A 57,671-nucleotide genomic window follows, 5' to 3' on the forward strand; every position below is an offset into this window, starting at 1 on the left:
GGCGGTCGGCCGGTGGGACGGCCGACCGCCGCCACTCGGCACGGAGTGGCTGGACGAGGAGCTGGCCCGCCTGCCGCCGCAGGACCGCGCGGCGGGCCGGCTGGCCCTGCTGACCGCCAAGGCCGCGTATCGGGTGGACGGCAGCACCGTGGCCCGATGGCGCGAGCGGCAACCCGCGGACCGCGCGCTGCTCTCGCTGACGTCCTGGGCCGCGCTCACCGCGGCCGGGCGGCTCACCGGCCTGGCGGCGGGCACCGCCACCGCGCCGGACGTCCGCTGACGGACGCGCCGGCCGGGAGAGCCTGCCGGGTCGTGGTGATCCGGCCGCAGAGACGGAGGATCGATGGCACGGGTATGGGGGGCGCTGCGCCGGCTGGCGATGGCGCCCGCGCTGTTCGACGTCACTTTCGCCGCGCGCGGCTTCCCCGGCGCCGGGTCGCCGGCGGCGCCGTCGCTCGAGGCGGTGCCGCAGGCGGTGATCTGCGGCTTCGAGTGGGGCATCGAGGCCGGCGGACTGTGGGAGGTGCAGCGGCGGCTCGATCTGGTGGACCCCGTGCACCGCGGCTTCGCGTACGAGGGCGCCACGATGGCGTTCACCATCCGCGACGTCCTGGGACGGCCGGGGCGACGCACCCGGGAGCTGCTCGAAGGACCCGGGGAACGGCACATCTTCCTGGCGTACATAGGAATCGGGTTCGCGATGGCCCGGCTGCCGCGGCAGCTGTGGCGCAAGGTCGTGCCGGACCTGCCCGTCTCCGCCTATCACCCGACGATGAGCTGGCTCGCGGTGGACGGGTACGGGTTCGACCGCGCCTACTTCGACACCACCCGGTGGGTCGACCGGGCGGTCGTCCCGGACCCCTATCCGTGGCAGGGCGACCCGGGCTACTTCTCCCGCGCGGTGGACCAGGGCATCGGCCGGGCGCTGTGGTTCGTCCACGGCGCGACGGTGCCCGCCGTCGCGGCGGCCGTGGGGCGGTTCGCCGAGCACCGGCGCGCCGACCTGTGGAGCGGTGTCGGCCTGGCCGCGACGTTCGCCGGCGGCTGTGATCGCGGGGCCCTGCGCGCGTTGCGAACGGCGGCGGGGGAGTCGGCCCCGCACCTCTGCCAGGGCGCCGTGTTCGCCGTCAAGGCGCGCCACCACGCCGGTCTGGTGCCGGAGCACACCGAGTGGGCCGCGAACGCGCTCACCGGCCTGTCCGTCGCCGACGCCGTGCGCCTGGCCGACGACACCGTGGCCGGTCCGCGGGACGGCGGGCCGGAACCGGCGTACGAGATCTGGCGCCGTCGTATCCGTGATCATTTCGTGCCGGTACGACCGTCCTGACGTCAATGGTGGAAATTGCTTTACCGCGACCCGCCGGGGTTGCCCGGGTCACACAGCAGCACGCCGGAAGTAGACCGTTCATCCGCCATTGAACGACGATCGTTGAAGTCAATAGGCATAGCCTTTTTGGGGAAATCATGACCGGTATTCTCGGTGCTTTTCGCCGGCGCCTGTTCACGCCCGGCGCTGTGGAGACGAAACTGGAGACCCGAGGTTTCCATTTCAAGAACGCGGTGGCGCGGGACAACCTCGAAACGATCGGTGAGACTTTCCTCGAAGGGCTGGGAAATGCCTGCGAGGTGTCGTGTCCCGACGATGTCCTCGAACCCCTGCAGGCTGTTCCGGTCCGGTACCGGGGCTTCGCCTACGAGGGCGCGGCGATGGGTTTCGCGATCCGTGACGCCCTGCCGGTGGGCCGCCGGGATCACATCCGGCGCTTCCTGGACGGCTCGGGCGACCCGCACCTCTACATGGCGTTGATCGGTGTCGGCTGGGCGATGGCGCGCCTGCCGCGGCCGCTGTGGCGGCGCATCATGCCGGCCGACCCGCTGCTGAACTGGCTGGCGCTGGACGGCTACGGATTCCACCAGGCGTACTTCCGCACCGACCGGTACGTCCGGGAGCACTATCGGGAGACGGAGTTCGGCTGGCCGGCCGACACCACCGGAACATACGCCGGGCGCGCCATCGACCAGGGCATCGGTCGCGCGCTGTGGTTCGTCGGCGGCTGCGATGCCACAGTCGTCGCGGGCCTCGTGGAGGGTTACCCGGCCGACCGCCGCGCCGAGCTGTACAGCGGGGCCGGGCTGGCCGCCACGTACGCCGGCGGAGCGGACGACGCCGAGCTGAAGTGGTTCCTGGACCGGGCCGGCGACCATCGGGCGCAGGTGGCGCAGGGTTCGGCCTTCGCCGCCTCCGCCCGGGTCCGGGCCGGCCTGGTGGTACCGCACAACGAGGCCGCCAACCGGGTGCTCTGCGGCATGAGCACGGCCGAGGCCGCGCAGCTGTGCGATCGGGAACGTCCGCGGGACGGCGCCGCCCGGGGCGGTACGCCGGCTTACGAGGTGTGGCGGCAACGGGTCGCCGGCCAGTTCGTGTCACTGGGGAGGAATTGATCATGCGGGTAGCCCGCTGGTTGCGCAGGAACCTGCCGGGAATCGTCGCGCTGGCGCTGATGGCGACTCTGTTCCAGGCAGCGCGGCTGCCGTACGCCTCGGCCGCCGAGACGGATCGCATCGCCGCCGGATACTCGTTCCGGCCGTTGTCGATCAGTCTTCCCGCAGGCCTGCCGCAACAGAACATTCGAGAGGTCAACCAGCAGTACCGGAACATCGCCGGATGGATCTCCTCGGTCGGTTCCGCGGTCGCGATGAACGACCTCGACGGCGACGGGCTCGACAACGACCTCTGCATCACCGACCCGCGCACCGACACGGTCACGGTCACGCCGGTGCCCGGCGCCCGCGCCGACCGGTACGTGCCCTTCGCGCTCGACCCGGCGCCGCTGCCGACCAACGACGTGATGGCGCCGATGGGTTGCGTCCCGGGCGACCTCAACGAGGACGGCCGGATGGACCTGGTGGTCTACATGTGGGGCCGGACGCCGATCGTGTACCTGGCCCGGCCCGGTGCCTCCACGCTGGCCAACGCGGCCTACCAGCCGACCGAGCTGGTGCCCGGGGTCGGTACCGACCGCTACACCGGCCCGCAGTGGAACACCAACACCGTGGCCCTGGACGACTTCGACGGCGACGGCCACCTGGACGTGTTCGTCGGCAACTACTTCCCGCAGGGCCCGGTGCTGGATCCCACCAAGGACAGCGGCGTGTCGATGAACCACTCCATGTCGCAGGCGTTCAACGGTGGGGAGGACTACTTCTTCCGGTGGACGGCGTCCACCCGAGGCGACACGCCGGGGTTCACCTTCGAGCAGCTCAACGATGTACTGCCGGGTGACGTGTCGAAGGGCTGGGCGCTTGCCTCCGGCGCCAACGACCTCGACGGCGACGCGCTGCCGGAGCTGTACGTGGCCAACGACTTCGGGCCCGACCGGCTGCTCTACAACCAGTCGGTGCCCGGGAAGCTGCGGTTCGCGACGGTCGAGACCGGCCGGACGCCGCTGGTGCCCAAGTCGAAGCGGGTCGGCGCCGACTCCTTCAAGGGCATGGGTGTCGACTTCGGTGACCTCAACGGCGACGGCAAGTACGACCTGTACGTCAGCAACATCGCTACCTCGTTCGGCCTGGAGGAGAGCCACTTCGCGTTCGTGAACGACGCGTCCAGCCAGGAGGAGCTGCGCCGCAAGCTCAGCGACGGCGACGCGCCGTTCACCGATCGCAGCTCCGATCTCGGACTCGCCTGGTCGGGCTGGGGCTGGGACGTGAAGCTCGCCGATTTCAACAACAGCGGCAAAACGGTGGTCGCCCAGGCGACCGGGTTCGTCAAGGGCGACGTCAACCGCTGGCCGTTGCTGCAGGAGCTGGCGATGACCAACGACGCCCTGCTGCCGGACACGACGGTGTGGCCGCACGTGGCCGACGGCGACGACATCGGCGGCTCACAGCGCCTGCACTTCTTCGTCCCCGGCAGGGACGGCCGGTACGTGGACGTGGCCAAACAGCTCGGTCTCGCCGTGCCGGTGCCGACGCGGGGCATCGCCACCGGTGACGCCGACGGCGACGGCCGGCTCGACTTCGCGGTGGCGCGCCAGTGGGACGCCCCGATCTTCTACCACAACACCGGCCGGGCCGAGGGCGCGTACCTCGGGCTGCGGCTGCTGCATCCGGCAGCCGGACCGGCCAGGACGGGTTCCCCGGTGGTCGGCGCGCAGGCCACGGTGATCACCCCGGACGGGCGCAGCCACATCGGGCGGGTCGACGGCGGCAGTGGTCACTCCGGCAAACGGAGCAACGAGATCCACCTCGGGCTCGGCGCCGATGTGACCGGTCCGGTGCAGGTGCAGCTCCGGTGGCGCGACCGCTCCGGCCAGACCCACGAGCAGAGCCTGCGGCTGAACCCGGGCCGGCATGTGCTCGAGCTCGGCAGCGACGTTCAGGAAAGGTGACAGAGATGGCTCAGACGGCTGCTAATCCCCCCCGACACGATCCCAAGGTCATCAAGGCACTGCGCAACTTCGCCATCTCGATCACGGTCTTCAACATCCTCGGTTACACGGTGCTGGGCTTCGAGCAGGCCTGGGCATGGCCGTTCATCGCACTCGCCACCGGCTACACGACCGAGATCGCGCTGGAGATGATCGGCGCGCGGATCGAGGGACGCGCCAGCCGCTTCCGCGGCAACGGCCTGCGCGGGCTCGTCGAGTTCCTGTACCCGGCGCACATCACCAGCATGGCCCTGAACATGCTGATCTACGTCAACGACCGGGTGCTGGCCATGATGTTCGGCGTGGTCGTCGCGATCGGCGCCAAGTGGGTGCTGCGGGCACCGGTACGCGGACGGATGCGCCACTTCATGAACCCGTCCAACTTCGGCATCGCCGTCGTCCTGCTCGTCTTCCCCTGGGCGAGCGTCGCGCCGCCGTACCACTTCACCGAGCACATCACCGGCGCCTGGGACTGGGTCATCCCGGGGATCATCATCGTCGGCGGCACGATGATCAACGGCAAGCTGACCGGCCGGATGTGGCTGATCCTGGGCTGGGTCGGCGCCTTCGCCCTGCAGGCGGTGGTGCGCGGCCTCCTGCTGGACACGTCGATCCCGGCCGCCCTGGCCATGATGACCGGCGTCGCGTTCATCCTGTTCACCAATTACATGATCACCGACCCCGGTACCTCGCCGTCGCACCCGGCCGCGCAGGTCGCCTTCGGCGGGGGAGTCGCGGCGGTTTACGGGCTGCTCACCGGCTTCAGCATCCCGTACGGGATCTTCTTCGCCACCGCTGCCGTCTGCCTGCTTCGCGGCGGCTACCACTGGGCGCTGCACCTGTCGAAGAACGTCGCGCCGGCCGGGCCCGCGCCGGCTCAGGCACCCGGCCCGGCCGGCCCGGCCGGGGCCACCCCGCAGTCAGCCGCTGTCGGGCAGAGCAACGGGCACCGGGCCGACGGGACCAAGGACGCGGAGGAGGTCGTGCTCGCATGAGCGAACGCATCGCGATCGTCGGGATGGCGTGCCGATATCCGGACGCCGCCTCGCCCGTCGAGTACTGGGAGAACATCCTGGCCGGGCGGCGCGCGTTCCGGCGGCTGCCCGCCGAGCGGATGAGCCTCGACGACTACTACTCGCCCGACCCCTCCGCGCCCGACCGGTTCTACACCAGGTACGCGGCGGTCATCGAGGGCTACGAGTTCGACCGGTTCGCCTACAAGATCGCCGGCAGCACCTTCCGCTCCACCGACCTGACCCACTGGCTCGCCCTGGACGTCGCCGCGACGGCCCTCGCCGACGCCGGCTTCCCGATGGCCGAGGGCCTGCCGCGCGAGCGTACCGGCGTGATCGTCGGCAACACGCTCACCGGGGAGTTCTCCCGGGCCAACCTGATGCGCCTGCGCTGGCCGTACGTGCGGCGGGTGATGGCGACCGCGCTGGCCGCCCAGGACTGGAGCGCGCAGCGCGTCGCCGAGTTCCTGGCCGGCGTGGAGGCGTCCTACAAGGAGCCCTTCCCGGCCATCGACGAGGACACGCTTGCCGGCGGGCTCGCCAACACCATCGCCGGGCGCATCTGCAACTACTTCGACCTCAAGGGCGGCGGGTACACCGTCGACGGCGCCTGCTCGTCCTCGCTGCTGTCGGTCGCCACCGCGTGCGGCCAGCTCGGCGCCGGTGACCTGGACGTGGTGGTGGCCGGCGGCGTCGATCTCTCCATCGACCCGTTCGAGATGATCGGCTTCGCGAAGACGGGCGCCCTGGCGCGTACCGAGATGCGGGTGTACGACGCCGGGTCCAACGGTTTCTGGCCCGGCGAGGGCTGCGGGATGGTCGTGCTCATGCGGGAGCGGGACGCCCGCGCCGCCGGGCATCGCGTCTACGCCACCGTCGCAGGCTGGGGAGTGTCGTCCGACGGCAAGGGCGGCATCACCCGGCCCGAGGTGGACGGTTATCAGGTCGCGCTGCGCCGGGCGTACGAGCGGGCGGGTTTCGGCATCGAGACGGTCGGTCTCTTCGAGGGGCACGGCACCGGCACCAAGGTGGGCGACGCCACCGAACTCGCGGCGCTCTCCCGGGCCCGTCAGGCCGCCGACCCGTCCGCGCCGCCGGCGCCGATCAGCTCGGTCAAGGCCATGATCGGGCACACCAAGGCAGCGGCCGGGGTGGCCGGTCTGATCAAGGCCGCGCTGGCCGTGCACGCGCAGGTTCTACCGCCGGCGGTCGGCTGCCCCGACCCGCACCCCCTGCTCACCGGCGACGCCCCCGCCCTCCGTGTGCTGCGCCGCGCGGAGCCCTGGCCCGCGGACGTCGCGCTGCGCGCCGGGGTGACCGCGATGGGATTCGGCGGGATCAACACCCACGTCGTCCTGGAGGGCACGCAACCGGGCCGGCGCCGGGCCTTCACCGGCCGCACCCGCCGGCTCGCCGCCTCGGCACAGGACCACGAGTTGCTGCTGGTCGACGGCGCGTCGCCCGAGCAGCTCAGGGAGCGGGTCTCGGGCCTGGCCGGCTTCGTCGGCACCGTCGCGTACGCCCAGCTCGCCGACCTGGCCCGGACGCTGCAGACCGAGCTGCGTGACCTGCCCTACCGCGCCGCGGTGGTCGTGTCCTCGCCGGAGGACGGCGAGCAGCGGTTGCGCCGGCTGGCCGAGGCGCTCGACGGGGGCGAGACCACGATGATCGGCGCCGACCGGCGCAGCTTCCTCGGGCATGTCGCCGGAGCGGTCCGGATCGGATACCTCTTCCCCGGCCAGGGCTCCGGCCGGGGCACCACGGGTGGCGCGCTGCGGCGCCGCTTCGTCGAGGTCGAGGAGAGGTACGAGCAGTCCGGCCTGCCCACCAGCGGGGACCTCGTCGCGACGGCCGTGGCGCAACCGCGCATCGTCACCGGCTCGATGGCCGGGCTCCGGGCCCTGGACCTGCTCGGCCTCACCGCTACCGTGGCCATCGGCCACAGTCTCGGCGAGTTGTCGGCCCTGCACTGGGCGGGCGCCATGGACGAGGACACACTTCTCGCCGTGGCGGCGCTGCGCGGGCGCGCGTTGGCCGACCACAGCGCGCCGGGCACGATGGCCGGGATCAGCGCCGGCCCGGAGCTGGTGGACGAGCTGCTGTCGGACCTCGACGTCGTCATCGCCGGATACAACGGACCGGCGCAGACGGTGATCGCGGGCACCGCCGTCGACGTGGAGACGGCGTGCCGCCGTGCCACCGGCGCGGGGGTGAACTGGACGAGGCTCGCCGTGTCGCACGCCTTCCACTCACCGCTGGTGGCACCCGCCGCCGAGGTGCTCAGGGCCGGGCTCCGATCGCGGGACTTCGGCGTCATCGGCGCGCGGGTGATCTCCACGATCACCGGCGAGAGCCTACCGGCAGACGCGGACATCCCCGGTCTGCTGCACCGGCAGATCACCGATCCGGTGCTGTTCTCCCAGGCCGTGTCCCTCGCGGCCAAGGACGTCGACCTCTTCATCGAGGTCGGTCCGGGGCAGGTGCTGGGCAACCTGGCGACCAGCATCACCGACGTGCCCTCCGTCTCCCTCGACACCGACGACGAGACCTCCGCGGGGTTGCTGCGGGTGGCTGCGGCGGCGTACGTCACCGGCGCCCCGGGCCGGTACTCGGCGCTCTTCGACGACCGGGTGAACCGCCGCCTCGAGGTCGGTGCGCGGTTCTCGTTCTTCGCGAGCCCGTGCGAGGCCGTCCCGGCGGTCGACCTGCCGGACGCCGTACCGGCCCGGCCGGCTCCGGACCGGTCCGCGGCCGAGCCGGTGACCGAGCCGGTCGCCGGGCCGCAGCCGAACACCGAGTCCGGGCTGGAGCTGCTGCGGCGCCTGACCGCGGAACGGGCCGAGCTGCCGGCCGAGATGGTCCGTGACGACAGCCTGCTGCTGGACGACCTGCATCTGAGCTCCATCACCGTGGGCCAGGTGGTCAACCAGGTGACCCAGCAGCTGGGCCTGGCACCGGCTCTGGCCCCGACCAACTTCGCCACCGCCACCCTGCGGGAGCTGGCCGACTTCCTGGAGGAGCTCTCCGCGACCGCGGAGGACGGCGACCCGGCCGAGCGTTCCGTGGTCACCGGGGCGGCGCCCTGGTCGCGCCCGTTCGAGATCGATCTGGTCCCGTCGCCACGGCCGGTGGCCGGCCCCGCCGAGCCGGACGGCGAGTGGCAGTCGTACGGCGCTCCGGGTGCCCCGGTCGCCGAGGAGCTGCGCCAGGCGCTGTCCGTGGCCGGCGTCGGCCCCGGCGTGCTCGTCTGGCTGCCCGAGGACTGCGCCGAGCCGGACCTGGGCGCGGTGCTGGCGGGCGCCCGGGCCGCCCTCGCCGGTGGCGCCGGCACGCGTTTCCTGCTGGTGCAGGCGGGCCGGGGCGCCGCCGGGATGGCCAAGACCCTGCGGCTGGAGGCGCCAGGGATCCGCACGACCGTGGTGCGCCGGCCCGCCGGTCCACCCGCCGCGGGGTTGGTGGCGGAGATCGTTGCCGAGGTCGCCGCCACCAGCGGCTTCACCGAGACGGTGTACGGGCCGGACGGTCAGCGGCTGGTTCCGCTGCTGCGGCCGATGCCGATCGAGCCGTCCCGCCGGGAGGCGCCGCTGTCGGCGACCGACGTGGTGCTGGTGACCGGCGGCGGCAAGGGCATCACCGCGGAGTGCGCGCTGGCGCTCGCCGCCGACAGCGGCGCCGCGCTCGGACTGCTGGGCCGCGCGGATCCGGCCTCGGACGCCGAGCTGGCGGCGAATCTGCACCGGATGAACGAGGCCGGCCTGCGGGTGCACTACGCCCGCGCCGACGTCGGCGACGCGGCGCAGGTACGCCGTGCCGTGTCCGAGGTCACCGCCGCGCTCGGCCCGGTCACCGCGGTCCTGCACGGCGCCGGATACAACGCCCCCACCGCGCTCACCGGCCTGGACGCGGAGTCGTTCCGCCGTGCCCTCGCGCCGAAGGTCGACGGCATCGCGGCCGTGATCGAGGCGGTCGGCGCGGACGACCTGCGGCTGCTGGTCACGTTCGGCAGCATCATCGGCCGGGCCGGGCTCCGCGGTGAGGGACACTACGCCACCGCGAACGAGTGGCTGGCCGACTACACCGCCGCGTTCGCCGCCGAGCACCCCGCTTGCCGGACGGTCTGTGTCGAGTGGTCGGTGTGGTCCGGCGTCGGTATGGGCGAGAAACTCTCCGTGGTGGAGGGGTTGCGCCGGGACGGTGTCACACCGATCGGTTCCGACGACGGCGTACGGGTCCTGCGGCGGCTGATCGCGGACCCGGACGTGCCGCCGGTCGTCGTGGTCAGCAGCCGGGCCGACGGCTTGGACACCATCCGGCGCGCGGAGCGCGAGCTCCCGTTGCTGCGGTTCCTGGAACGGCCCCTGGTCCACTACCCCGACATCGAGCTGGTCACCGAGGTCCACCTGAGCGTGGGCAGCGACCGTTACCTGGAGGACCACCGGCTCGACGGCGACCTGCTGTTCCCGGCGGTGTTCGGGATGGAGGCCATGGCCCAGGCCGGCGCCTCGCTCACCGGCAGCCCGGGTGCGCCCACCTTCGAGCGGGCCGAGTTCCTGCGGCCGATCGTCGTGCCGCCGGACGGCAGCACCACGCTGCGCATCGCCGCCACGGTGACCGGGCCCGGCACCGTGACCGCGGTGATCCGCAGCTCCGAGACCGCGTACACCACCGACCACTTCCGGGCCCAGCTCACCTGGGCAGACGCGGGAGACCTGGACGGCCCGCCGCGGCCGGCGGCCGGGGACCTGCCGGAGGTTCCGCTCGACCCGGACACCGATCTGTACGGCGCTCTGCTGTTCCAGGGCGGCCGGTTCCACCGGCTGCGGCGCTACCACCGCGCCGCGGCCCGTGACATCGACGTGACGGTCGCGGTCACCGGGCAGACGCGGTGGTTCGCTCCGCACCTTCCCGACGGGCTGGTCCTGGGCGACCCGGGCATGCGCGACACGCTCATGCACGGCAACCAGGTCTGCGTGCCGGACGCAACCCTGCTGCCGGTCGGTGTCGACCGGATCGTCCCGGCCGGCCAGCGACCCGACGGGGAGGTACGCGTCTGCGCCACCGAGCGCAGCCGGGACGGCGACACCTACGTCTACGACATCGCGGTACGCGACACGGACGGTACTGTCGTCGAACGCTGGGACGGCTTGCGCCTGCGCGCGGTGCGGCGCACGGACGGCCGGGGCCCGTGGGCGCCGGTGCTGCTCGGCACCTATCTGGAACGATCGCTTGCCGACCTCATCGGGACGCCCGTCACGGTGGTGGTCGAACCGGCGGGCGGGGACGCGCGCCGCGAGTCCACCGCCCTGGCGGTGAGCCGGGCGATCGGGGCGGGCACCGAGGTCCGGTACCGGCCGGACGGCCGTCCCGAGATCGACGGCGGGCTCACCGTCTCGGCCTCGCACGGCGCCGGCGTCACCGTGGCGGTCGTCTCGGCGGCGATGGTGGCCTGTGACATCGAGCCGGTCGTCGAGCGCCCGGAGGCGGACGCGGACGCGCTCGCCGGTCCGCACGCGTCGCTCGCCGCCCAGATCGCGCGGCAGAACGGCGACGGCGCCGCCACCGCCTTCACCCGGGTGTGGACTGCCGTGGAGTGCCTGCAGAAGGCCGGTGCGCCGGTCGACGGCCCGCTGAGCCTGCAACCAGGCCGCAGCGGCGCCTGGACCCTGCTGGCCTGCGGAGACCTGCGGATCGCGTCGCTGGCCACCGCGCTCGGTCCGGACGGCACCCCCGTGGTGGTGTCGGTACTCGTTGACGGGAGCAACTGACCATGACCGCTTATTTCGAGTACCGGCACACGGTCGGCTTCGAGGAGACGAACCTCGTCGGCAACGTCTACTACGTGAACTACCTGCGCTGGCAGGGGCGGTGCCGGGAGATGTTCCTCAAGGAGCGTGCCCCGGAGGTCCTCGCCGACCTGGCGGACGGGCTCAAGCTGTTCACCCTCAAGGTGGACTGCGAGTTCTTCGCGGAGATCACCGCCTTCGACGAGCTGGCGATCCGGATGAGCCTGGTCGACCTGGCCCAGACCCAGGTCGAGTTCGCCTTCGACTATGTCCGGCTCGACCCCGACGGTGGTGAGGCTCTCGTCGCCCGCGGCCGCCAGCGAGTGGCCTGCATGCGCGGCCCGAACACCCGGACGGTGCCCACCCGCGTGCCGGAACCCTTGACCCGCGCGCTCGCGTCGTACGCGCCCGTGCGGGTCTGAACCGGCGGAGGCGGGCGATGAATGGAACGAGCTGGTCCTACGACGTCACGGACGCGGCCGCGCTGCGGCGCGGATTCGCGGCCTTCGCCACCGGGGTCACGATCGTCGCGGTCGGCGGCGAGCACATGCACGGCATGACCGCGAACGCGTTCGCCTCGGTGTCGCTCGAGCCGCCGCTGGTGCTGGTCTGCGTGGACCGGGAAGCGCTGATGCACACCCGGCTGCCGGCGGCCACCGGGTTCGGCATCTCGGTGCTGGCAGCCGGCCAGGAGGAGATCGCCCGGCATTTCGCCAGCCGTCGCCGGCCCCTCGGCGCCGCCCAGTTCGAGTCGGTGGACTGGGTGCCGGGGCCGGTGACCGGCGCGCCGCTGATAGCCGGCGCCCTGGCCACGTTCGAATGCGAGCTGTGGCGTACCTGCGACGGCGGTGATCACACGATTTTCATCGGCGAGGTGGTGTTCATGGACCGGGACACGGATCGTGACGCGTTGCTCTTCCTCAACGGGAGGTTCACGGACACCTCCGGTCCGGTGGAGGCGAACCGATGACGCAGGCGCCCGCCCGCCGGGTACCGCCGGGCCCACCGATGTCGGCGGCGCCGAGGCTGCTGTGGAAGCTGGCCCGGGATCGGCTCGGACTGATGACCGAGGCGGCCCGGACCTACGGCGACGTCGCCCGGATCACGCTCGGGCCGAAGACGCTGTTCTTCTTCAACCATCCCGACCACGCCAAACATGTCCTGGTCGACAACGCGCCGAACTTCCACAAGGGGCTGGGCCTGGCTCAGGCCCGCCGGGTGCTGGGCGACGGCCTGCTCACCAGCGAAGGGGAGTTGTGGCGCGCGCAGCGCACCCGGATGCAGCCGGTGTTCCGCCCCAAGCGGCTGGCCGAGCAGGCCGGCGCGGTCGCGCAGGAGGCCGGCCGGCTGACCGGCCGCCTGCGCCGCGCCGTCGGGGGTGAGCCGGTGGACGTGGTGGCGGAGATGACGTCGATGACACTCGGCGTCCTCGGCCGCACGCTGCTCGACACGGATCTGCGCGCGTTCACGGGCCTGGGCCGGCTCTTCGAGGTGATGCAGAACCAGGCGATGTTCGAGGCCGTGTCCAACGGGATGGTGCCGCTCTGGGTGCCGCTGCCCCAGCAGATCCGGTTCCGGCGCGCACAGCGGGATCTGCAGCTGGTCGTCGACCGGCTGGTGAGTGAACGCGCCCGGCGTCCGCTCGGCGACGACGCGCTCTCGCGCCTGATGGTCGCGGTCCGCGAGGACCCGGATCCCCGGACCGCCCGGCAGCGGATGCGCGACGAGCTGACCACGCTGCTGCTGGCCGGGCACGAGACGACGGCGAGCACGCTCGGCTGGGCGTTCTACCTCGTCGACCGCCACCCGGAGGTACGCGAGCGCCTGCGAGCGGAGGCGGTCGAGGTTCTCGGCGACCGGGCGCCGGTCTACGAGGATCTGCACCGGCTCCGGTACACCGTGATGGTGCTCAACGAGGTGATGCGCCTCTACCCACCGGTCTGGATGCTGTCGCGGGTCCCGCAGCACGAGGACGTGATAGGCGGCTACCACGTGCCGGCCGGGGTGGACGTGCTGATCTGTCCGTACACCCTGCACCGGCACCCCGCCTACTGGCCGGACCCGGACGCGTTCCGCCCGGAACGCTTCGATCCGGCGGCCACGCCGGACCGCCCGCGGCACGCCTACCTCCCGTTCGGGGCCGGGCCGCGGTTCTGCGTCGGCAACAATCTGGGGATGATGGAGGCCACCTTCGTGCTTGCCATGGTCTCCCGCGAGCTGGAGTTGTCCGTGCTGCCCGGCCGGGCGGTCGTCCCCGAGCCGATGCTCTCCCTGCGGGTCCGCGGCGGCCTTCCGATGACCGTCACGAAGGCGAGGCACCCGTGATCCACGGCGACGACGACAGCGGTCCGCGGCAGCCCCGTGTTGAGCGGCACGAAGGTGAGGCGCCCGTGATCCACGGCGACGACAGCGGTCCGCGGCAGTGGGGCCCGGCCGAGCTGGCCGGGCTGGTGCGCTCGACGTCGCCGGCCGGGCTGCGCGACGTCCTGAACGGCCCGCGGCGCCGCGCGGTGCTGCACGGCGCGGCGAGCGGGATGGCCGGCGTCTTCCGCTCCGCCCGGGCGCCCGATCTGCGGGCGGTGATCCACTGGAGAGTGGGCGGCCGCGACGACGGCACGGACACCTTCGAACTGGTGATCGCCGACGGCGTCTGCACGCTCTCGCCGGCGCCCACCGGCGCCCCGAAGGTCGCTCTCTCGTTGAGCGCTGTCGACTTCGTGCTGATGGTGACCGGCCTGGCGAGTCCGCTCGCGCTGTTCATGCGGGGCCGGATGCGGGCCGTCGGCGACATCGGCCTGACCATGAGGCTGCCGTCGCTGTTCGACATCCCCCGGCCCGGACCCGCCTCCGGGACGTGACGCCACGGATCAAGGGGTGTTCGCCGGGTTCGGCGTGAGCCGGCTCTGCAGGGCTATCTGCCGCAGCGTCGCGAAGGCCACCTCGAAGACCACGGCCCGGGCGAGGGCTGCGGCACGGACGTGCACCGCGTCCATCTCGCCGCCCTCGCCCTGCTCGTGCAGCAACGCCAGCTCCTGCTCGGCGAGCCGGTCGGCGGCCTGAGCGAACGGCTCGAAGAAGCCGAGATCCTGTGCGCAGCCGAGCTGGCGCAGAGCGACCAGCACCTGCGCGAAGTGCCGGACCGCGGCGCAGTCGCCGCCCACGGTCCAGCCCTGTGTCCCGGCCAGCCCGAGGGTATCGGCCAGGGCTTCGCGGAACGCCTCGTCGTCCGCGTCCGGCTCCGGTGGCCCCACCCGCCGTGCCGCCGCGGTGTACAGCCCGATCAGCGGCACCTCGGGATCGCTCATCGCGGCCAGCAGCGACCGTACAGTCGCCAGGTCCATGTCACCGAAACCGGTCAGGATGCGGATCAGGAGCAGACGGCGGAGGTGCTCGACGCCGTAGCGGGCCTGATTGCGGCCGGTCGGGTGTCCCGGGAACAGCAAGCGCTCCCGAAGATAGAACTTGATGGTGGCGACCGGGATACCGGTACGGCGACTGAGTTCGGATATGCGCAAGCCAGGGCTCCCCGCTGACGGCGGGCTTCTGTCCGCCCGCCTCCTGCTTCTCCTCGTCGGTGTGGGCTCAGGCCGCTCGTCCGGGCTGGTACGCGCGGACCCGCTCCGGCGCCGCGTCGAGGCCCTCCACGCTCATCGCTCTGGCCAGCGCCGCCTTGCGGGCCTCCAGCAGCGCGAGCAGCACCGGCGGATCGAGGTCGCTCACCGGGGCCAGCATCAGGTCGACCTCGGTCGCCGTGTCGGGACGGATCGTCAGCGGGCCGTGTGTGGCGACCAGAACCTCCGGCTCGCGGTCGCAGTCCTCCTCCGTGCCGCCGGGATCCTCGGTGACCGCCTGTGCCAGCAGGTACCAGGTGCCGCTCGGCACCCGGTCGAGCTGGAAGCTGCCGGCCTCCAGCAGCACCGCGCACCGCGCCGGCCGGCCCTCCGGAATGCGCTCCCGGAACAGGCCGATGAACACGAGCTCGGCGGCACCCACGGTCGGCAGCACCTTGCCGAAGACGCGGGAGTCGGCGCTGCTCCCGGTTCTGCCGTGCTCGACCGCGATGTGCGCCGCATAGCCGGCCCGGCGCCGATAGGTGGTCGGTGGCATCCCGACGCTGCGCGTGAAGCGGGAGCTGAACGTCCCGACGCTGTTGTAGCCCACCGTCAAACTGATGTCGGCGACGTTGAGGTCGGTGGAGAGCAGCAGCTCCTTGGCTCGTTGCAACCGGAGCGCGGACAGGAACCGGCCGGGGGACACGCCGGTCACGCGCTGGAAGAGCCGGGTGAAGTGGAACTTGCTGAACATGGCGGATCGGGCCATGTCGTCCACCGTGAGCTGTTCTCCCAGGTTCTCACGCATCGTCGTGACTGCTCGGAGAATGGCTTTCTCGATAGCTTCCGCCACCGTGGCCTCCATGTTCGCGTTTTGTTCAACAAGGTTGATGTTCGCATTCTTGGTGAACTTACCCGGATGTCGATCCCGGCGGTGTCCCACGATTGGGGTGAGATGAATTGGAATAATCCTTGGCCGAGAAATGGTGGGCACCGGAACCTTCCGTCAAGATTACCCTCGCCCAGCGAGCACCCTTATCCGCTACGCTTCCATCCGCTTTGATCTCCAGACCGAGGTTAGCGGACCGGCATCGATGATGCAATGCTGCCGTGACGAGTCGATTGCATAGCGCAATGGTTACGGGCTGGGCGACCCTTGACCAACAGTCGGGATGACGTTAAAGTGCGTCATTCCGACTCTTCGATTTCGGTGGCGTCACTAAATGGATAGCGTCAATGTCTGATGTTCGATTACGCGCTGTTGACGTGGTCACTAATTGGTTCGCCCGGCGCTGGCGGTGCGTAGTGACGAGCCCGCGGTCTCGGCGCGGGTTTCCGGGTCTGGTGTCGACGGTGGACCGATTCGCCCCACCTTCGGCGGTGAGCTTGTCACCGCCGGAGGCGGGGGCGACGTTCCGTAGAGTGGCGACGGCCGGTTCCCTCCGACGGCTGAGGCGACGGCGAGACCGATGGCGTAGCTGCGCAATTTCCGAGAGTTCTCCGGAAATGCGACCGGGGTGGCCGGCGGCCAGGTGCGGCCGGGCGGGGCGCCGACATATGCCGCATTCGCGCCGGTTCGGGCCGGTGGAAACCCACGAATGAGCTGCCGTCATTGTGGACGGCTGCGGGATGCCCTCGACCCGCAGCGCATCGGCAATCCGTTTTGCGAAGTGGAAATGCGCGCTCATCGCCTCGTCGCAGCGTCGGCTCACACCGTGCGATCCCATCCGGGGGAGGCGGCGGGGACTCACCGTGTCCACGCTCAGCGGCTGGTCCGGTGAGCCACGCGGCTCCGCCATTCCCGGCGCCACCGGGAACGCCTCGGCGCGCCGTCGGCGGGTCACACCGGATCGATCGCCGGTGAGCCGGCCGAAAGGCGACGTCGCTGACGCGTTGTGGCCGGTGGCCGCACGGGCCGCCGATCCCGGCGGTCGCCGCGGGACGGCGGTCATCGTCCGGCCGTCCCGCCGAGGCTCACGAACCGCAGCGGAACGGCGGACGTAGCCCAGCCGTCCTACCGCGGCTCCTCGAGCCGCAGGGAGACCGGGCTCCCGTGCCGGGGCCGCAGCATGAGCAGGCCGCCGACGGCCACCAGCACCGCCCCGTCGATCACCAGTAACACCGCGCTGAACGGGTCGATGTCGTGCCGGTGCCGGGACACCGCGCTGGTCGCGGCCCGCTCGGCGGTGCTGTCGAGCGGTGCGGGAACCGCGCCGGTTCCGGCGCTGAAGCGGTACGCGCCTGTCGTGCTCGCACCGTCGCTGAAGATCACGTGATAGGCCACCGTCAGGTCACCCGGCGCGCCTGCTCGAACCGGCTGTCGCAGCACGGTCCTGCCCGGCTGCTCGGCTTCACCGTCCGCGAGGCCGGCGCCGTCCGGTCCGGAGACGGCTATGTGGGACGTCTCGAGGTCCACATCCGCCGAGAACCGCAGCGTCACCGCGGCCGGCATCGTCGTCAGGATCGCGCCGGGCGCCGGGTCGGCGGTCAGGTCCGGCTCGGCCCCGGCCGGAACCGGTGTGATCAGCGCGAGGATGGTGCCGAGCACCAGGCAGGCCACCGTGGCCGCCGAACGGCGCATCTCAGCCCGCCTGCGGAGCGAGATCCGGGACCCCGGCGTGCCCACCGCAGGAGCACGTCATCCGCGCCTGCTCGGCCGGCGCCGGCCGGACGTGCAGGTACATGGCGATCACCATCGGGACGAAGACGATGGAGTTGTAGAACAGGTGCAGCTCGACCCGGGGCAGGACGAGCTGCAGAATGCTCGTCGGGACGGCGCTGCCGAACAGGTAGGAGTGCGACTGCGACTGGATCAGCAGCAGCAGGTGCTCGATGTGGTGCCAGAACTGAATGGCCAGCGCCACCGTCCACCAGGTCAGTGCCCGTCCGGTGAAACCACGTCGCAGCACCGCCAGGAAGACGAGCATGACGATGGCGTACCCGTAGTGCAGCCATTCAGAGGTGACCAGCCACGGGTAGAACTGTCCGAGGATGCCGCGCGCCTGCGGCCGCGGCCAGCCGAGCACCCAGATCTGGTACGCCTGTACCAGGTGTTCCGCCCAGTGTGCGATCGTGACGAACAGAAAGATCCGCAGCGCGTTCCGATGCCATGATCCGTTGAGTTTCGCGAGGACACGCCGCGAAGAGGGCACGCCGGCAACCTGCGTCATGAGACGACCTTCCATCTGTTGGCCGATGTCTTCCGCCAACCTAGGCAGGTACGTTGTCCCGCGGTTCTTCCATGGTGCGCAGTTCGCGCCCGTCCGGAGCTGCCGGCGGCGCGGCTTTCTGGGTGCCGCCCACCACGAACCAGCCTCGGCGCCGGGGCACGCCGGGCGATCGCGGGCATGCGGAAGCGTCCGCGTTTCCCCGGTGGCAGAAAGAGAAAACCTGAGAATCAGGCGAACCTCTGATTACCGAGTACGTCGGGCTCGACACGACATCGCATTGCGGGTCGAGGTCACCGACCAGCGGATGCCGGACGAGTTCGGACGCCGACGTGAGCGCCGCGACCCGCTTTTGCGACCACAGGTGCTGCCGCCCAAGATCTGCTGCCGACGGCGGCGTGCTCTTGGCGGCGCTGAGCGGCCTGCTCGGGTCTTCGTCGTGGAAGGTCGCGTCATGGCGCCGTACCCCGGCACGGTCTTGATCTTCATGGGGTCGGTGTCAGGTCGAGATTGTCGCGCAGGGTCGCGCCGCGGTAGTCGCCCTTGACGATGCCGCGGCGGCGCAGTTCGTGCAGCAGCCCGTTGACGACGAAGTCGTGCTGTACGTCGTCGGCCAGCCCACCGAGCGAGAGCACGTCGAGCACGCGCGCGTCGAAGCGCTCCTGCACCGCGTCGGCCAGCTGTTCCGGTGTGCCGGCCACCGACCAGTGGCCGGTGTCCTGGGCGGCCTGGATCAGCTCGCGCAGCGTGCGTCCCTCGCGGATCAGCCGGCTGAAGATCTCGGCCCGCCCACGCCGCCGGTTGATCGCGCCGATGTCCGGCAGCAGACTCTCCGGCAGCCGTTCGTCCAGCTTGGCCTCGGTGAGGTCGATGTCGCCGCCCAGCATGCCGGCGACCAGCTCCCGGCCCTTCTCGTAGTCGATGGCCTCAAGGCGCTCGCGGACCAGCCGCCGGGCCTCGGCCTCGGTGGCCCCGAAGGTCGCGTGGAACGAGCTGAAGATCAACGGCAATCCGGGGGTACGGCCATGGGCCGCGGCCTGGGCCCGGATGCGTCCGGTGAACGCGCGGGCGTCGGCCAGCGTCGGCAGCGCCGTGAAGACGATCTCGGCGTGGCGGGCACCGAGCGCGATCCCGGCCGCTGACTGTCCGGCCTGGATCAGCACGGGCCGCCGCTGGGGCAGGGGCGGGATGTTGATCGGTCCCTCGACCGAGAAGAACTCGCCCTGGTGCCGGATCGGCTCGATCAGCGACGGGTCCAGCACCGCCCGCCCGTCCGGCCCCTCGCGGAGCGCGCCCGGTCGCCAGCTGTCCCACAGCGCGTTCACGACCTCGACCGTCTCGGCGGCGCGGGCGTATCGCTGCTCGGGCGACGGTAGCGCGCCCGCCCCGAAGTTCTGTTCCCCGAGCGAGGAGGTGACCAGGTTCCAGGCGGCCCGGCCGTTGCTGACGTGGTCCAGCGTGGCGAACATCCGCGCCAGGTTGAACGGGTGGTGGAAGGTCGTGGACACGGTGGCGATCAGTCCCGCCTTCGAGGTGACCTGGCTGAGCGCGGCCACGAAGATCAGCGGCTCCTGGGCGCCGATCGTGCCCTGCGCGCCGAACTCCAGCAGGTCCGGCACGAACAGCGCGTCGATCCGGGCCGCCTCGGATCGCTGGGCGACCAGTGTCGCGGTGGCCAGGGTGGACCGGTGCGGGTCGAGGGCCAGCTCGTAGGGGCCGGGGTGGCCGCCGGCGCTGGCGACGGTGGCGAGAGTGCGTCTCATCGAAACTCCCTGTCGGTACGGTCGGTACACGCGCCGATCTCCTTCTCCCGGCCGCGCAGCAGCGCCCAGCCGCCGAGTCCGCCGGCGGCCAGCGCTCCGGCGCCGGCGGCGGCCGAGGTGATCAGGCGTCGCCGCGAGATGCCCGGTGGTGCGTCGACGAGCACGCGATCCAGGGGCTGGTTGTCCGCCATCGTGGCTCACCTTCCGTACCGTGCCGTAGCCGCTCGGTGTTCGGACGGTAACGCCGCCCCGCTGTAGTCTACAACTCCCATTGGTTATATATGTATTTCGGGCGGCGGCGATCGCTGCCGCGTCCCGTCGGTCGTGCCGAGCCTGCTCGCGGCGACAGCTCACGAGGCCGATCGAGCTCGGTCAGGGTCTCCTGCGGATCGCGCACCCGAAGGATCTCGGCACGTGCGTCGGCGTCCGGCCGGTAGCCGCCCATCCCGACGACCGCGGCGGCGGCTGGCAACTCCCCGCGAACCCGACACCGATCTACGCCGCCTGAGCGACGAAAGGCTCAGTGCGGCCGCGTTCGGCGGCCAGGCCGTCACCGCCCCGCACGAGCCGCGCGCTCCGTGGCGTGGGCATCGCCCTGGACGACTTCGGCACCGCAGGGCCACCACTTCGGCAAGCCCGCCGCCGACCCGTGATTCGCGTCCGAACGAACACCCGTCGCGATGTGGATACGGTGCCCACCACGTGGGCGCCGTCAGGTGCCGAATGGCTCAGGTCTGCCTCTGCCGCGCCGACTGACACGGGGAAGCAGCGTCGGACATTCGTACGGGAGGAAGCGGCACAGATGCTGAAGCGTCCTCCTGCGTGGGTGGGTTTCCTGATCTGCGGCATGCTCTTCGTCGCGCTGTATCTGCGGATGCCGGACAACCTGTACGGGGTGCTGGGGTGGGACGGCGTGGCGGTGGCCGGTGCCGTGGCCATCGTGGTCGGCATCCGGCGCAACCGTCCCGAGGGGGTGGCCGCCTGGTGGCTGCTCATGGCCGGGCAACTGGCCAACGTCGTGGGCGACATCATCTACTTCGTCGCCCCGGACGACGCCGAGGTCTTTCACCCGTACGACGTCCCGTACCTGCTCGGCTACGGGCTCCAGGTGGCCGGGCTGCTGAGCCTGCTGCGCCGGCGAGGCGCCGGGCGGGACTGGGCCACGCTCGTCGACTCGATGATCATCACGAGTGCGTTCGCGCTGCTGAGCTGGGTGTTCCTGATGAAGCCGGTGGCCGCGGAGGCGTCGCTCGGCTTGGGTGGCCAGGTGATGGCGATCTCGTACCCGGCTTTCGATCTCCTGTTGGTCGCCATGGTCGCCTGGCTGCTGACCGCCGGCGGGTCCCGCAACGTCGCGTTCTTCCTGGTCGCCGGGTACATGGTGGTTTTCCTCGTCGGCGACTACTTCTGGTCGTTCGCCAACCAGACCTCCTACGATCCGGGCACGCTCGGCGGTCGGCTGATCGACTGCGCGTACCTGACCGGCTACATCGCCTTCGGCGCCGGCGCGTTGCACCCGGGCATGGTGGAGATCGGCCGGACGGCCGGCCCGCAGCGGGTCCGGCCGATGACCCTGCACCGCCTGGTGCTGCTCACCACCGCCACGCTGATCGCGCCGGCGTTGCTGGCCTGGCAGGCGTACAGCGGTGGCGGACGGGTTCCCGACGCGTACGCGATCGTGGTCGGTTCGGTGGTCATGTTCCTGCTGGTCATCGCCCGGATGACGATGCTCGTCCGGCAGGTCCAGGCGCAGGCCGTCGTACTGGCGGAACACGCCGACCTGCTGCGCGAGGCGGCCCAGCTGGACCCGCTCACCAACCTGCCCAACCGCCGCGCCTGGAACGCCGCGCTGCCCTCGGCGCTGCAACACGCCGCCCGCCACCGCGCCCCACTCACCCTGGCCGTGCTCGACCTCGACCACTTCAAGGTCTTCAACGACACGCACGGCCACCAGACGGGGGACCGGCTGCTCATCGAGGCGACGGCGGTGTGGTCGGCGAACCTGCGCTCGGCAGACGTGCTGGCCCGCTACGGCGGCGAGGAATTCGTGGCACTGCTGCCCGGCACCACCGCGGCCGAGGCCCTCGACCTGCTCGACCGACTGCGCCCGCTCACGCCGATGGGCTGCACCTTCTCGGCCGGCGTCGCGACCTGGGACGGCGTGGAGAGCGGCGAGGAACTGCTCGGCCGTGCCGACCAGGCGCTGTACCGGGCCAAGGACGCCGGCCGCGACCGGGTGGTGAGCGACGATGTCATCGCCGCCGCCTGACCTGCGGACGATCACCGACCGCCGGACCCGCCTGGCCTGGACGTGGATGACGGCGGGGACGCTGATCTGCCTCGGCTACCCGCTGCTTCCGGTCGGGGGCGTGCTCGCGCCCGCGCTGTACAACGTGATCGGTCTGGCCGCGTTCGTGGCCATCCTCGCCGCGGTGCGCCGGTACCGGCCGGCCCGGCCGTACGCCTGGTACGTGTTCGCCGCCGGCGTCATCGCGTTCGTGGCCGGTGACGTGGCCTTCGAGGTCGGTGGCCTGCTACACGGCGAGCACCCGTACCCGTACTGGAACGACGCGCTCTACCTCGTCGCGTACCCCTTGCTCTGGTCCGGCCTGCTCCTCGCCGCCGGCGTACCGGCCCGGCGGGACGTGCCCGGCATGATCGACGCCGCGGTGATGGCCACCGGTGTCGCGCTGGTCTACTGGGTGTTCCTGATCGATCCGGCGCTGGGCGGACAAGGCACGCCGATGTCCGAGCGGATCCTCACCGTCGTCTACCCCGGCTGTGACGTGATCATGTGCGCGGTGGCGACCCGGCTGCTGACCCGCACCGGAGCCCGCACCACCAGCGTGGTCCTGCTCGCCGCCGGCTCGGCGCTGAACTTCGCCGGTGACCTCGCCTGGAGTCTCGCGCCGTCGCTGAGCGGATATCCGGCCTCGGTCATCACCGCCGCGTTCCTGGGCAGCTACGTCTGCTGGGCCGGCGCCGCGCTGCACCCCTCCATGGGCGATGCCGGCACCTCGGCGCGCCCGGCCACCACCGTCCGGTTCGGGTGGGGCCGTTCCACGCTGCTGGTCGGCTGCGCCCTGCTCGTGCCCGCCGTGCTGATGATCCAGGGCCTGCGCCACCATGAGATCAAGTGGGCGGCCATCGGGCTCGGCGCCGTCCTGGTCCTCCTCCTCGTGACCGCCCGCATGGCCGGCTTCGTCCGGCAGATCCAGACCCAGTCGGCGCAGCTCGAGCGGCTGGCCATGCGCGACGACCTCACCGGACTGGCCAACCGCCGCCGATTCGGCCGCCGCCTCGGCGAGGCCCTCGCGGCCGGCTCCCCGCAGGTCTGCCTTCTGGACCTCAACCGCTTCAAGGAGATCAACGACCGGCTCGGGCACGCGGTCGGTGACGCGCTGCTGGCTGCCGTCGCCGACCGCCTGCGCCACGGGCTGGGCGACGTCGACCTGGTGGCGCGGATGGGCGGCGACGAGTTCGCTGTCCTGCTCGCCGACGCGACGGCCGCGGAGGCCGACGCCGACGCCGCCCGGATCTCCGCCGCGCTGCGCGAGCCGTTCGAGGTGGCCGGCCAGAAGCTGCTGGTGGACGCGAGCGTCGGGGTCGCCGACGGCGCCGGTGCCGGCGACGCGATGGAGGTTCTGCGCCGGGCCGACGTCGCGATGTACGCGGCGAAGTGCAGCGGCGGCCGGTGGCGGCGGTACGCGGCCGGACTGGACGAACACACCGACGAGAAGGCCCGCCTCGGCGCCGAACTGCGCGCCGCCCTGGACACCGGCGAGTTCCGCCTGGTGTACCAGCCCATCGTGTCGCTGCCCTCCGGCGACCCGCGCTACGTGGAGGCGCTGGTCCGCTGGCAGCACCCGCAACGCGGCTTCGTCAGTCCCGCCGAGTTCGTCCCGGTCACCGAGGAGAACGGCCTGATCGTCGAGCTCGGTGAATGGATCATGCGGACCGCGTGCTCCGACTTCGCCCGATGGCACGCCGAGCACCCGGCCACGGCCCCGGAGCGCATCAGCGTGAACGTCTCCGCCCGGCAGCTCGCCGAGCCAGGGCTCGCCGCGATGGTCGCCGCCGTGCTGGCCGAAACGGGGATGCCAGCCGGGCGCCTGATCGTCGAGGTCACCGAGACCGCCGTGTTCAGCGGCGGCGTCGCGGTCCGGGCCATCGAGGATCTGCACGCGCTGGGCGTCGGGATCGCCCTGGACGACTTCGGCACCGGGCACTCGTCGCTCGGCCTGCTGCAGACCGTCCCGGTGGACGTCCTCAAGGTCGACAAATCGTTCGTCGACAACGTGACCATGGCGGGCCGGCACGCGGTGATCGCCGAGGCGCTCATCCGGGTCAGCGACGGCCTCGGGCTCAGCGCCGTGGCCGAAGGCGTCGAGACCGCCGAACAGGCCGCGGAACTGCACCGCCTGGGCTACCGGCTGGCGCAGGGCTACCACTTCGGCAAGCCGGCCGCGGAGCCCACCGCCCGCCGGACAGCGGCGGTGGCCTGACCCGGTCTCACCTCGCGGTCCCACCGGCCACGGACCCGCCGGCCCGGCTCACCCCGGCCGACGCGACGACCTGCACCACGCGCCAGTACTGCCGGACCTTCGGGAAGGCCGACGGCTGGGCGCTGACCGGCGACCCCCGGGCGGCGAGTGTCCCGACGTTGGTGCGCAGCGGATGCCGTCACAGCATCCACCGCGCGATCACGGCGGTGAGCCAGCCGGCCATCGCGCACACCAGCAGTGAACGGTCGAGCGTTCCGACCATCGCGGTGATCCCGGCGACCGCCACCGGTGAGAAGAACTGGCTGAGCGAGTAGACGGAGATCCAGGCGGCGGTGCCGCGGCCCCGCAGTTCGAATGCCAGTTGCGAGGTGGTGCCGATGAGCAGGGCGGGCATGAGCAGTCCACCGCCCACCCCGCAGACGACGGCGCCGGCGGTGATCGTCAGCCAATGGTCGCCGAGGCTCATCGCCAGCAGTCCGAGCCCGCTGATCGCGAAGCCGGCTATCAGTGGGTGGTTGGCGCCGTGTCGGGCTGCTCGGGCGAAGCTCATCGCCGCCACGGTGACGCCGAGGTTGGCGAGGGCGGCGGCGGCGCCGATTCCGGCGCTGCCGATGCCGAGGTCGTCGAGGAGGAAGCTGAGCTGGACCTGCAACACGAAGAACAGGAGTACGCCGCCGATGAAGGTGAGCGTCAGCAGCGGGGCGAGCCGGCGGGGCAGTCCGGATACGCCGACGACCGGCGTATCGGCGCCTCGGAGGTCCTTTCGCGGCTCCCGGAGCACCACCGTCATGGCTGCCAGTAGTGGCAGTGCGATGGCGTAACCCCAGAAGGGGGTACGCCACCCGAACGCGCCGAGGATGCCGCCGACCGCCATGAACACGATCGCCGAGCTGGACGCGACCATGGAGTGCCATGCCAGGTACCGGTCACGCCGCGCGCCGATGAAGTAGTCGCCTATCAGCGTCAGGCAGCAGGTGATGATGGCCGCCTCGATCACGCCGAGCAGCACTCGGCTGACGAGGATGGCGGCCAGGGAGTGCAGCCAGAGCGGCGCGGTGCCGACCACGGCGTAGGCGAGCATCGACCAGCGCAGCAGACGGGTACGCCCGAGGCGGTCCACCACCATCCCGGCCATCGGGCTGAGCAGGGCGATGCTGAGGGCGGGCACGGTCATGACCAGGGGGGCGAGGACTTCCACGCCGGGGGTGCCGGCGAACGACCTCTGCAGCTCGGGCAATACCGGTGCGATGAGCAGGGCGCCCATGACCGGTGTGCAGGATCCGAGCAGGAGTACGAACGCTTGCGGCTTGCCGGCCCGGGTTGACACCGATGTGGCCGGGGCGCGCCGTGATCGGTACATCGCTACCCCCGGCCCCCGATGAGTCCGACATATTTGCCGATAGGTATGTAGACGGATGATATGACTCATTCTCGGCTACAATGGCGGCACGGAGGGGTTTTCCGCAGAGCCCCGGATGAACGTCAGCTCGCGAACCCCCGGGGGAGCACGAGGAAGTCATCGATGCGGGTGCTATTTCTGTCCACTGCCGGAATCGGACAGGTCTTTCCGCTGGTTCCGCTGACCTGGGCCTTCCGCGCCGCTGGTCACGATGTCCTCGTCGGCACCTGCGGCGAGAGTCTCGTCACCGCGCAAGCCGGACTGCTGGTCGCCGACATCGCGCCGGGTTTCCGGATGGCCGAGTTCGTCAGATCGACGCCGATCGAGGTCGGGAGGGAAGCCGCCCGCCGTCGTGACATGAGCTTCGACATCGGCTTGTTCGCGGGCGTGAACCGGCGGCTGGCCGAAGGCGCGCTGAAATTAGGGCGGGCATGGCGGCCCGATCTCGTCGTGCACGAGGAGATGGCCGCGATCGGTCCCTTGGTGGCCGCCGCGGTGGACGTCCCGGCAGTCCAGGTCAGCGTCACGTTCGTACCCGCCGGCCCGCTTCGGCGGGACTTCACGCGACAACTGGCGGACCTCTACGCGGAACTGGACGTGCCACCGGCACGGACACCACCTCTGACCTTGACCCTGACGCCTCCCAGCATGGTGGAGCAGATCGAGGGCTGGCCGATGCGCTTCGTACCGTACGGCGGCGGTGCGGTGCAGTTGCCATGGCTGCGGGAGCCGCCGTCCCGTCCCCGGGTCGCCGTGACGATCGGCACCGTCACGCCGATCGTCGAGGGGCTCGGCATCATCCGGCAGATCCTCACCGCCGTGGCCGACCTGGACGCGGAGTTCGTCGTCGCGCTCGGGGGCGCGGCGGTCGAGGATGTGCAACCGTTGCCGGACAACGCGCGAGCGGCCAGCTGGATACCGCTCGACGAACTACTGCCCAGCTGCGCCGCCATCATCCATCACGGGGGTGGCGGCACCACGATGACGGCTCTCGCGGCCGGCGTGCCCCAGCTGGTGCTTCCAAACTTCGCGGACCGGTTCATCAACGCCGACGCTGTCAGCAGGAGGGGCGTCGGCATCGCGGCCGATCGCCGCGACCTGACGGCCGATACGATCCCCCAGCTCCTCGGCGACAGCGGACTGCGGTCCAGCGCGGCGTCGGTCGCCGCCGAGATCGGTGCCCTTCCCGGCCCCGCCGACATGGCCCTCCGGCTCGCCCGGCACGAGTGGTGAGCCGGCCGGTGCGCCGATGACGGCGGCCCAGGTGCGGCAGCAGGTCGGCGACGACCTGGCGTACAAGACCTTCTTCAGCGCCTGAATATGGGCGGCATCGGTATGACTTCTGGAGTCCGGGCCCGCATGGGCAACGCGGCGATCGAGACCTGCCGGCAGGCTTTAAGTCGCATTAACTCCGGCCAATCCGCTCTGGATGGCGACTGCTCTCCGATGTCACGGATCTTCGGTGCGCCAGGGATTTCCTCCTCGAGTACATGCGGCAATTTCGCGAGCACATCATCCGTGTCCTCACCGTGCTGCCTCGATATTTGGCGGTGCGTGACGCTTTCCCTTCCTCGGGGTGGTCGTGGACGGGCCGATTCGCTGCGGGGCACGAGACGCGTCGGAGGAGGAGGACGAGTAGGACGGGGAGGATGAGGAGGATGAGAAGGACGAGGCCAGGCTTATTGGTCGCTCGCTGTTCACCGGCCGCGTCGGGGATCGCGGAGCGGGGTACTTTATCAAAACTTTTTGCCCTTGTCGGGCACGAACACGACGCGCTTCACGGTCCGATCCGTCCAGGCCGTGTCACCTCGTCCTTGCCGGCAGGAGCGGGTAACCCCAATGGGTCGCTCCCTTCCCATTGGGGCTGTGTGTTCGAACTGCACCGCAGTAGGATCAGGGACTGAACGAGGCGTGAGGCAATAGACGGAACGAGGCTTGAGGAAATATTCGTACAGTCGGCGTGACTGACCAATCGTAAGCAACCGAACCGATACGGCGCAGTCTTATCCGCTCCGTTGAGTCGGCGAGCGCCGTCCTGATCCGGACATCGCCTGCGAACAGCAGTCCACCCCCTGCCATGGGCTCGTCGACCTAAGGCGCGGGAGGCAATCGCATGGGTAACGAACCGTCACCGGCGACCATGCCGGTACCGTTGGGCACCACCCCTGACCAGGCTGCCGCCAATGGCCGGGCGAGCAGCAAGCGTCCGGATCCGACCGTGGTGATCCTGGGCGCCGGCATCGCCGGTCTGGCCGCCGCGTACGAGCTGGAGCAACTGGGGATTCCCGTCGAGGTGCTGGAGGGCAGCCGGCGACTTGGTGGCCGGATCTGTACCTTCCGCTTCGGTGACTCGGCGGACGCCCCCTTCGCCGAACTGGGCGCCATGCGCATCCCTGCTGCCCACAGCAACACCCTTCGTTACGTCGCCCGATTGGGCCTTACCGAGGAACTGCGCTCCTTCGACAGTCTGCTGGCCGACAAGAACGCCTTCCTCCGTACCGCCGAGAAGTACATCCGCCTCGGCGACGCCGCCTGTCAGCTCATCACCGAAATCCGTGAGGGCCTGTCCCGCGACAGCTATCGTCCCGAGTCGTTGATGTTCGGCGCCTGGCTGACGCTGGTCGTCGACGCCATCGCACCACCCGATCAACGTCAGGATCTGCGTCAAGATCTGCGCACGCGTCTGCTCGACCACGTCGACAGCCTCAACCTGACGCCGTTCGTGCGGGAAAACGGCAACGCCTTCGACCTGCACGGTGTGTTCGCGGCCCACCCGTCCCTGCGTGAGGCGTGCCGCGACCCGCTGCGAGGTTTCCTGGACGACATTCTCATGGAGACCAGCACCGAGCTGTTCCGGCTGCGCGGGGGTATGGATCAGCTGATACGGCGGCTCGCGCGGCGCGTTCACGGGCCGATCCGTCGTCAACACCAGGTGGTCGGCGTGGATGTGGGCTCCGACGAGGTGGTGGTGCATTTGCGCGCCGAGGGTCGCCCCGTGGTGCGTCGCTGTGGCCAGGTGCTGTGCACGTTGCCCTTCTCGGTGCTGCGAGGGCTGCGGCTCAGTGGTTTCAGCGACGAGAAGCTCCAGATCATCAATGGTGTGCAGTACGTCCCCGCCACCAAGGTGGCACTGCACTGCCGCGAAGCGTTCTGGCAGCGTGAGGGAATCAAAAGCGGTGCTTCACTGAGCGGCGGACGGGTGCGCCAGACCTACTATCCGCCGATCGACGGCGATCCCGCGTACGGTGCGGTGCTGCTGGCCAGTTACAGCATCGGCGAGGACGCCGAGCTGCTCGGGCGGATGTCAGCGGCGGCCCGGTACGCGGCTGTGCTCGCCGACCTCGCCCCCATGCATCCACAGCTGCTGCGGCCCGGCATGGTGCTCAACGCCAAGAGCTTGGCGTGGGGACAGCACCCGTGGAGCCACGGTGCATGTTCGGTTCGCTGGGGCATGGACGCGGCCGCGGCCGAGGAGCAACGCGTCCGGGCACAGCGGCCGGAGGGGCGCCTCTACTTCGCCGGGGAGCACTGTTCGTCCCGGCCCGCCTGGCTCGAGGGCGCGCTCGAATCCGCCCTCGACGCGGTGAGTCAGATGGTCATGCGGATGGCGGCTGCTTTCCCGGCCCCCAGTTTGATGCGGGCGGCCCCACTGGTGCCAAGGCCTGTCGACCGGGCCGGGCGTACCGGGCTGCCGGTCGGTACGGAGCTGGCCGGATGAGCGTCCTCGACGTGCCTCGTCTGCATTTCCGCGGCACGGCCACCACCAAGCTGCCCACCGGGCCGCGCAGCGGCCTGCTGGATCTGGCGACCAACCGGGCGCTCACCGACGACGGGCCGGTGCCTGTGACCATGCCACCGCCGGATTATCATGCCTGGCTGGAACGCCGGGGCAGCGGCGAGCCCTGCACCAGCGCGGCCGGCTACAACTTCGCCGGCAACAGCCACTTCTGGATCGACGCCAAGGTCGTCGCCGTCGAGTCGTCGACGGGTCTGGACCGCGCCGACCCGGTCGTCGGCCGGCAGGTGGACATGTGGGGCCACTACAACGAGTATCTGGGCACCACAGCCAACCGTGCGCGAGTGTTCGACCTGGATCCGACCTCCCGCTGGACGACGACGGTCATGGTGGGGCAGTTCGGGCTCGGACGCGGTGACCGGTCGTACGAGGACGGCTATCTGCTCGCCGGCGACGTGTCCGGATATCAGCCGCCTCGGTGGCACCACTTCGACTACTGTCGTGGCCTCCGGGAGCACCCGCTGGCTGCCGAGCTGGCCCGGTCCACGGTGCACCAGTTCGTCCTGCCGGATGGTGGTGGCCTGCACTGGCTCCCGCAAGCATCGATGTCGCCATCGGTCGAACGGCTGCGCGCCGTCGTCGAGCAGCCGGATGTGGACGGCGTCGTCGTCCAGTTCGCGCTGGCCACCATGCAGATGCCGGCGGCGCCGAACATGCCGAACCAGTGGGCTGTGTGGGGCACCGTGGCCCCGTGGCGCCGTTCCGAGCTGCAAACCTACCCCGCCGGACGGCTGCTGACACCGCGGGCTGCCGGATGGACCGAACGGCCGGTGCCTCTCCACAACGTCACGGTCGCGGTCGAGTCCGACCGGGTCACCCTGAACCTGATCACAGCGGTGCCTCTGGCCGGCCCCGGAGCGGACTCGCAGCTCTCCGCCCACCGGGTCCAGCTCGGCGACCTGGAGCTGCGGACGGGGCGGACCGGCCGCCTGATCGCGCGCATTCCACGGTCCGCCTACGCGGGCCCGGCGTGTGATCTGACCAGCGGAATCGTCAGCGTGCCGAACCTGCGGCCCGCCGACGGCCCCTCACCCGGTGAGGCACTGTGCCTGCTCGGGGAGGTGGACGGGCAGCGGCGCACGCTGGTAGCCGAGGAGGAGGTGACGGTCCAGACCGATGACGCCTGCCTGATGCTGGAGCACCCTGACCGATCGAGGAACGACGACCATGCGGTGACCGTGGGCATCAGGTCCTTCGTGCGAGGCCGGCCAGCGCCGGTCACCGGTATCCGGGTGCGGCAGTTCCTCAATCCCCGGTCCCGCCCGCTGGACCCGGCCGCGGCCAGCGCGTCGGCGCGGTGCGGTGACGTCGACCTCGTACAGGTACGGCCGGGACCGGTCGAGGCCGGCGGCGACTTCGCGGAGACCTGTGTGATCGACACCGACGCCCAGGGCGACGGCCGGTTCACCGTCCGCGGGGCCTGCGCCGGCGCGGGCCGGATCCTGCTCGCCCCGGGTCATGACGCAGGGCCTTGTCCGGTCGAGCCGCCCGGGTCCAGCACACTGGCCTACGACGACGCGGACGCCCTCGGATACTGGGCCGGTGCCGGGCACATGGCGGTACGGGTACTGCCCGACGACTGGCACCTCGCCGATGTGCCGACCGAGGAGGTCACGTTCGACCTGCTGTACCGGGAGGTGCTCGCCGACTACGAGTTCCTCTACTCCTTCATGGGGGCCGAGGTGTTCAGCCTCGCGGACCGGTGCAAGGTCGCGACGTACGCCCGGCTGCTGTGGCAGATGTCTGACCCGGCGAACCGGTCGCGCACCTGGTTCATGCCACCGACGCGGGATCTGTCCGCCGCGAAGGCCGGCCTGTTCCTGCGATTCCTGCGGCGCGAACAGTCCATGGCCCGGGTTCCACCACCGGTTCCGGAGCGAGCCCGCACCGGGGTGCCGATCACCACGCGCGGGCAGTTGCTCACGGCACTGCAGCATGCAGTGACGCTCGAGCTGGCGGTGATGTTGCAGTACCTGTACGCCGCCTACTCCGTCCCGACACATGGCGCGGCCCGCGAGTTCGTACGCCGCGGCCTGTGGACGCCGGACCAGGCCCGGCTTGCCTGTGGCGACGGTGGCCGCAGCCGTGACGGTGGCGTGCGCGGAAGGCTGCTCGAGGTCGCCCGGGAAGAAATGATCCACTTCCTGGCCATCAACAACATCATCATGGCGATGGGGGAGGGCTTCCACGTCCCGGTCTTCTCCTTCGGCACCTTGAACAGCACGCTGCCGGTGGCTCTGGACTTCGCCCTGGAACCGCTCAACGTGGGCAGTCTGCAGCGGTTCATCGCCATCGAGCGTCCTGCCGGTGCGACGTCACCCCTCACCGGTCCGCTGGGAACGGATGTTCCTGCCGGGCGCGACGAGCACCGCTACCACTCCATCCCGGAGCTGTACGACGACATCCGCGCGGGCCTGCACCATGTTCCCGACCTGTTCATGATCCAGCGCGGCCGGGGCGGCGGGGAACACCATCTGTTCCTGCGAGAGTCGATCAACGCGGTGCACCCCGACTACCAACTGTATGTCGACGACCTGGCCAGCGCGCTCTTCGCCATCGACGTGGTGACCGAGCAGGGTGAGGGTGGACGGATCGAATCGTACGTCCGGGGCGGTGAGTCGCACTACGAGATCTTCCTCGGCCTCTCCGACCGGCTGCTCGCCGAACACGCCGCGGCCCGCGGTCCCGGACGGGAACTGTGGTCGCCGGCCTATCCGGTGGCCCGTAACCCGTCGTTGTACCCCGGCAACCCGAACACCGAACGGGTCACCGAGCCGGAGACGATCGCCGTGCTGGAGCTGTTCAACCGCGCGTATTTCATGATGGTGCAGCTCATGGTGCAGCACTTCGGTCAACAACCGGACGCCAGCCTGCGCCGTTCCCGATTGATGAACGCAGCCATCGACGTGATGACCGGGATGATGAGCCCGCTGGCGGAGGTTCTGGTGACGATGCCGTCCGGGCGGCCCGGCACGAGCGCTGGCCCCTCCTTCGAGTGGGATACCGAACCCCGGTTCATTCCTCGCCCCGACGTCGCGAGCCGCTCGATGGCGCTGCGATTCGAGCATCTCGCCGCGGCATCCGACAAGGTGGCGGTCGCGCCGGAACGGGTCACCGAGATGTTCGCCTTCTACGCCGATTTCTTCGGCGCGGGGGTGCGGGCATGACTTCCGTCGCCGACGCCGGCCGCTCGACCGGACAGGTGCCGCACGCCGACGATCTGGTCTTCCACGGCCCGTCACGGCTGCTCGTACACCCCGGGAAACTGCTGATCGCGGCGCCATCCGAAACACCTACCGCTTTCTGGAGAGACCATGACGACCAGACAACTCCCCACCGACCAGGACGAGACGATGCGCTTGCTTCGGATGGCGGAGGGGCTCGGCGCGGCCCGCCTTCTGCAACTCGCCGTCGAGTTGGACGTGGCAGGCCTGCTGGCGGACGGTCCGCGCAGTGCTGAGGAACTCGCCGAGACGACGGCGACGCATCCGCGGGGACTGCACCGGTTGCTCAGGGCCCTGGCGGGAATCGGCGTCTGCACCGAGGCAGCCGCCGGCCGGTTCGCGCTCACCGAGATGGGCAAGCGATTGAATGCCGATCATCCGCAGTCGCTGCACTGGTGGGTGCGCTTCCAGAGCATGCTGAACCCGGTCTACGACGACGCCGCGAGCAGCGTCCGCGCTCAGGTTCCGGCCTTCTCCGCGGTATACGGAGAGCCGATCTTCGAGCACCTCGCCCACCATCCCGAGCACGGCGAGATATTCCATTCCGCCATGGCGGAGCACAGCCGGGTCATGGGCATGGTCCTGGCCAACGGGTACGACTTCGGCGGGGTCCGGCGCATCGTCGACGTCGGTGGCGGCAACGGCAGTCTGCTGACCGTGTTGCTGCAGCGGTACCCGCGGGCCGAAGGGGTCGTGTTCGAGCTGCCGGAGGTCGCTGAGGTGGCACAGAAGCGGATATCGGCCGCCGGGCTCTCCGAACGGTGTTCCGTGGTCGGCGGCGACTTCCTGCGCGAAGTACCGGCCGGCGCGGACCTCTATCTCCTCAAAGGAGTGCTGCACAACTGGTCCGACGCGGACGCGGTCACCCTGCTGCGCAACTGCCGGACCGCGATGACCCCGGAGAGTCGATTGCTGCTGATCGAGGCCGTCGTTCCGCCGGGCGACGATTTCCATCCCAGCAAGGTGCTCGACGTCGCCATGATGATCGTGTACGGCGGCCGGGAGCGAACCCTGACCGAGCACATCGAACTGCTGGACGAGGCCGGGCTGCGATTCGGCCACATGGTGGAGGCGGCCGCCCCGCTCAGCGTCATCGAGGCAGTCCCGGCCTGACCGCGGCACACGGAGCCTGGACACCCGCGCCACCTCCCGCCCGAGTTGGAGGACTTCCGTGTTACAGCCGTACCGCCAGCTGTTCACCGCGCCCGGTGCCGGCGCGTTCACCCTCAGCGCCCTGCCCGCGCGACTGGCCATCTCAATGCTCGGCGTCAGTGTGGTGATCATGGTGGCGACGCTGCGGGACTCGTACGCCCTGGCCGGCGCCGTCTCGGCGACGGGTCTCGCCGCCGTCGCCGTCGCCGGGCCGTGGATCGGTCGTCTCGTGGACCGGTACGGTCAGGCCCGCATCGCCGTGCCGGCCGCGCTGGTCTCCGCCGTCTCGGCGACCCTTCTGGTGATCTGCATCGATGCCGGCGTGCCGTCGTGGACGCTGTTCGTGGTCTGGGTCGGCACATCCGGCACCCCGAACGTCGGCGCCCTCACCCGGGCGCGATGGGCGGCTCTCTTCGCGGACCAGCCGGAGATGCGGCACAGCGCGAACGCGGTCGAGCAGTCCCTGGACGAGTTGTGCTTCATGACCGGGCCGGTACTCGCGGCACTGCTCTGCACCATGGTCGCCCCGCAGGCGGGGCTGGTCGTGGCGACCGCGCTGATGCTGGTGGGCGCGTTGTCGCTGGCGGCCCAGCGCCGCACCGAGCCGCCGGTCCACCAGGTCCGCGAGCGCGGGGATTCCCCGATCCGGGTCCGCGGCGTGCTCGAGATCGCGGTGACGTTCCTGTTCACCGGCATGGTCTTCGGCGGCATCGAAGTGGCCACCGTGGCCTACACGGAATCGCTCGGCCATCCCGCCGCGGCCGGCGTCATCCTGGGCCTGCTGGCAGGCGGCTCAGCCGTCGCCGGCCTGGCGTTCGGCGCCGCCAAGGTACGCGGCAGGACCCCGGTACGTTTCCTGATCTGTGTGGCCGGCATGGCGGTACTGATGCAGCCGGTCCTGCTGGCGGGCGACGTGTGGACGCTGGGTGTGCTGCTCTTCTTCGCCGGTCTCGCCACCGCCCCCACCATGATCACCAGCATGACGCTGGTGCACGAGCTGGTTCCGCCGTCCCGGATCACCGAGGGCATGACGCTGACCACCACCGGCCTGCTGATCGGCATCGCCGCCGGAAACTCGGTGGGTGGCTGGGTGGTCGAGGAGGCCGGCGCTCGTACCGGTTACGCCACCCCGGCGGTCGCCGCCGTTCTCGCCCTGCTGACCGCGCTGATCGGTTTCGGCCGGGCGCTTGGCGGCTCCCGCCGCGTCGCGGAAAGCACCCCGGGAACCCGTGACAATTCGAGGCCGCCCGGCTCCCGTGACCTCCCGGAAAAGAGTCCCGAAGCCTCTTGACGTGCGCGGTCGTACAGCCAGTCGGTGATCGCCGCGAACGACGACGCGCCGGCCATGACCGCGCGGACCGCGACGGCAAGGACCGCGGACCGTGGGTAACGGGTTCCCCGCGGGTCACGCGGGTCGGTCGCCCGCACCTTGCGGTGACCACGGGCCGGATCGTGTTGGTCGCGGGCTGAGCCGCCGCTACGCTGCGTGGCCGGCTGGAGCCTCGATCACTGACCGCGCCGTGCGCAGAAACGCGGTCAGCGTCGGATTCGACTCCCCACGGCGCAGCCAGGTCATCGTCACCTTGGTCTGCGCGTCGGCGTCGACCAAGGGGATCGCTGCCACGTGACTACGGTCGAGGTGCCTGCGGATGGCGATCTCGGGCAGCAGGGCGGCGCCCATGCCCGACGCCACGCAGCTGCACAGCGCGGCCAGGCTGGTCATCTCAGCAACCACCTTGGGCCGGTCAGCGCCGAGCGGCGCGACCGACCGGTCGAACATCTCACGGAACCCGCAGCCCTGCTCGGTGGCCAGGAACTCCTCGCCCGCGAGATCCATCATGCGCAGTGTCGGTGACCCGGCCAGCCGGTGACCAACCGGGGTGACGATCATCAACCGGTCCCGTTCCAAAGTCTCGGATCCGAGTGTCTCGTCAGCGGGCGGATCGCCGAAGGTAAGGCTGATGTCGATCTCACCCCGGCTGACCGCGCCGTACAGCTCGCCACGGTTGCCCTCGCGAACCGCGACCCGCACCTTGGGCCGGCGTGAGCGATAGGTACTGAGCATCGTGGGCAGCCGATGGGCGCACAGCGTCTCCAGGGCGCCGACCGTCAGTACCCCGCTGGGCTCGTCGAGTTGGTCGGGCACCACGGTGCGAGCCTCCTCCACCAGCAGCAACACCTTCTCGGCGTACCCGACCAGGCGCTCACCGGCCGGCGTCAGCCGCAGCCGCCGGCCGGAGCGGTCGAACAACTGCGCGCCCAGCTCGGACTCCAGAGCTTGGACCTGCTCGGTGATGCTGGACTGGGCGTAGTGAAGGTCCGCCGCCGCCCGGGTGAAGTTCAACGTACGGGCGACAGCCCGGAACGCGCGGAGATGACGAAGTTCCATCGGGCGAGGCTCCTATCGGTCAGGCCGATGGAAATCATCGTAACTGCCGACTTTGGAATCGGCCTGACCGATGTCAGGGTGAAGTGACTGATAGGCCCCAACTCGGAAAAGTGGTATCACCTATGGCCAAGCCTGTCACGGCGTCTGCCGCGGGCAAGCCGGTCGGCGCTTCCGTACCGGGCCGGCCCCGGGATGCCGGTCTCTTGCTGCCAGGTCTTTCGCTCGGCTATTTCGTGGTCATGCTGGACACGACCATCGTCACTGTCGCGCTTCCGGCGATCGGCAAGGACCTCGCCGGCGGACTCAGCTCGCTGCAGTGGGTGTCCAACGCCTACACGGTCACGTTCGCGGCTCTGCTGTTGACCGCCGGCGTGCTGACCGACCGGTTCGGCGGCCGCCGGGTGTTTCTCGTCGGACTGTGGGCGTTCGCCGCTCTCTCTGCCGTGTGCGCGGTGGCCGGCTCGATGCCGATCCTGATCGGACTCCGGGCGCTGCTCGGCGTAGCCGGTGCGCTGCTGGTACCGAGCTCGCTGGCGCTGATCGCCAGCAGCTGCGCCGATCCTCAGGCACGGGCCAAGGCGCTCGGCGTGTGGGCCGCGCTCAGCGGATCCGGTCTGGTGGCCGGCCCGGTGGTGGGTGGTCTGCTCGCCGATGCGTTCGGCTGGCAGTCGATCTTCCTGGTGGCGGTGCCGATCTCACTGATCAGCGTCGTGACCGTGACACGCTCGTCGGTGCACACGCCGGTCAAGGCCGGCCGCCGGGTAGACCTCACCGGACAAATCGCGGCAGTGCTCGGTCTCGCCGCCCTGACCTATGGCCTGATCGGGAGCGGACCGGCCGGCTGGATGTCGCCGCAGGTTCTCGCTGCGCTGGCAGTATCGCTCGTGGCCGCGGTCGTGTTCGTGATGGCCGAGCGGCGACCCGAGAAGGACCGCCACGCCGCGATGCTACCGGCGCGAATGTTCAGCAGCCGTACGTTCTCAGCGGGTCTGCTGGCCGGAGCCCTGGTGAACTTCGGCCTCTCCGGGGTGCTGTTCGTGCTCTCCCTCTACTTTCAGGAGGCGCACGGCTACTCCGCCTCGGTCGCCGGGGCTGCATTCCTGCCCCTGACCATCCCGACCGCGTTCAACCCGATCTTCACGGGCCGTATCGTGGCCCGGGTGGGCGCCCGTGTCCCGGCGACGGTCGGCTTCCTGATGATGGCCTTCGGCACCGCCGTTCAGGCGGTGTTCGGCGGCACCTCGGCGTTGGACGTGACTCTCTGCATGATCGGTCTGCTGCTGCTCGGCTTCGGCGTTTCATTCGCGATCCCGTCGCTGGTCACCGCGGTGGTCGGGGCCGCGCCGAAGGATCTGGTGGGCATCGCGTCCGGTGCCCTGAACTCGGTCCGGCAGACCGGCGCCGTTCTTGGTGTGGCTGTCCTCGGGGCGGTCATGGCGGCGGGTACGTCGACGGCATCCGGCGCTCGGGTGGCGCTGGTGGTGGCAGCGGTGGTGCTGGCGATCGGTGCGGCCGTGGTGGCCGTGTTCGTCGGACGCCGGAACTGACGCCTCCTCAGCCGGCCGCCGTCCCCCCTTGCCCGTGAGGTGGACAGCACGCCGAGACCGTGGCCACGGAGATCCGGGTGCCGGCCGATCGGGACTTGGATGTGGCGGTGGGAGAGGTGGGCGAGCTGCATACCCGGGGCCCGTACACCATCCGCGGCTACTTCCGCGCCGACGACCACAACGCCCGTGCCTTCACCGCCGACGGGTGGTACCGCACCGGTGTCCTGGTCCGATCCGGTGGCGGCGGCAATCTGATCGTCACGGGAGCGGGAGTTCGCGGGTGCCCACTCCGGGGTCGCCTGGGCCGTACCCCTGATGCTGGTGTTGCCACCACCATCAGGGGAAGACACTTCCTCCTCCCGCGTCCAGCTCGCAGGATTGCATCCATGAAGCGCGATGGGATTCATCCGCCTTGAATTCGCATTCGGCGTTTCAGTGTCTTGGGGGAAGATATGGATACTTCGATCACCCGTCACATCGTCACGGTTCTGACGGAACTGGACGTCCCGACGGCAGACGTCACGCCGGAAACGACTTTCGAGGCCATGGAGATCGACTCGCTGCTGCTGGAGGAGTTGGCCCTGCGTCTCCAGAGGTCCTTCGGAATCGAGATCGAGATAGGTGAGCTCGTCCCCGAGCAGACCGTCGCCGAGGCGGCTGCGGTAATCGCGGCCAAGAGTGTCGCTGTGGCCTGACGGGTTCCGGGCGTCCCGTCCGAGCACCGTCCCAACCCCGCATTTCGCCATTCCTGGCGGCGGTCCGCGCGGGTAGATCACTTATTCACACTCCGTCGGAAGGGAACAGGAATGTCCGCCACTCTGCTCATCCTCACCGAAGTTGGCGTCGCTCCCGGCAGGGTGGACGAGGTGCTGGACCGCTGGGGCGAACTGAACGAGAAGGAACCGCTGGCCGGCCGCACCCTGCTCCGCAGCACGAACGGTGACACCGTTCTCGAGATCACGCCGGTCCAGGACTACGCCGAGCTGGATGCCATGTCGGCGGGCTGGCGGAGGCTGTGGGACACCGTCTCGATGGACTTGGTCACCGACTTCCGGCGCCAGCTCCTGGAGTTCGTCGAGGCGCCCAAGGACACCGTCGATCCGCTGCCCCGGACACGGCACATCCAGCTGCGGTACATCGAGGTCAAGCCGACGGAGTACGCGGCCTACCGCGAGTGGCGCGAGAAGACCATCTTCGACGTGGTTCGCCGTGCCGAGCAGGTCACCACGTTCCTGGCGTACCACACGCTGCTGAGCACTCAGCCCGGCGTGATGTTCGTGACGGGTTTCGACTGCGACCCGGTGGAGTACCAGAAGGTCTTCGCCTCCCCCGAGTACCAGGACATCGTCCAGCAGGCCGGCGATCGTTTCATCGTCGGAGGCGAGAGCGGTCTGTACACCCGCGTCTACCAGCGTGCCGATGCCTGAGACCGCCACCGCCCCCTGGACCGCCACCCCGGGTGTCACCGAGAAGCTGGAGCTCAGCCTCACCACTCAGGGCCCGCTCTACCCGCCGAGCGAAGTCATGGACGCCGACGGCAACTTCGTCGTGGTCGGGATGGTCAACCGGGCCACCCCGGACGGTGCGATCCGGCCGGAGTGGGGCGCGGCGATCGTCTCGCCGGACAGTCCGCTGCCGGACTTCGGCGACCTCGCTCCGTACACCGTGGTGCGGGAATTGGACTGTGAGCCCGACGGGCCCGACAAAGACATCGTCCTTTACACGCTTCCGCTGCCCCTGCCGTGCAACAACTACCCGATGGTGTTCGCGCCGGAGCAGCTGCCGGAGGCCGGCCGGGTCAAGCGACCCAGCCACGCCTTTCACGAGGTGCCCATCCCGGACCTGCGTCCCGAGGACGGGCCGAAGCTCACCACCCCGGTGACCTTCGGCGCCTGGATGAGGGCGAGCGGCACCCTGGAGGTCGGGGTCACCTCCGACGGCTGTCACGGGACGTTCGGCTTCACGTTCTCCCGGCTCGTCCCGAACAGCGTCTACACCGTGATGTCGCTGCGTGCCCGCGACCTTGACCCCACCGGGCCCACCCGGCCCGGCCCGCTCGGAGTGCCGAACGTCTTCGTCACCGACGCCGACGGGAACGGCCGCTATGACGCGACGCTGCCCAATCCATTCCCGGACCCAGGACTGCCCGAGGCCAACCGGATCATCAACGTGGTCGTGCTGTGGATGAGCTACCAGCGCAGCTACGGCGGCGCTATCGGCGAGTTCGGTCTCGGCGGCGACATCCACGCGCACCTCAAGCTACGCGGCGCGTCCTTCCAGAACCTGCGGACCACCGCCGCCCCGCGGTCCTGACCCGCCGCACCGTAGCCGCCATTCAGCACAGGAGAAGCCCATGCCTATCATCGCCGTCACCACCTGGGACGGTCAGAGCGACGCCCAGGCGCAGGAACTCATGCAGGAGCTGACCCGAACCGTCGGACGTGTGACGGGAGCCCCCCTGGACAAGATCACCGTCTACATCCAGGAGGTGCCGCGCAGCCGCTGGGCGGAGGGCGGCGCTCTGGGCAGCGACCCGAAGTTCCCGGAACTGAGCCGCCGGCTCTCCGAGTGAGGGTGTCCGCCGAGATGCCCGAGACGACCAGCCGCACCGCAGCCGAAGTCGAAGCCGGCGCCTTCCTCCTCGTGGGCGACGTCTTCGCCGCATTCGCCGAGCACGAAGGCGTCCATACGGTGTCCCAACTCGCCCGGCAGATCAGGACGGGCGCGTTCCCCCACGGCACGGACCAGGTCCGGGTAACGCTCGGGCAGGGGGTGTCCCAGTTCGACGTCCAGTTCATCCACGACACGCTTGCCCGGCACGGCCTCACGGACGTGGTCGTGATCGACGACCAGGCGCTGCGTGACCGTGCCGGGCGGCGGATCGCGCACAAGCACCGCGCAGAGAACGTGCTGATCTCCGTGCCCCGGCGGACCGGCCCCGACTCCTTCGAGTCGGACCTGCTGGTGGACTCGGGCAACGAGGTGATGTCCGACCACCTTACCGGCCAGCACATGCAGGGCATGCTGGCCATGGAGGCCGGGCGGCAGATGTTCATCGCGGTGGCCGAGCAGCACTACCTGCCGCCGGAGGCGGTCGGCGACAGCTATTTCGTGATCGACACCTTCGCCACCCACTACCGGAACTTCCTCTTCCCGCTGCCCGCGACCATCCGGTGCAAGGTTCTCTCGCACCGTTCGCCGCACCGCACCCGTACGACGTTCGCCTGCGAAGTCGTCGTGCTCCAGGGCGGCGGCGAGGCCGCGGTGATGGAGGTCAGATTCACCGCCTTCGACACCCAGGTCGCGCATGTCAAGGAAGCCCGCGCGGCCGAGCGATCCCTCCGGGACACCGTGGCGGTACTGGCGGGGGCGCTCGAACCGAACTCGACAGAGATGCAGGTCGTGTGACCGAGCCTGGTCTCCAGTGACAGACGGCGGCCGGCATCGAGAAGGGCCCTGCACATGTCAGATGTACGCCCCTACCTGGTCTTCAGTGACGTCGACGAAACGCTGATCACCGTCAAGAGCATGTTCGACTTCCTCCGTTACCAGCTGGTGCGCCAGCACGGCGATGCCGGGGAGGTGAGGTACGAGCGGATCATGGCGATGGTCCACAACATGGCCGGTGACGGCGCCCCCCGTGCGGACATCAACCGCTTCTACTACCGCCACTACGCCGACCAGTCGGTGGAGACGATCGGCCGGCTCGCGGAGGACTGGTTCGCCGAACGCACCGCGTCCCGCCGGGGCTTCTACATCGAGGCGACCCGGGAGGCCCTGAGCGCTCATCGCGCCGCCGGTGCGACCGTCGTCCTCGTCTCCGGCTCCTTCCCGCCGCTGCTGGAGCCTCTCGCCCGCGAGGTGGGCGCCGACGCCGTCCTGTGTACCCGCCCGATCGTCGCCGACGGCCGTTACACCGGGGAGGTCGCCACTCCGGTCATCGGTACGGGCAAGAGCACCGCCGTGCTGGGGGTGTTGGAGTCCCGTCCCGACGTCGACCCGCGCGACTGCTGGGCCTACGGCGACCACGTCTCCGACCTGCCGATGCTGGAACTCGTGGGGCACCCCGTCGCCGTGGGGGAAAACCAGGAGTTGCGACAGCGGCTGGCCGATCGCGTCCGGGGAGTCACGGCCTGACGGCCGGGCACCGGTGGTGCTCGCATCATCATGATGGAAACACCTCCCCCTCGGTGCCGTGCTTCCCGAGTGATCGTACGGAACGCGGCTGAATTGAACGCCGGCAATACCCCTGTAATGCCGAAACAAGTCGTCACGGAATCACCGAACAAAAGGAACGAAGATGGCTGAATTCGACTCTCGTGGCACGTTCCAGAAGGCCGCGAACGAGTACGCGAAAATCCAGGACGCCTTCCCCGACGTGATCTGCGAGCCGCTGCTGGCCGACATGGCGGTCAAGGAGGGCGATCGGATCCTCGATCTGCCCTGCGGGACGGGCGATTCGATCGTCAAGGCGATGCAGATCGCGGGGCCGTCCGGGCACGCCCTGGCCATCGACATCTCGGCCTCCATGATCGAGGAGGCCAAGGAGAAGGCGGAGGCCGCCGGCGTCAAGAACGTCGACTTCGTCGTCGAGGACATGGACAAGGCGCAGTTCGACACCGCCGCGTACGATATCGTCGTGTCGGCCAACGGGCCCTTTTTCGCCGCCGACCTCAAGACTTTCCTGGCGAAGATGTGGGACGCGGTCAAGCCCGGCGGCAAACTGGTCACGATGACCCTGGGCCGCAATTTCCTGACGCCCATCTCCGGCATCTTCCTGGACCGGGCGCAGATCAGGACCGAGGATTTGCGCATCTCCACACCCTGGAACATCACCGAGGACATCGCCTACTTCCGGGAAGTTCTCGAAGAGGTGACCCGGGGGCAGCGCATCAACATCATCCACCGGGACGCCGTCATGGATTACCAGACGGCCGACGGAGGGTGGAATCTCCTGATGGGTACCGCGTTCAGGAACTACACCCTGGCGATGTCACCGGAGCACCAGGCCGAGATCGAGGCGGAGATGAAGGAGTGGATGCAGGCCAACCGCCAGTTCTCCGCGACCTGCAGCTTCAACAACATCACCGTCGTCAAGGACAACGTCTGAGGTGAAGGCATCCGGCGGCCGAGTCGCCGTGCCCGGCCGCCGCCTCCTCCGGCGTCGAGTCACCTCACCGCCTCCCCTCCTGGAGAACGCCATGTCCCGTCGTCTGTTCACCTCGGAGTCCGTGACCGAGGGTCACCCCGACAAGATCGCCGACCAGATCAGCGATGCCATTCTCGATGCGCTCCTGCGCGAGGACCCCGGGTCCCGGGTCGCCGTGGAGACGCTCATCACGACCGGCCAGGTGCACGTGGCCGGCGAGGTCAAGACCACGGCCTACGCGCCGATCGCCCAGCTGGTGCGCGACACCGTCCTGGCCATCGGCTACGACTCGTCGGCGAAGGGCTTCGACGGCGCCTCCTGCGGCGTGTCGGTGTCGATCGGCACACAGTCCCCCGACATCGCCCAGGGCGTCGACACCGCGTACGAGACCCGGGTCGCAGGGAACGGCGAGCGTGACGAACTTTCCCGCCAGGGGGCGGGCGACCAGGGTCTGATGTTCGGGTACGCGTCGGACGAGACACCGACGCTGATGCCGCTCCCGATCTTCCTGGCCCACCGTCTCTCGAAGCGCCTGTCCGAGGTCCGCAAGAACGGCCTGGTCCCCTACCTCCGTCCGGACGGCAAGACCCAGGTCACCATCGAGTACGACGGTGACAAGGCGGTCCGTCTGGACACCGTCGTCGTCTCCTCGCAGCACGCCGCCGAGATCGACCTGGACTCCCTCCTCGTCCCCGCCATCCGCGAGTTCGTCGTGGAGCCGGAGCTGACGGCCCTCCTGGACGACGGCATCAAACTGGACACCGGCGGCTACCACCTGCTGGTCAACCCGACCGGCCGATTCGAGATCGGCGGTCCGATGGGCGACGCCGGCCTCACCGGCCGTAAGATCATCATCGACACGTACGGCGGTATGGCGCGCCACGGCGGCGGCGCCTTCTCCGGCAAGGACCCGTCCAAGGTCGACCGCTCCGCCGCGTACGCGATGCGCTGGGTCGCCAAGAACGTCGTCGCGGCCGGCCTCGCGTCCCGCTGCGAGGTGCAGGTGGCGTACGCCATCGGCAAGGCCGAGCCCGTCGGTCTCTTCGTCGAGACCTTCGGCACCGCCATGGTCGACACCGACCGGATCGAGAAGGCCATCGACGAGGTGTTCGATCTCCGCCCGGCCGCCATCATCCGCGACCTCGACCTGCTGCGCCCGATCTACGGCCTGACCGCCGCGTACGGTCACTTCGGCCGCGAGCTCCCGGAGTTCACCTGGGAACGCACGGATCGGGTCGAGGCGCTGCGCAAGGCCGCAGGAGTCTGAGATGCGGGTCGCCGTCACCGGGTCCATCGCCACCGACCATCTGATGACCTTCCCGGGCCGCTTCAACGACCACCTGCTGCCCGACCAGCTGGCCACCGTCTCGCTGTCCTTCCTGGTGGACGATCTCCAGGTGCGCCGGGGTGGCGTCGCCGCGAACATCGCCTTCGGCCTCGGCCTGCTCGGCGTCACTCCCTTGCTGGTCGGTGCGGTGGGCACCGACTTCGCCGAGTACGGCGCCTGGTTGAGCGCGCACGGCGTGGACGTCAGCCAGGTGCGGGTGAGCGAGCAGGCTCATACGGCCAGATTCATCTGCATCACCGACCGGGACCAGAACCAGATCGCCGCCTTCTACGCGGGTGCCATGGCGGAAGCGCGGCACATCGTTCTGGCCGACATCACGGCCCGGTGGGGCAGGCCCGACCTCGTCCTGATCGCGCCGGACGACCCACTCGCCATGCAGCTCCACGCTTCCGCGAGCCGGCGGCTGGGCATTCCATTCGCCGCGGATCCCTCACAGCAGCTCGCCCGCCTGGAGAGCGACGAGGTCCGTCAACTCGTCGACGGAGCGCAGGTGCTCTTCAGCAACGAGTACGAGGCCGCGCTCCTGTGTGAACGCACCGGATGGACCAGGGACCAGGTCCTGAATCGCGTGGGCACCTGGGTCACCACCCACGGTGCGAACGGGGTGACGGTCGCCACCCGGGGAGAGGCAGCCGTCACCGTTCCGGCCGTACCGTCCGACAAGGCTGTCGATCCCACCGGTGTGGGTGACGGCTTCCGCGCGGGATATCTCGTAGGCAAGGCACGCGGCCTGTCGAAGGAGCGGGCGGCCCAATGGGGGTGTGCCGTGGCCACCACGGTGCTGGAGACGGTGGGGCCCCAGGAGTACCGGTTGAGCGACGATCTGCTGGCACGGGTCGCCGACACCTATGGCGCGGACGCCGCGGTGGACATCGAGCGCTGTGCGGAGGTGCCGGTGTGACGGCGCTCCGGGAACTGCTCGCCCAGGGAGAGCGGTCCTTCTCCTTCGAGTTCTTTCCGCCGAAGACGGAGGCGGGTATGCGGGTCCTGTGGGACACCATCCGTCGCGTCGAACCGCTCGCGCCCTCCTTCGTGTCGGTCACCTACGGCGCGGGTGGCTCGTCGCGGGACCGCACGATGGAGGTCACCGAGCGGATCGTGACCCAGACGACGCTCCGGCCCGTGGCACACCTCACGGCGGTCGGGCAATCGGCTGACGAACTGCGCCGTGTCATCGGTGAGTACGCGGCGGCGGGAGTGCGGGACGTGCTGGCACTGCGCGGCGACCCGCCGGGGGATCCCAACGCGCCCTGGTCACCGCATCCGCAAGGCTTCCGGTACGCGCACGAGCTGGTGACGATGGTGCGGGAGTGCGGTGACTTCAGCGTCGGTGTCGCGGCCTTTCCCGAACGGCACCCGCGTTCCCCGGACTGGGAGAGCGACATCCGGCACTTCGTAGCCAAGTGCGAGGCCGGCGCCGATTACGCGATCACTCAGATGTTCTTCCACGTGGAGGACTATCTGCGGCTGCGTGACCGGGTCGCCGCGGCCGGCTGTGACACCCCGATCATCCCGGAGATCATGCCCGCCACCGACATCCGGCAGATCGCCCGGTTCGCCGAGCTGAGCCACGCCACCTTTCCCCGCGAACTGGCCAGGCGTCTGGAGCAGGCCCAGGACGATCCGGCGGAGGGGCGGCGCATCGGGGTCGAATACGCCACCACCATGGCCGACCGGCTCCTCGACGAAGGCGCTCCGGGCCTGCACTTCATCACGCTCAACCGTTGCACGGCGACGCTCGAGATCCACCGCAACGTCCTGGGCTCGAGGAGTGCGCACGCCGTCGTGCCTGGCTGACCGCACGCTGATATACCCCACCTCCGTATGGAGGTGGGGTATATCAATTCAACGACCGTTGCTGGCTGGTGAGGTTCACCGGCTGACCGGTACGCATCGGGTCGCGGTCGCCGAGCGCTTGCAGCGGGAGGGCGGGAGTCGGGCTGAGGGCGCCCGTGGCGTCCAGCCGGAGCATGGCCTTTTCGTCCGCGGTGTCGGGGGCGGCCTGATAGACCACCATCCGCTGGCCGCCCGCCCGTGCCAGACGCATGACCTCGTAGGTCAGGGTCATCGGTCCGACCTTCGGATGCTGGAAGGACTTCTGCCCACCACCGCGCTCGCTGACGTCGTACCGCTCCCAGATCCGCGCGAACTCCGGTGACTTCACCATCAGTTCGCCGACGAGCGCCGTCAGCTCGGGGTGGTCGGGGTCGGCTCCGGCGACCGCGCGCAAATGCGCCACCGAGAGCGCGGCCGTCTCCTCCCACTGCGCGTAGAGCGCCCGGCCGACCGGATGGAGGAACATGTAGCGGGTCACGTTGCGCTGGTCCTCGGGCCAGTCCCAGACTCCGGGCATCAGCCGCCGGCCGGGCCGGTTCGCCGCCAGCAGGCGGTTGCAACGGTTCACCACATAGGCGGGCAACGGGCGTATCGACTCCAGCATCCGCAGCACCGAGTCACGGACGGTGTCCTCCAGGCCGGCCGGCAGGTCGGAGGGCCGGCCGCAGGCCAGCTCGGCGAGTTCGTGCAGGCGTTCGTAACCGTCGTCGCGCAGCCGTAGTGCCCGGCCGAGGGCGTCCAGCACGGCGGGGGACGGATTGGTCTCGCGCCCCCGCTCCAGGCGGATGTAGTAGTCGACGCTCACGCCGGCGAGCACGGCCAGTTCCTCCCGGCGCAACCCGGGAGTGCGGCGCAGGCTCCCACCAGCCGAAAGGCCGACGTCCTCCGGGCGTACCTGCGCCCTCCGGGCCTTCAGATACCGGCCGAGTTCGGTGCCTCTCGCCTCTGCTGCCATCAGACCATTGTCGTAGGGGGTCAAGGCTTTTAGGAGGCCGTGTCAGGGCCTGGAACGCGGCACCTCGGGGACAGCGCGGTCTGCCGGAGGGCCGCGCGGACGTGAAGAGTCGATGCCGGAGCGGGCGGCCCGGCCGTCGTGGCTCAGGGGGTGCGAGACACCGGACCGCGGCCCCGACGCGCGGTGGCCGCCCGCCCAGCCATCTTCCGATGATCCGTCACCTGTGCGAGCCCAGGAGTCAGCATGTCAACCATTCCGCGATCGCAGCGGGCGCCCGCGCTGCAACGACAGCCGGACCCGGACCCGACCGCCGCGCCGCCGCGGTCGAGGGGCATCGCCCTGGCCGCCGCGTTACTCGGGTTCGTCGTGATCACCATCGACGTCTCGGCCGTCAACATCGCGTTGCCCGCGATTCAGGGCTCTCTCAGCGGTGGGATGGCCGGGCTGCAGTGGGTGGTCGACGCCTACACCCTGATGTTCGCGGCCCTGATGCTCTCCGCAGGCTCCCTCGCCGACCGTGCCGGCGCCCGCCGCGCCTACGTCTGGGGCGTCGCCCTCTTCAGCCTGGCGTCCCTCGGCTGCGCGCTGGCGCCCGGCATCGGCGTGCTGGTCGCCGCGCGCGTGGCGCAGGGCGCCGCCGCCGCGGTAGTGATGCCGGCCTCGCTGGCGCTGATCCGGCAGGCCTACGACGACCCGCAGGCACGCGCCCGTGCCATCGCGATCTGGACGGCCGGCGGCGCGGTGGCGATGGCCGCGGGTCCGGTGCTGGGCGGGCTGCTCACCGAGGCGGCCGGTTGGCGGGCCGTGTTCCTGCTCAACCTTCCGGTGGGCGCGGTGATCCTGGGCCTGCTGATCCGGGTGCAGCACTCCCCGCGCCGGCCCGCCGTGCTGGACGGCGGTGGCCAGCTCACCGCGATTCTGGCCCTGGCCGGACTGGCCTTCGCGGTGATCGAGGGTGGTCACCTGGGCTGGACCAGCGTGCCCGTGCTGGTCGCGGCGGCGATCGCCATCGCTTCCGGGTACGCCTTCGGCGTGATCGAGGCACGGCACCGCCAACCCATGGTCCCGCCGAGCATCCTGAAGGACCGCCGGGTGACCGTCGCGCTCGCGGTCGGGTTCGCCGTCAACGCCGCCTTCTACGGCGGGATCTTCCTGCTGGGGCTGTACTACCAGCAGCTGCGAGGGATGTCGGGGATCACGGCCGGGCTGTTGTTCGTCCCGCTGTCGGCGTTGGTGACGACGTCCAATCTGGTGTCGCCGCGGCTGGCGGAGCGGATCGGGCGGCGTTCGGTGATCGTCGCCGGGCAGTTGATTTTCATCGTGGCGATGCTGGCCCTGATGCTGTTGGCCGCGGACACTCCCGTGTGGCTTGTGCTGATCCTCCTGCTCCCGCTGAGCACCGGTGGGGCGCTCGCGGTGCCCGCGTTGACCGCCCTGCTGATGGACTCGGTTCCGCCGGAGCGCGCGGGGACCGCGTCCGGGCTGCTCAACTCTCTTCGCCAGACCGGCGGTGCGCTGGCCGTCGCCCTGTTCGGCAGCCTGCTCGCCAGTTCCGGCGGGGGTTTCTCCCTCCCGGGCATGCGCGTCGGCCTTCTCGTCGTCGCCCTGGTCCTCGGCGGCACCGCCGTTCTCTCGCGCTTTGTCCTGTCCCGCGACTGAGCGCGGCAATGGATTCCACGCGAGGGTCGACGCGGTGGAGCCGGGGCCACCCCCGGGCCCGGCTCCACCGCGCGGGGCGCCGACCGGTCGCCGGCGGCAGCTGGTGGTGGCACCACCCTGTTCGACAGACACTCTGCAACCTGCGGCTTCATCGGCACACTGGTGGGCATGGCCCACACGACGCGATATGTCACGGTGGAAACGAGCGGCGCGACCGTGGGCACTGCCCCGCTGCGCCTGTTCTGCTTTCCCCATGCGGGCGGCAGCGCCTGGTCCTTCGCGGGTTGGGGACAACGGCTCGGGCGCGAGATCGCCGTGGTGCCGGTGTCCCCGCCCCCGCGGTCGGTGTCCGTCAGCACGATGGACGACCTCGTCCGCGCAGTGGACGAGCGGTTTGCTCCGGCGCTCGACGAGCCGTACGCCTTCTACGGCCACAGCATGGGCTCGCTGGTAGCCTACGGGGTGGCCCAGCGCCGCCTCGCCGCCGGCCGCCCACCGCCCGTCTGCTTCGTGGTCGGGGCCCACCGCGCACCACATCTGCCCGCTCCGGATCTGATCGGCGACCTGTCGGACGCCGTTGCGCTCGAGCTGCTGCTGGGCCTGGGCGGAGCCGGCCGGCTGCTGCGGGAGAACCCCCGGCGGATGCGGGCCGTGGTGGACCGGCTCCGTCAGGATTTGTCGATCAGCGCCACCTACCGGCATCCGACGGAGGGGCACCGGCCGCTCCCGTGTCCGATCCATGTGCTCCACGGCAGCGACGACCAGCTGGTTTCCGCCGCTCACGCGGCGGCCTGGGACCGGCACACGGCGGGGTCCTTCTCGCTGCGGATCCTGCCCGGGGGTCATTTCTTCCACAAGGAGCACCAGGAGCTGTTCCTGACGGAGTTGCGGAAGGCCCTGCTGCTGGCGGTGAACCACTGAGCTCGGACCGTTGCGTGGCTCGTCCGGCATGTGACCAGCCGCACTGACAATTCGTGTTCGTCGGGCTACCTTCCGCTAGCATGGACCCCAGGCCCTCCATCTCCGGTAGCCAGAAGAAGCGGCGCACCGAGCTGACGCACTTCTTGCGCAGCCGTCGCGCCGCGCTCTCTCCTGCCGACGTCGGCATGCGCTCGGCGGGCGGTCGGACCCGGGCGGGCCTGCGCCGGGAAGAGGTCGCTGTGCTGGCCGGGGTCAGCGCGTCCTGGTACGCGTGGCTGGAGCAGGGCCGCCCCATCAGAGTCTCCGGCGGGATCCTGGACGCCATCAGCCGCGCGCTGCGCCTGACCGAGCGCGAGCGCGTCCATCTGTACCGGCTCGCCGAAGCCAACCCTCCATTCCCGTCACCAGGCATGAATTCCTCAGACAACGAGTTCTTCCAACGAGTGGTCGACACCCAGCTGCTGGGACCGGCGTGCGTCATCGACAGGTACTGGGATGTCCTCGCCGCCAACGAGCAAGCCGCCCGGATGCTCCACCTGGGGCGGGAGGGCAACGAGAACTTCCTGGTCGGTCTGTTTACCGGATCGCACGGTCGCCGGTACGTCGATCTGCCCCGGGTGGCCCGTCAGATGACCGCCCGCTTCCGCCTCCAGACGTCCTACTTCGCCGACGATCAGCGGTACGAGCGGATGGTGGACGGCCTCGCCGCGGACAGCACGCGGTTCGCCGAGTTGTGGTGCCGTCACGAGGTCGAGGAGTTCGTGCCCACGACGGTCGAACTGAACCACCCCGACCGGGGCCCGGCCCCCTTCACGCTGTTCACGATGGATCTCGACGACGCCTCCAACGTGCGGCTGCTGGTGTATCTGCCCCAAACAGACACCGGTCCGGAGTCGGCCCGGGGGTGACGTCTCCCAGTTCCCGGGTTCGCCGTACCCGGGAACATGGTGGTGCTGCCACCACCGGAGCCAGACACAGCGCCAACACGATCTGGTAGGACGGTGCCCGGCCGCCCGATAATTCTTGTACGCCTTGGTGCGCCCGCACGACAGGGCCGTATCAGGCCGTTCCCACGTACCCTGCCACGTTCGCCGTGCCTACCCGTCCGGACCGGAGGGGTGGCGTGTTCCGACGGACCAGGGCTACGACGCCCGGCACCGGCAATGAGGGAGGCCCCCTTGGTATCCACGCTGCGCGAAGAACCTCTGGCGAAGGAGGCGGCGGCATGATCAGGGCTGCGGTCCTCGCCGGACTCGGGACGTACGTGCCGTCCCGCGTCATCACCAACGACGATCTCTCCCGGATCCTGGACACCTCCGACGAATGGATCCGCTCACGCACCGGTATCGCCCAGCGTCACTGGGCCCCACCCGGCACCGCCACCGGTGACCTGGCCGTCGAGGCCGGCGGGCGGGCGCTGAAGTCCTCCGGCTCCGGCGACGTCGATCTGGTCGTCGTCGCCACGACCACGCCGGATCACCCTTGCCCGGCCACCGCTCCCGGTGTCGCCCACCGGCTGGGCCTGAACGCGGTCGCCGCGTACGACATCGCCGCCGTGTGCAGCGGATTCGTTTACGCGATGGCGTCCGCGGCGGGCGCCATCGCCGCCGGCATCGCCGACCGCGTGCTGGTCATCGGGGCGGAGACCTACTCCACGATCCTCAATCCCGAGGACCGCACCACCTCGGTCATCTTCGGCGACGGTGCCGGGGCCGTGGTGCTGCGGGCCGGCGACCCGTCCGAGCCGGGCGCCCTGCTCGGGCACGACCTGGGAAGCGACGGCTCGCTCAAGGACCTGATCATCGTCCCGGCCGGCGGCTCCCGCCAGCCTGTCGCCGCGGTGGCCGCGTCCGGCGACCGCCCGGCCGAGACGTACTTCCAGATGGAGGGCAAGCCGGTCTTCCGGCACGCCGTGACCCGCATGGTGGCCTCGTCCGAAGCCATCCTCCATCGCGCCGGCTGGGCCCCCGAGTCGGTGGACTGGTTCGTCGGCCACCAGGCGAACGTCCGGATCCTGCACGCCGTCGCCGACCAACTCGGCATCGACCGCGACCGGACGGTCGTCAATCTGGACCGCGTCGGCAACACGTCGGCCGCCTCCATTCCGCTGGCACTGGACGACGCCGCCTCCAGAGGCCTGCTGACGCCCGGCGACCGGGTGCTGATGAGCGCTTTCGGCGGCGGGCTGACCTGGGGCTCCACCGCCCTGGTCTGGCCGGAGATCGTCACGGGCTAGGCAATTCCACCGGGCGGCCGTCAGCACAGGAGACCGGCGGCCGCCGTCCTCCGTACCGAGCGGCAGTCCCGCCGTGACCGATCACCGAGAACGAGGAGCTGGACAATGCCCGAATCCACGCCCGATTCCCCGCCGCTGCGCATCGCCGTCCTCGGCGCGGGCAACATCGGACGCCCCCTGGCCCGCCACTGGCTGGCCGCCGGTCACACCGTGACCTTGGGCTCCCGGACTCCGGACCGGCTCGCCCCCCTTGTCGAGGAGTGGGGTGGGCGGGCGCGGGCGACCACGTACCCGGACGCGGTGGCCGCCAGTGACGTGGCGCTGCTCTCGGTGCCGCGTCCGAGTCTCGAGGAGGTGCTGGAGCAGGTGGCCGACCGCCTGACCGGGAAGACCGTCATCGACGCCACCGCCTCGATCGGGCTCTCGGCGGACGGCCTGTTCGTGTCCGGGTTGGGCGCGGGCATGACCCAGGGCAGCTGGTCGGCGAAGCGGCTGCCCGGGAGTGCGGTCGCGCGAGCATTCAGCCACCTCCCGGGCGAGCTGCTGTGGCCGCGAGGTACACAGCAGCGGCATTTCTGGGGGATGGCGGTCGCCGCAGACGACGCGGACGCGCTCCGCATCACGGAACGTCTTGTCCGCGACGCCGGCTTCGTCCCGGTGCCACTCGGCGTTCTGGACGAGTCCGCGGCGATGGAGCCTGGTGGCGTGCTCTTCGGATACCTCTCGACGCCGGCCGGCCTGCGCAGGGCCGCGGGCATCAGCGGCTGAGGTCTCTTCCGGGCATACGAAGCGACCGCCTGTCCGATGGGCCGGGCGGTCGCTTCGTGTTTCCGGTCAGCGCTCCTCGATGGCCAATCCGGCGACGAGTGGCTGGGACTCCGCGGGGACCGCCTCCCGCTGCGCGGCCACCGGCCTCTTCCTCGGGTTGGACCAGCGCCGGGTGATGGGGCGCTCGATCAAGGAGTACAGCGCCCAGGACGCGAGGATCGAGACGCCGAGGCCGAGCACCAGCATGGCCGCGGCCTGTGGCCCGGTGTAGAGCTTGCTGCCGAGCAACTTCCACAGGCCTTCCAGCACGGTGAAGTGCACGAGATAGAAGGCGAACGAGATGTCGCCGAGCCAGACCGTCACCTTGTTGCGGAAGACGGTGAAGCGGCGGTCCCGGTCCGCGATGGCGCCGGCCGCGATGAGAATGGCGGCCGGGATGACGCAGACGGCACGCGACGAGTAGATGTACGGCGTGAAATAGCCGAGCACGTAGCTGGCGACCAGCAGGGCGCCGGCCCAGACCATACCGATGTTGCGCCAGCGTCCCGTCATCACCGAGCGGGCCACCAGGATGCCGAGGGCGAAGTCCAGGATCCGCGGGAACGGCAGGATGTACGAATAGAAGTACTGGTTCACCGAGGTCTCGGGCTCCATGGGCATGAACACGGATTTGGCCGGGGCGAGATGGGTGGACAGGAACGGCGTGGCGATGATGCCCAGGCCGACGATCGCGACCCAGAGATTGATGCGGTTGACCGGGATCTTCTTGATCAGGCGGAGCAGCAGCGGGAAGGACAGATAGAAGACCGCCTCGACCGCCAGGGACCAGCCGGCCGGGTTCACGCCGAAGTTGATGGAGAAGTCCGGGTAGTAGACCTGGAGCATGAAGAAGTTGAGCAGCCCGATCTTCATGTCGGTGCGAGGTGCCGCGAAGACCACCATGGCCAGCACCCAGACCACCAGATAGTTCGGGACGATCTTGAGGAACCGGCGGCGCCAGAAGCGTGGCGCGGTGTCCGTGTCCCGAGCCGACCAGGTCAGCACGAAGCCGCTGAGCACGAAGAAGAAGCTGACACCGAGCGCGCCCGCGTGGTGCACGGAGCGGTAGTAGTCGTGCACGTTCTCGGGGCTGAGCCAGTTCAGGCCCAGGTAGCCGAGCAACGCCGCGTGGTAGAGAAACACCACGAACGCGGCGGGAAAACGCAGCCCGGTCAGCGTGTTGAGGCGAATGACCCGGGAGCGCACTGTCGCACTCATTCGGTCTGTGGACACGTATCTACTCCTCAGGAAATGTGGGTCCGGATAAGCGTAAGTTACCCGACCCTTCCCGCTGTTGCGGGGGTGGATTTATCCGGTTACTGCCAGCACCATCGGAGCGACCAACAGGTTGCGACGGGCGGAGGTGGCGTCCAGCGATTCCCGATTCGTTGTGGATTCCTCGAAGAATTCATCGCAACACCGCATACCGCTACCGCGACGGAGGCGTCGCGGGCTCGCCGTCCAGGGGCAGAATCTGTGCGCCGGCTTGAGACGGGTCGCCCGCGACGGCTGGTCGTACGTGATCCTCGACGGCAAGCTCTAGCGTCACCGCCGTGCTGAAACTGGTCAGCCGCCGAGCTCGAGCTGTCCTCCCTGGCCGACTCACGCTACGAAAGTGCAGGCCACGGTATGGAGAACTGGATCAAGCAGCCCGCGGATGGCAAACCGCTTGCTCTCGACAATCGGGCCTATAGCCCACTCCTGCGCGGCCCGCGGTGGCAGGACAAACCCGGCTTCGCGATCTGATGGACCGCTGGAAACCCTGCGTCACACCACCGTCAGCCCGCGCCGGACCGGCGATGTCGTCGCCGCTGCACCGCACCTGACGCACTACGAATACAACTACAGATCCGGGCGGTGTCGAGCTCAGTTCAATTGCGGGCTATATACACGGTCAGCATCGACTCGGAGTACTCCGGCATGCGCATCTGCACGCGGTCGAAGACAATCACCCCGGTGTTCGGAAGGGCGAATTTTCGCACATTCTGATAAGGGTCGTCGACCTCGTGCCGGTCCCACAGCTCGGCGAATTTCGGACTCGCCCGGCGCAGCCGTTCCGCGATCCTACCGAATTCCGGGTCGTCCGGGAACTGAATCGACTGTGTCCGGAAGTTGGCGACCAGACCGCGAGCCACTCTTTCGGTGTCGGGATACTTCGCCCGGGTTTCCGCGTCGGTGAAGAACTTCTCCAGACAGTTGTCTCCGCTCGGGTTGAGACGGAACAGGGAGCGTGCGGACCTGTTGGCCAGCTCGATCCGTCCATACCGATCGGTAAGATAGGCGGGGCTGGAGGCCCAGCCCTCGACGAGCGCATGCATGTGCGGTAAATCGCCGTCGCGGCGCTCGCCATCCGCACGCCGAGGCGAATTAAGCCCGGCCAGCCGGAAGAAACACCGCCGCTCGGAGGCGTCCAGCCGCAGGGCATTGCTGATGGCCTGCACGATTTCTTCGGAGACATTGATGTCCCGGCCCTGCTCCAGCCAGGTGTACCAGGACACCCCGACGCCGGCGAGCGCCGCGACCTCCTCCCGGCGCAGTCCGGGCGTGCGTCGTCGCTCGACATTCACCAGACCGACCTCTCCGGGGGAGGTCCGCTCCCGGCGCGTCCGCAGGAAATGCCGCAGCTTCGCTCGTCGGAGAACTCCGGACTCCTGAGGGAGAGCAGTAGCTTGCACGTTTCGGCCTCTCTTCTTATTTCGAGCAGCCCAGGACAGATCTCACTGGCACTGCCGATCGAACGGAAGCGCTCACTCCACACCGACGGACCTGCCCGCCGTCGCCGTCCGGCGTGCAGTCACCCTCGGCATCGATGCGTGCTGGGGGGACCACGGACGGTCCCGTAGCCCTTCCCGGAACTGTCCGTCGAAATGATCACCGGAGCGTCGACGCGGCGAGTGCCCGGCAACCGCCCGGCCGGGGCATCGGCTGCCGGCAGACCGATCTGCTCGTCGTCACTGGGCGCCCGCACCAGGAGAAACCCATCGGTCGGATCACATGCCGGGCTGTTGACGGCGGCCTGCTCCGCGCCGCCGACACTCACATCTGCGACCGCTGCACCACGCTGTGCCGGAGAGATGACTGAGAAAAGACTCATCAGGGTCAGCGCCATGGCCATGGCCACGGCGATCGCGCCGAGGCGCCGCCGATGTTCTTTTCCGGGCATCGTCACTCCGGTCGAGAAGTAGTGCCTCGCGATCAGGTCAACGACGTGCAGAATTTCGCACCGTCGTTCTGCAGACTCTCGAAGTCCGGATCCGTCGCCGTTGCGGCCGTGCTACAGCCCGGGTAACAACTTGATCGTTTTCCGCGGGTCGCCGGACGCCGTATCGCCTACCTTGAAGATCTAATCAGCACCGGCTCGTCAGCCCGAGCAGCGCCGTCGACATGCGACGCTCGGGTGCCTCCACGCCGACCTCCTCCGACAGTTGCACAACCAGACAAGTCGCACTCGGCGATACGACAGTGACCATAGTGGAGCGTCGCGTAACCCTCAATATCGTCTAGATCTCTACCCACTGACCAGGCGCGGAACATCTGGATGCACCATGATCACCGGACACGCCGCCATCCGGAACCCCCGCCGAGGCCACTACGAGGTCGCCACCGAGACGCCAATCCGGCCACGGCTCGCCGCCGCGTTCACCGCACGCGCGCAGGCATCCACAGCCCCGGCTCCGGGAGCCACGGCCGGAACACCCGCCGCTGACCGGCCCGCCAGGACTTCTTCACCGCGGCGACGGCTCGGCGGGTGGCGCGTTCCCCGCCGGCGAAGCCCATCGCGGTGATCCGCCGGTGCACCACATCGGCGCGGATCCGGCCGCCCGAGCGGGCCACCAGCCCTCGATCTTGTCCACGGGGTGTTGACCAGGGACTCTGCTGCCTCGTTGTCCATGGTGACGATGTCGAACTCATCGGTCAGCGACATGATCATGATCCTGTCTGCACCACCAGGCCATCACCTGGCGAAAACGAATAATCCACTCATTCGTTACACAGACCTACCGACACGCTCACACCGCAGGAAGTGGAACAGCAGCATCAAACTACCCGTAGCGGTCCCCGGGCGGGTGTCGTCGTTCAGATCGACCGGAGATATGCCGATCGGGTGAGCGAAGTGCTTGGACAGCGGTTCGGTTGGGGGAGTCGGTGCGCTGGTTCCAGTTCACGATCAGAGCACGTGTCGTGGCCGGCATGGTGGTGATGCTGGTTGTCGCGATGCTGGTAGTGGTCTCATACATCACCAGCCGTAACGCCGCCGACGCGCGACGGACCGGGTTCACGTACGCCGAGGAGGTGGCGCAACGCAACGCCGCCGAAGTCCGGCAGGTGATCCAGACGGGGTTGAGCACCTCCCGCGATCTGGCTCAGATCTTGCAAGCGGCCGCGTCGACCGGCGGTGGCCGGCGTGTCGTAAACGCGCAACTGCGCTCGATCCTCACGGTGCACCCGGAGTTCTTGGGGGTGTGGACCGGTTGGGAACCGAACGCGTTCGACGGCCGCGACCGTCAGTTCCGCAACGCAGACGCCGGACACGACGCGACAGGACGGCTGGTGCCGTACTGGTTCCGCGACAACGGCAAAATCAGCGAGACAGCGCTGGTCGACTACGACAAACCCGGCGCCGGCGACTACTACGGGATCGCCAAGAAAACCGGTCACGAGAAGGTCGTCGAGCCGTACCTCTACAACATCGGCGGTAAAGACACGCTGATCACGTCGATTGCAGTGCCGATCGTCCGCGACGGACGCGTCGTGGGAGTGGCCGGAGTCGACATGTCACTGGCAAGTCTGCAGACACTGGTCGCCGCCATCCGACCATTCGGCACCGGGCACGCCACGCTGATCAGCACGGACGCCGCGGTGGTCGGCGGGGGACAGACACAGCAGGCGGGCAAACCCGCCGACCCGGGCGTCAGCGCGCTGGCGACCACGGCGGTCCGGGCAGGCCACAGCGCCGAGCAGGTGGTCGAACACGATGGTGACGAAACGTTGGAGATCGCCGCACCGGTACAGCTCGGCGCCAGCGACACCTGGTCCCTGG

Annotated in this window: 45 protein-coding genes and 3 pseudogenes (1 of these 48 running past the window's edge); 34 read left to right on the top strand and 14 right to left on the bottom strand. The window is 69.8% G+C overall.

What is annotated here, in order from left to right; genetic code table 11:
• The 10 genes and pseudogenes from Asi03nite_RS29905 to Asi03nite_RS29950 form a co-directional block, all read left to right on the top strand.
• Positions 1–280, top strand: a pseudogene (locus Asi03nite_RS29905) (hypothetical protein); the annotation flags it as partial.
• Between the two features lie 63 nt (positions 281–343).
• A complete protein-coding gene (locus tag Asi03nite_RS29910; RefSeq protein ID WP_203683843.1) occupies positions 344–1,327 on the top strand; it encodes a DUF1702 family protein in 984 nt (327 codons plus the stop codon).
• A 137-nt stretch (positions 1,328–1,464) separates the two neighbouring features.
• Positions 1,465–2,442: a DUF1702 family protein gene (locus Asi03nite_RS29915; RefSeq protein ID WP_203683844.1), complete on the top strand. Its 978-nt coding sequence runs from the start codon at positions 1,465–1,467 to the stop codon at positions 2,440–2,442.
• A 2-nt stretch (positions 2,443–2,444) separates the two neighbouring features.
• Positions 2,445–4,391 carry a CRTAC1 family protein gene (locus Asi03nite_RS29920; RefSeq protein WP_203683845.1) on the top strand — a complete coding sequence of 649 codons (1,947 nt, stop codon included), beginning with the start codon at positions 2,445–2,447 and terminating at the stop codon, positions 4,389–4,391.
• Positions 4,392–4,396: 5 nt separating this feature from the next.
• Positions 4,397–5,425 carry an enediyne biosynthesis protein gene (locus Asi03nite_RS29925; RefSeq protein ID WP_239103030.1) on the top strand — a complete coding sequence of 343 codons (1,029 nt, stop codon included), beginning with the start codon at positions 4,397–4,399 and terminating at the stop codon, positions 5,423–5,425.
• The gene (locus Asi03nite_RS29930) at positions 5,422–11,208 is read left to right on the top strand and encodes a type I polyketide synthase (RefSeq protein WP_203683846.1); all 5,787 of its coding nucleotides are present in this window, start codon (positions 5,422–5,424) and stop codon (positions 11,206–11,208) included. The genes Asi03nite_RS29925 and Asi03nite_RS29930 overlap by 4 nt, the downstream gene beginning before the upstream one ends.
• 2 nt (positions 11,209–11,210) lie before the next feature.
• On the top strand, positions 11,211–11,648 hold the full coding sequence (locus Asi03nite_RS29935; protein WP_203683847.1) for an acyl-CoA thioesterase: 438 nt from the start codon (positions 11,211–11,213) through the stop codon (positions 11,646–11,648).
• A gap of 17 nt (positions 11,649–11,665) precedes the next feature.
• Complete coding sequence (locus Asi03nite_RS29940) at positions 11,666–12,196, top strand: flavin reductase family protein (RefSeq protein ID WP_203683848.1); 531 nt, start codon at positions 11,666–11,668, stop codon at positions 12,194–12,196.
• A complete protein-coding gene (locus tag Asi03nite_RS29945; RefSeq protein ID WP_203683849.1) occupies positions 12,193–13,551 on the top strand; it encodes a cytochrome P450 in 1,359 nt (452 codons plus the stop codon). The genes Asi03nite_RS29940 and Asi03nite_RS29945 overlap by 4 nt, the downstream gene beginning before the upstream one ends.
• Before the next feature lie 65 nt (positions 13,552–13,616).
• The gene (locus Asi03nite_RS29950; RefSeq protein WP_239103031.1) at positions 13,617–14,084 is read left to right on the top strand and encodes an SCP2 sterol-binding domain-containing protein; all 468 of its coding nucleotides are present in this window, start codon (positions 13,617–13,619) and stop codon (positions 14,082–14,084) included.
• A 9-nt stretch (positions 14,085–14,093) separates the two neighbouring features.
• Here the strand turns inward: Asi03nite_RS29950 and Asi03nite_RS29955 are convergent, their stop codons facing one another.
• The 6 genes from Asi03nite_RS29955 to Asi03nite_RS29980 all read right to left on the bottom strand — a co-directional run bounded on the left by Asi03nite_RS29955 (position 14,094) and on the right by Asi03nite_RS29980 (position 19,898).
• Positions 14,094–14,741 (bottom strand): MerR family transcriptional regulator, encoded by a 648-nt coding sequence (locus tag Asi03nite_RS29955; RefSeq protein ID WP_203683850.1) that lies wholly within the window; start codon positions 14,739–14,741, stop codon positions 14,094–14,096.
• 67 nt (positions 14,742–14,808) lie between these two features.
• Positions 14,809–15,630, bottom strand: a complete 822-nt coding sequence (locus Asi03nite_RS29960; protein WP_203683851.1) for a helix-turn-helix domain-containing protein — start codon at positions 15,628–15,630, stop codon at positions 14,809–14,811.
• Positions 15,631–16,791: 1,161 nt separating this feature from the next.
• On the bottom strand, positions 16,792–17,358 hold the full coding sequence (locus Asi03nite_RS29965) for a copper resistance CopC family protein (protein ID WP_203683852.1): 567 nt from the start codon (positions 17,356–17,358) through the stop codon (positions 16,792–16,794).
• 1 nt (position 17,359) lies between these two features.
• Positions 17,360–17,947, bottom strand: a complete 588-nt coding sequence (locus Asi03nite_RS29970) for a hypothetical protein (RefSeq protein WP_203683853.1) — start codon at positions 17,945–17,947, stop codon at positions 17,360–17,362.
• A 482-nt stretch (positions 17,948–18,429) separates the two neighbouring features.
• A complete protein-coding gene (locus Asi03nite_RS29975; RefSeq protein ID WP_203683854.1) occupies positions 18,430–19,707 on the bottom strand; it encodes an NtaA/DmoA family FMN-dependent monooxygenase in 1,278 nt (425 codons plus the stop codon).
• Entirely contained in the window at positions 19,704–19,898 is a 195-nt protein-coding gene (locus tag Asi03nite_RS29980; protein WP_203683855.1) for a hypothetical protein, read from the bottom strand. The genes Asi03nite_RS29975 and Asi03nite_RS29980 overlap by 4 nt, the downstream gene beginning before the upstream one ends.
• Before the next feature lie 611 nt (positions 19,899–20,509).
• Here Asi03nite_RS29980 and Asi03nite_RS29985 point away from each other — a divergent pair.
• Both Asi03nite_RS29985 and Asi03nite_RS29990 read left to right on the top strand, forming a co-directional pair.
• Positions 20,510–21,976, top strand: coding sequence for a GGDEF domain-containing protein (locus Asi03nite_RS29985; protein WP_203683856.1), 1,467 nt, complete (start codon positions 20,510–20,512; stop codon positions 21,974–21,976).
• Positions 21,957–24,212: a putative bifunctional diguanylate cyclase/phosphodiesterase gene (locus tag Asi03nite_RS29990; protein ID WP_203683857.1), complete on the top strand. Its 2,256-nt coding sequence runs from the start codon at positions 21,957–21,959 to the stop codon at positions 24,210–24,212. Before Asi03nite_RS29985 ends, Asi03nite_RS29990 begins: the two co-directional genes overlap by 20 nt.
• A gap of 178 nt (positions 24,213–24,390) precedes the next feature.
• On the opposite strand, the gene Asi03nite_RS29995 is transcribed toward Asi03nite_RS29990, so the two are convergent.
• Positions 24,391–25,641 (bottom strand): MFS transporter, encoded by a 1,251-nt coding sequence (locus Asi03nite_RS29995; RefSeq protein ID WP_307834037.1) that lies wholly within the window; start codon positions 25,639–25,641, stop codon positions 24,391–24,393.
• Here Asi03nite_RS29995 and Asi03nite_RS30000 point away from each other — a divergent pair.
• From Asi03nite_RS30000 to Asi03nite_RS30020, 5 genes are all read left to right on the top strand, one after another.
• A complete protein-coding gene (locus Asi03nite_RS30000; protein WP_203683859.1) occupies positions 25,633–26,844 on the top strand; it encodes a nucleotide disphospho-sugar-binding domain-containing protein in 1,212 nt (403 codons plus the stop codon). The two genes, Asi03nite_RS29995 and Asi03nite_RS30000, sit on opposite strands and share 9 nt — an antisense overlap.
• Before the next feature lie 880 nt (positions 26,845–27,724).
• Positions 27,725–29,329 (top strand): flavin monoamine oxidase family protein, encoded by a 1,605-nt coding sequence (locus Asi03nite_RS30005; protein ID WP_203683860.1) that lies wholly within the window; start codon positions 27,725–27,727, stop codon positions 29,327–29,329.
• Positions 29,326–32,574 (top strand): ferritin-like domain-containing protein, encoded by a 3,249-nt coding sequence (locus tag Asi03nite_RS30010; RefSeq protein ID WP_203683861.1) that lies wholly within the window; start codon positions 29,326–29,328, stop codon positions 32,572–32,574. Before Asi03nite_RS30005 ends, Asi03nite_RS30010 begins: the two co-directional genes overlap by 4 nt.
• 147 nt (positions 32,575–32,721) lie before the next feature.
• Positions 32,722–33,744, top strand: coding sequence for a methyltransferase (locus Asi03nite_RS30015; protein WP_203683862.1), 1,023 nt, complete (start codon positions 32,722–32,724; stop codon positions 33,742–33,744).
• A gap of 58 nt (positions 33,745–33,802) precedes the next feature.
• The gene (locus tag Asi03nite_RS30020) at positions 33,803–35,074 is read left to right on the top strand and encodes an MFS transporter (RefSeq protein WP_239103032.1); all 1,272 of its coding nucleotides are present in this window, start codon (positions 33,803–33,805) and stop codon (positions 35,072–35,074) included.
• Positions 35,075–35,133: 59 nt separating this feature from the next.
• Here the strand turns inward: Asi03nite_RS30020 and Asi03nite_RS38125 are convergent.
• Positions 35,134–35,211 (bottom strand): annotated as a pseudogene (locus Asi03nite_RS38125) (hypothetical protein); the annotation flags it as partial.
• Between the two features lie 49 nt (positions 35,212–35,260).
• A complete protein-coding gene (locus Asi03nite_RS30030; RefSeq protein ID WP_203683863.1) occupies positions 35,261–36,172 on the bottom strand; it encodes a LysR family transcriptional regulator in 912 nt (303 codons plus the stop codon).
• A gap of 203 nt (positions 36,173–36,375) precedes the next feature.
• Here Asi03nite_RS30030 and Asi03nite_RS30035 point away from each other — a divergent pair, with 203 nt between their 5' ends.
• From Asi03nite_RS30035 to metF, 11 genes are all read left to right on the top strand, one after another.
• On the top strand, positions 36,376–37,719 hold the full coding sequence (locus tag Asi03nite_RS30035) for an MFS transporter (protein ID WP_373872184.1): 1,344 nt from the start codon (positions 36,376–36,378) through the stop codon (positions 37,717–37,719).
• Between the two features lie 452 nt (positions 37,720–38,171).
• Positions 38,172–38,414, top strand: a complete 243-nt coding sequence (locus Asi03nite_RS30045) for a phosphopantetheine-binding protein (RefSeq protein WP_203683866.1) — start codon at positions 38,172–38,174, stop codon at positions 38,412–38,414.
• Between the two features lie 111 nt (positions 38,415–38,525).
• Positions 38,526–39,146, top strand: a complete 621-nt coding sequence (locus tag Asi03nite_RS30050) for a hypothetical protein (RefSeq protein WP_203683867.1) — start codon at positions 38,526–38,528, stop codon at positions 39,144–39,146.
• Positions 39,139–40,032: a hypothetical protein gene (locus Asi03nite_RS30055; RefSeq protein WP_203683868.1), complete on the top strand. Its 894-nt coding sequence runs from the start codon at positions 39,139–39,141 to the stop codon at positions 40,030–40,032. Before Asi03nite_RS30050 ends, Asi03nite_RS30055 begins: the two co-directional genes overlap by 8 nt.
• A gap of 40 nt (positions 40,033–40,072) precedes the next feature.
• Positions 40,073–40,291 carry a tautomerase family protein gene (locus tag Asi03nite_RS30060; RefSeq protein ID WP_203683869.1) on the top strand — a complete coding sequence of 73 codons (219 nt, stop codon included), beginning with the start codon at positions 40,073–40,075 and terminating at the stop codon, positions 40,289–40,291.
• A gap of 14 nt (positions 40,292–40,305) precedes the next feature.
• Positions 40,306–41,127, top strand: coding sequence for an AfsA-related hotdog domain-containing protein (locus Asi03nite_RS30065; protein ID WP_203683870.1), 822 nt, complete (start codon positions 40,306–40,308; stop codon positions 41,125–41,127).
• A gap of 54 nt (positions 41,128–41,181) precedes the next feature.
• Positions 41,182–41,856 (top strand): HAD family hydrolase, encoded by a 675-nt coding sequence (locus tag Asi03nite_RS30070; RefSeq protein ID WP_203683871.1) that lies wholly within the window; start codon positions 41,182–41,184, stop codon positions 41,854–41,856.
• A gap of 163 nt (positions 41,857–42,019) precedes the next feature.
• A complete protein-coding gene (locus Asi03nite_RS30075; protein WP_203683872.1) occupies positions 42,020–42,829 on the top strand; it encodes a class I SAM-dependent methyltransferase in 810 nt (269 codons plus the stop codon).
• 91 nt (positions 42,830–42,920) lie between these two features.
• Positions 42,921–44,135 (top strand): methionine adenosyltransferase, encoded by a 1,215-nt coding sequence (metK, locus tag Asi03nite_RS30080; protein ID WP_203683873.1) that lies wholly within the window; start codon positions 42,921–42,923, stop codon positions 44,133–44,135.
• 1 nt (position 44,136) lies between these two features.
• A complete protein-coding gene (locus tag Asi03nite_RS30085; RefSeq protein WP_203683874.1) occupies positions 44,137–45,117 on the top strand; it encodes a carbohydrate kinase family protein in 981 nt (326 codons plus the stop codon).
• Entirely contained in the window at positions 45,114–46,013 is a 900-nt protein-coding gene (gene metF / locus Asi03nite_RS30090; protein ID WP_239103033.1) for a methylenetetrahydrofolate reductase [NAD(P)H], read from the top strand. The genes Asi03nite_RS30085 and metF overlap by 4 nt, the downstream gene beginning before the upstream one ends.
• Before the next feature lie 43 nt (positions 46,014–46,056).
• Here the strand turns inward: metF and Asi03nite_RS30095 are convergent, their stop codons facing one another.
• On the bottom strand, positions 46,057–47,007 hold the full coding sequence (locus Asi03nite_RS30095; RefSeq protein WP_239103034.1) for a helix-turn-helix domain-containing protein: 951 nt from the start codon (positions 47,005–47,007) through the stop codon (positions 46,057–46,059).
• 243 nt (positions 47,008–47,250) lie between these two features.
• Between Asi03nite_RS30095 and Asi03nite_RS30100 the strand changes: the two genes are divergently transcribed.
• The 5 genes from Asi03nite_RS30100 to Asi03nite_RS30120 all read left to right on the top strand — a co-directional run bounded on the left by Asi03nite_RS30100 (position 47,251) and on the right by Asi03nite_RS30120 (position 52,591).
• Positions 47,251–48,666, top strand: coding sequence for an MFS transporter (locus Asi03nite_RS30100; RefSeq protein WP_203683875.1), 1,416 nt, complete (start codon positions 47,251–47,253; stop codon positions 48,664–48,666).
• 168 nt (positions 48,667–48,834) lie between these two features.
• On the top strand, positions 48,835–49,587 hold the full coding sequence (locus tag Asi03nite_RS30105; protein ID WP_203683876.1) for a thioesterase II family protein: 753 nt from the start codon (positions 48,835–48,837) through the stop codon (positions 49,585–49,587).
• 80 nt (positions 49,588–49,667) lie between these two features.
• Complete coding sequence (locus Asi03nite_RS30110) at positions 49,668–50,495, top strand: helix-turn-helix transcriptional regulator (RefSeq protein WP_203683877.1); 828 nt, start codon at positions 49,668–49,670, stop codon at positions 50,493–50,495.
• Positions 50,496–50,812: 317 nt separating this feature from the next.
• Positions 50,813–51,823, top strand: coding sequence for a beta-ketoacyl-ACP synthase III (locus Asi03nite_RS30115; RefSeq protein WP_203683878.1), 1,011 nt, complete (start codon positions 50,813–50,815; stop codon positions 51,821–51,823).
• 105 nt (positions 51,824–51,928) lie between these two features.
• On the top strand, positions 51,929–52,591 hold the full coding sequence (locus Asi03nite_RS30120; protein WP_203683879.1) for an NADPH-dependent F420 reductase: 663 nt from the start codon (positions 51,929–51,931) through the stop codon (positions 52,589–52,591).
• A gap of 66 nt (positions 52,592–52,657) precedes the next feature.
• On the opposite strand, the gene Asi03nite_RS30125 is transcribed toward Asi03nite_RS30120, so the two are convergent.
• The 4 genes and pseudogenes from Asi03nite_RS30125 to Asi03nite_RS30140 form a co-directional block, all read right to left on the bottom strand.
• Positions 52,658–53,863, bottom strand: coding sequence for an acyltransferase family protein (locus Asi03nite_RS30125; protein WP_203683880.1), 1,206 nt, complete (start codon positions 53,861–53,863; stop codon positions 52,658–52,660).
• A gap of 638 nt (positions 53,864–54,501) precedes the next feature.
• A complete protein-coding gene (locus tag Asi03nite_RS30130) occupies positions 54,502–55,305 on the bottom strand; it encodes a helix-turn-helix transcriptional regulator (RefSeq protein ID WP_203683881.1) in 804 nt (267 codons plus the stop codon).
• Between the two features lie 119 nt (positions 55,306–55,424).
• Positions 55,425–55,793 (bottom strand): hypothetical protein, encoded by a 369-nt coding sequence (locus Asi03nite_RS30135; protein ID WP_203683882.1) that lies wholly within the window; start codon positions 55,791–55,793, stop codon positions 55,425–55,427.
• Positions 55,794–56,287: 494 nt separating this feature from the next.
• Positions 56,288–56,464, bottom strand: a pseudogene (locus tag Asi03nite_RS30140) (IS21 family transposase); the annotation flags it as partial.
• 357 nt (positions 56,465–56,821) lie between these two features.
• Here Asi03nite_RS30140 and Asi03nite_RS38135 point away from each other — a divergent pair.
• Positions 56,822–57,671: the 5' end (the start) of a methyl-accepting chemotaxis protein gene (locus Asi03nite_RS38135; RefSeq protein ID WP_239103036.1), read on the top strand. It continues 1,070 nt past the right edge of the window; 850 of the gene's 1,920 nt are visible here — the first part of the coding sequence; the start codon lies at positions 56,822–56,824; its stop codon lies beyond the right edge, outside the window.

Source organism: Actinoplanes siamensis, assembly GCF_016862395.1.
Taxonomy (GTDB): domain Bacteria; phylum Actinomycetota; class Actinomycetes; order Mycobacteriales; family Micromonosporaceae; genus Actinoplanes; species Actinoplanes siamensis.

Bases quoted from the DNA above. Each gene is read 5' to 3' on its own strand.
- Asi03nite_RS30085 (WP_203683874.1), top strand. From the start codon at position 44,137: ATGCGGGTCGCCGTCACCGGGTCCATCGCCACCGACCATCTGATGACC.
- Asi03nite_RS29990 (WP_203683857.1), top strand. From the start codon at position 21,957: ATGTCATCGCCGCCGCCTGACCTGCGGACGATCACCGACCGCCGGACC.
- Asi03nite_RS30050 (WP_203683867.1), top strand. From the start codon at position 38,526: ATGTCCGCCACTCTGCTCATCCTCACCGAAGTTGGCGTCGCTCCCGGC.
- Asi03nite_RS29965 (WP_203683852.1), bottom strand. From the start codon at position 17,358: ATGCGCCGTTCGGCGGCCACGGTGGCCTGCCTGGTGCTCGGCACCATC.
- Asi03nite_RS30045 (WP_203683866.1), top strand. From the start codon at position 38,172: ATGGATACTTCGATCACCCGTCACATCGTCACGGTTCTGACGGAACTG.
- Asi03nite_RS30115 (WP_203683878.1), top strand. From the start codon at position 50,813: ATGATCAGGGCTGCGGTCCTCGCCGGACTCGGGACGTACGTGCCGTCC.
- Asi03nite_RS29925 (WP_239103030.1), top strand. From the start codon at position 4,397: ATGGCTCAGACGGCTGCTAATCCCCCCCGACACGATCCCAAGGTCATC.
- Asi03nite_RS30000 (WP_203683859.1), top strand. From the start codon at position 25,633: ATGACTCATTCTCGGCTACAATGGCGGCACGGAGGGGTTTTCCGCAGA.
- metK (WP_203683873.1), top strand. From the start codon at position 42,921: ATGTCCCGTCGTCTGTTCACCTCGGAGTCCGTGACCGAGGGTCACCCC.
- Asi03nite_RS29945 (WP_203683849.1), top strand. From the start codon at position 12,193: ATGACGCAGGCGCCCGCCCGCCGGGTACCGCCGGGCCCACCGATGTCG.
- Asi03nite_RS30095 (WP_239103034.1), bottom strand. From the start codon at position 47,007: ATGGCAGCAGAGGCGAGAGGCACCGAACTCGGCCGGTATCTGAAGGCC.
- Asi03nite_RS29940 (WP_203683848.1), top strand. From the start codon at position 11,666: ATGAATGGAACGAGCTGGTCCTACGACGTCACGGACGCGGCCGCGCTG.
- Asi03nite_RS30005 (WP_203683860.1), top strand. From the start codon at position 27,725: ATGGGTAACGAACCGTCACCGGCGACCATGCCGGTACCGTTGGGCACC.
- Asi03nite_RS29970 (WP_203683853.1), bottom strand. From the start codon at position 17,947: ATGACGCAGGTTGCCGGCGTGCCCTCTTCGCGGCGTGTCCTCGCGAAA.
- Asi03nite_RS29930 (WP_203683846.1), top strand. From the start codon at position 5,422: ATGAGCGAACGCATCGCGATCGTCGGGATGGCGTGCCGATATCCGGAC.
- Asi03nite_RS29975 (WP_203683854.1), bottom strand. From the start codon at position 19,707: ATGAGACGCACTCTCGCCACCGTCGCCAGCGCCGGCGGCCACCCCGGC.
- Asi03nite_RS30060 (WP_203683869.1), top strand. From the start codon at position 40,073: ATGCCTATCATCGCCGTCACCACCTGGGACGGTCAGAGCGACGCCCAG.
- Asi03nite_RS30015 (WP_203683862.1), top strand. From the start codon at position 32,722: ATGACGACCAGACAACTCCCCACCGACCAGGACGAGACGATGCGCTTG.
- Asi03nite_RS30105 (WP_203683876.1), top strand. From the start codon at position 48,835: ATGGCCCACACGACGCGATATGTCACGGTGGAAACGAGCGGCGCGACC.
- Asi03nite_RS29920 (WP_203683845.1), top strand. From the start codon at position 2,445: ATGCGGGTAGCCCGCTGGTTGCGCAGGAACCTGCCGGGAATCGTCGCG.
- Asi03nite_RS30120 (WP_203683879.1), top strand. From the start codon at position 51,929: ATGCCCGAATCCACGCCCGATTCCCCGCCGCTGCGCATCGCCGTCCTC.
- Asi03nite_RS29915 (WP_203683844.1), top strand. From the start codon at position 1,465: ATGACCGGTATTCTCGGTGCTTTTCGCCGGCGCCTGTTCACGCCCGGC.
- Asi03nite_RS30030 (WP_203683863.1), bottom strand. From the start codon at position 36,172: ATGGAACTTCGTCATCTCCGCGCGTTCCGGGCTGTCGCCCGTACGTTG.
- Asi03nite_RS29910 (WP_203683843.1), top strand. From the start codon at position 344: ATGGCACGGGTATGGGGGGCGCTGCGCCGGCTGGCGATGGCGCCCGCG.
- Asi03nite_RS30070 (WP_203683871.1), top strand. From the start codon at position 41,182: ATGTCAGATGTACGCCCCTACCTGGTCTTCAGTGACGTCGACGAAACG.
- Asi03nite_RS30135 (WP_203683882.1), bottom strand. From the start codon at position 55,793: ATGCCCGGAAAAGAACATCGGCGGCGCCTCGGCGCGATCGCCGTGGCC.
- Asi03nite_RS30010 (WP_203683861.1), top strand. From the start codon at position 29,326: ATGAGCGTCCTCGACGTGCCTCGTCTGCATTTCCGCGGCACGGCCACC.
- Asi03nite_RS30065 (WP_203683870.1), top strand. From the start codon at position 40,306: ATGCCCGAGACGACCAGCCGCACCGCAGCCGAAGTCGAAGCCGGCGCC.
- Asi03nite_RS29995 (WP_307834037.1), bottom strand. From the start codon at position 25,641: ATGAGTCATATCATCCGTCTACATACCTATCGGCAAATATGTCGGACT.
- Asi03nite_RS30075 (WP_203683872.1), top strand. From the start codon at position 42,020: ATGGCTGAATTCGACTCTCGTGGCACGTTCCAGAAGGCCGCGAACGAG.
- Asi03nite_RS29980 (WP_203683855.1), bottom strand. From the start codon at position 19,898: ATGGCGGACAACCAGCCCCTGGATCGCGTGCTCGTCGACGCACCACCG.
- Asi03nite_RS30055 (WP_203683868.1), top strand. From the start codon at position 39,139: ATGCCTGAGACCGCCACCGCCCCCTGGACCGCCACCCCGGGTGTCACC.
- Asi03nite_RS30110 (WP_203683877.1), top strand. From the start codon at position 49,668: ATGGACCCCAGGCCCTCCATCTCCGGTAGCCAGAAGAAGCGGCGCACC.
- Asi03nite_RS29935 (WP_203683847.1), top strand. From the start codon at position 11,211: ATGACCGCTTATTTCGAGTACCGGCACACGGTCGGCTTCGAGGAGACG.
- Asi03nite_RS29985 (WP_203683856.1), top strand. From the start codon at position 20,510: ATGCTGAAGCGTCCTCCTGCGTGGGTGGGTTTCCTGATCTGCGGCATG.
- Asi03nite_RS30100 (WP_203683875.1), top strand. From the start codon at position 47,251: ATGTCAACCATTCCGCGATCGCAGCGGGCGCCCGCGCTGCAACGACAG.